Source organism: Pseudothermotoga sp., assembly GCF_031962025.1.
Lineage (GTDB): Bacteria > Thermotogota > Thermotogae > Thermotogales > DSM-5069 > Pseudothermotoga_B.
In genome coordinates, this window is the sequence record NZ_JAVRKW010000012.1 from 1 (window position 1) to 47529 (window position 47529).

General features: G+C 40.9%; 45 protein-coding genes, 1 tRNA gene and 1 pseudogene. 20 read left to right on the forward strand and 27 right to left on the reverse strand.

What is annotated here, in order from left to right; translation table 11 throughout:
• Positions 1–200, forward strand: a pseudogene (locus AC4E92_RS08385) (hypothetical protein); the annotation flags it as partial.
• Between the two features lie 362 nt (positions 201–562).
• Here AC4E92_RS08385 and AC4E92_RS08390 read toward each other — a convergent pair.
• The 9 genes from AC4E92_RS08390 to AC4E92_RS08430 form a co-directional block, all read right to left on the reverse strand.
• A tRNA-Asn gene (locus AC4E92_RS08390) sits at positions 563–638 on the reverse strand.
• A gap of 80 nt (positions 639–718) precedes the next feature.
• A complete protein-coding gene (locus AC4E92_RS08395) occupies positions 719–1075 on the reverse strand; it encodes a YkvA family protein (protein WP_490240139.1) in 357 nt (118 codons plus the stop codon).
• Positions 1072–1755 carry a redox-sensing transcriptional repressor Rex gene (locus AC4E92_RS08400; RefSeq protein WP_490240140.1) on the reverse strand — a complete coding sequence of 228 codons (684 nt, stop codon included), beginning with the start codon at positions 1753–1755 and terminating at the stop codon, positions 1072–1074. The genes AC4E92_RS08395 and AC4E92_RS08400 overlap by 4 nt, the downstream gene beginning before the upstream one ends.
• Positions 1722–3692: a [Fe-Fe] hydrogenase large subunit C-terminal domain-containing protein gene (locus AC4E92_RS08405; protein ID WP_490240141.1), complete on the reverse strand. Its 1971-nt coding sequence runs from the start codon at positions 3690–3692 to the stop codon at positions 1722–1724. The genes AC4E92_RS08400 and AC4E92_RS08405 overlap by 34 nt, the downstream gene beginning before the upstream one ends.
• 12 nt (positions 3693–3704) lie before the next feature.
• Positions 3705–5585 carry an NADH-ubiquinone oxidoreductase-F iron-sulfur binding region domain-containing protein gene (locus AC4E92_RS08410; RefSeq protein WP_490240142.1) on the reverse strand — a complete coding sequence of 627 codons (1881 nt, stop codon included), beginning with the start codon at positions 5583–5585 and terminating at the stop codon, positions 3705–3707.
• Positions 5575–6057: an NADH-quinone oxidoreductase subunit NuoE gene (nuoE, locus tag AC4E92_RS08415; protein WP_490240143.1), complete on the reverse strand. Its 483-nt coding sequence runs from the start codon at positions 6055–6057 to the stop codon at positions 5575–5577. The genes AC4E92_RS08410 and nuoE overlap by 11 nt, the downstream gene beginning before the upstream one ends.
• 13 nt (positions 6058–6070) lie before the next feature.
• Positions 6071–7210, reverse strand: coding sequence for a SpoIIE family protein phosphatase (locus AC4E92_RS08420; RefSeq protein WP_490240144.1), 1140 nt, complete (start codon positions 7208–7210; stop codon positions 6071–6073).
• A 1-nt stretch (position 7211) separates the two neighbouring features.
• Positions 7212–8813: a [Fe-Fe] hydrogenase large subunit C-terminal domain-containing protein gene (locus tag AC4E92_RS08425; protein WP_490240145.1), complete on the reverse strand. Its 1602-nt coding sequence runs from the start codon at positions 8811–8813 to the stop codon at positions 7212–7214.
• Positions 8791–9033: a (2Fe-2S) ferredoxin domain-containing protein gene (locus AC4E92_RS08430; RefSeq protein ID WP_490240146.1), complete on the reverse strand. Its 243-nt coding sequence runs from the start codon at positions 9031–9033 to the stop codon at positions 8791–8793. The genes AC4E92_RS08425 and AC4E92_RS08430 overlap by 23 nt, the downstream gene beginning before the upstream one ends.
• A 191-nt stretch (positions 9034–9224) precedes the next feature.
• Between AC4E92_RS08430 and AC4E92_RS08435 the strand changes: the two genes are divergently transcribed.
• Positions 9225–10403, forward strand: a complete 1179-nt coding sequence (locus AC4E92_RS08435; RefSeq protein ID WP_490240147.1) for an MFS transporter — start codon at positions 9225–9227, stop codon at positions 10401–10403.
• Positions 10404–10433: 30 nt separating this feature from the next.
• On the opposite strand, the gene AC4E92_RS08440 is transcribed toward AC4E92_RS08435, so the two are convergent.
• Positions 10434–11210: a TatD family hydrolase gene (locus AC4E92_RS08440; protein WP_490240148.1), complete on the reverse strand. Its 777-nt coding sequence runs from the start codon at positions 11208–11210 to the stop codon at positions 10434–10436.
• A 127-nt stretch (positions 11211–11337) separates the two neighbouring features.
• Between AC4E92_RS08440 and AC4E92_RS08445 the strand changes: the two genes are divergently transcribed.
• The 11 genes from AC4E92_RS08445 to AC4E92_RS08495 all read left to right on the forward strand — a co-directional run bounded on the left by AC4E92_RS08445 (position 11338) and on the right by AC4E92_RS08495 (position 21338).
• Positions 11338–13293 carry an efflux RND transporter permease subunit gene (locus AC4E92_RS08445; protein ID WP_490240149.1) on the forward strand — a complete coding sequence of 652 codons (1956 nt, stop codon included), beginning with the start codon at positions 11338–11340 and terminating at the stop codon, positions 13291–13293.
• Between the two features lie 86 nt (positions 13294–13379).
• Positions 13380–14300, forward strand: a complete 921-nt coding sequence (gene hflK, locus AC4E92_RS08450) for an FtsH protease activity modulator HflK (RefSeq protein ID WP_490240150.1) — start codon at positions 13380–13382, stop codon at positions 14298–14300.
• The gene (gene hflC / locus AC4E92_RS08455) at positions 14297–15142 is read left to right on the forward strand and encodes a protease modulator HflC (RefSeq protein ID WP_490240151.1); all 846 of its coding nucleotides are present in this window, start codon (positions 14297–14299) and stop codon (positions 15140–15142) included. The genes hflK and hflC overlap by 4 nt, the downstream gene beginning before the upstream one ends.
• 129 nt (positions 15143–15271) lie before the next feature.
• On the forward strand, positions 15272–15910 hold the full coding sequence (locus AC4E92_RS08460; RefSeq protein WP_490240182.1) for a peroxiredoxin: 639 nt from the start codon (positions 15272–15274) through the stop codon (positions 15908–15910).
• A 57-nt stretch (positions 15911–15967) separates the two neighbouring features.
• Positions 15968–16456: a ferritin gene (locus AC4E92_RS08465; protein WP_490240152.1), complete on the forward strand. Its 489-nt coding sequence runs from the start codon at positions 15968–15970 to the stop codon at positions 16454–16456.
• Between the two features lie 4 nt (positions 16457–16460).
• Entirely contained in the window at positions 16461–16943 is a 483-nt protein-coding gene (locus AC4E92_RS08470) for a ferritin-like domain-containing protein (protein ID WP_490240153.1), read from the forward strand.
• Positions 16944–16955: 12 nt separating this feature from the next.
• The gene (locus AC4E92_RS08475) at positions 16956–17255 is read left to right on the forward strand and encodes a metal-sulfur cluster assembly factor (protein WP_490240154.1); all 300 of its coding nucleotides are present in this window, start codon (positions 16956–16958) and stop codon (positions 17253–17255) included.
• Positions 17252–18067, forward strand: coding sequence for a peptide chain release factor N(5)-glutamine methyltransferase (gene prmC / locus AC4E92_RS08480; protein WP_490240155.1), 816 nt, complete (start codon positions 17252–17254; stop codon positions 18065–18067). The genes AC4E92_RS08475 and prmC overlap by 4 nt, the downstream gene beginning before the upstream one ends.
• A 42-nt stretch (positions 18068–18109) precedes the next feature.
• The gene (locus tag AC4E92_RS08485) at positions 18110–19837 is read left to right on the forward strand and encodes an ABC transporter ATP-binding protein (protein ID WP_490240156.1); all 1728 of its coding nucleotides are present in this window, start codon (positions 18110–18112) and stop codon (positions 19835–19837) included.
• Between the two features lie 86 nt (positions 19838–19923).
• Positions 19924–20718, forward strand: a complete 795-nt coding sequence (locus AC4E92_RS08490; protein WP_490240157.1) for an HAD-IIA family hydrolase — start codon at positions 19924–19926, stop codon at positions 20716–20718.
• The gene (locus AC4E92_RS08495) at positions 20715–21338 is read left to right on the forward strand and encodes a sigma-70 family RNA polymerase sigma factor (RefSeq protein WP_490240158.1); all 624 of its coding nucleotides are present in this window, start codon (positions 20715–20717) and stop codon (positions 21336–21338) included. Before AC4E92_RS08490 ends, AC4E92_RS08495 begins: the two co-directional genes overlap by 4 nt.
• Here the strand turns inward: AC4E92_RS08495 and AC4E92_RS08500 are convergent.
• The 9 genes from AC4E92_RS08500 to aspS all read right to left on the reverse strand — a co-directional run bounded on the left by AC4E92_RS08500 (position 21335) and on the right by aspS (position 30788).
• A complete protein-coding gene (locus AC4E92_RS08500) occupies positions 21335–21820 on the reverse strand; it encodes a tetratricopeptide repeat protein (protein ID WP_490240159.1) in 486 nt (161 codons plus the stop codon). The genes AC4E92_RS08495 and AC4E92_RS08500 overlap by 4 nt on opposite strands.
• An 83-nt stretch (positions 21821–21903) precedes the next feature.
• The gene (locus tag AC4E92_RS08505) at positions 21904–23511 is read right to left on the reverse strand and encodes a hypothetical protein (RefSeq protein ID WP_490240160.1); all 1608 of its coding nucleotides are present in this window, start codon (positions 23509–23511) and stop codon (positions 21904–21906) included.
• Positions 23512–23513: 2 nt separating this feature from the next.
• Positions 23514–24116 carry a glycerol-3-phosphate 1-O-acyltransferase PlsY gene (gene plsY / locus AC4E92_RS08510; RefSeq protein ID WP_490240183.1) on the reverse strand — a complete coding sequence of 201 codons (603 nt, stop codon included), beginning with the start codon at positions 24114–24116 and terminating at the stop codon, positions 23514–23516.
• Positions 24117–24282: 166 nt separating this feature from the next.
• The gene (gene der / locus AC4E92_RS08515) at positions 24283–25602 is read right to left on the reverse strand and encodes a ribosome biogenesis GTPase Der (RefSeq protein ID WP_490240161.1); all 1320 of its coding nucleotides are present in this window, start codon (positions 25600–25602) and stop codon (positions 24283–24285) included.
• Entirely contained in the window at positions 25602–27221 is a 1620-nt protein-coding gene (locus tag AC4E92_RS08520; protein WP_490240162.1) for a S1 RNA-binding domain-containing protein, read from the reverse strand. The genes der and AC4E92_RS08520 overlap by 1 nt, the downstream gene beginning before the upstream one ends.
• Positions 27218–28051, reverse strand: a complete 834-nt coding sequence (ispH, locus tag AC4E92_RS08525; RefSeq protein ID WP_490240163.1) for a 4-hydroxy-3-methylbut-2-enyl diphosphate reductase — start codon at positions 28049–28051, stop codon at positions 27218–27220. Before ispH ends, AC4E92_RS08520 begins: the two co-directional genes overlap by 4 nt.
• Entirely contained in the window at positions 28032–28703 is a 672-nt protein-coding gene (cmk, locus tag AC4E92_RS08530) for a (d)CMP kinase (RefSeq protein ID WP_490240164.1), read from the reverse strand. Before cmk ends, ispH begins: the two co-directional genes overlap by 20 nt.
• Position 28704: 1 nt before the next feature.
• Entirely contained in the window at positions 28705–29037 is a 333-nt protein-coding gene (locus AC4E92_RS08535) for an STAS domain-containing protein (RefSeq protein ID WP_490240165.1), read from the reverse strand.
• A gap of 2 nt (positions 29038–29039) precedes the next feature.
• A complete protein-coding gene (aspS, locus tag AC4E92_RS08540; RefSeq protein WP_490240166.1) occupies positions 29040–30788 on the reverse strand; it encodes an aspartate--tRNA ligase in 1749 nt (582 codons plus the stop codon).
• A 100-nt stretch (positions 30789–30888) separates the two neighbouring features.
• Here aspS and AC4E92_RS08545 point away from each other — a divergent pair, with 100 nt between their 5' ends.
• Positions 30889–32574, forward strand: a complete 1686-nt coding sequence (locus tag AC4E92_RS08545; RefSeq protein WP_490240167.1) for a M3 family oligoendopeptidase — start codon at positions 30889–30891, stop codon at positions 32572–32574.
• Here the strand turns inward: AC4E92_RS08545 and AC4E92_RS08550 are convergent.
• From AC4E92_RS08550 to rbsK, 3 genes are read right to left on the reverse strand one after another with little or no spacing between them, the layout of a single operon-like run.
• The gene (locus AC4E92_RS08550) at positions 32560–33240 is read right to left on the reverse strand and encodes a YjjG family noncanonical pyrimidine nucleotidase (protein ID WP_490240168.1); all 681 of its coding nucleotides are present in this window, start codon (positions 33238–33240) and stop codon (positions 32560–32562) included. The genes AC4E92_RS08545 and AC4E92_RS08550 overlap by 15 nt on opposite strands.
• Positions 33230–34231, reverse strand: coding sequence for a hypothetical protein (locus tag AC4E92_RS08555; RefSeq protein ID WP_490240169.1), 1002 nt, complete (start codon positions 34229–34231; stop codon positions 33230–33232). Before AC4E92_RS08555 ends, AC4E92_RS08550 begins: the two co-directional genes overlap by 11 nt.
• Positions 34228–35130: a ribokinase gene (rbsK, locus tag AC4E92_RS08560; RefSeq protein WP_490240170.1), complete on the reverse strand. Its 903-nt coding sequence runs from the start codon at positions 35128–35130 to the stop codon at positions 34228–34230. Before rbsK ends, AC4E92_RS08555 begins: the two co-directional genes overlap by 4 nt.
• A 102-nt stretch (positions 35131–35232) precedes the next feature.
• Between rbsK and AC4E92_RS08565 the strand changes: the two genes are divergently transcribed.
• Positions 35233–37278 carry a GumC family protein gene (locus AC4E92_RS08565; RefSeq protein WP_490240171.1) on the forward strand — a complete coding sequence of 682 codons (2046 nt, stop codon included), beginning with the start codon at positions 35233–35235 and terminating at the stop codon, positions 37276–37278.
• Complete coding sequence (locus AC4E92_RS08570) at positions 37278–38006, forward strand: SPL family radical SAM protein (protein WP_490240172.1); 729 nt, start codon at positions 37278–37280, stop codon at positions 38004–38006. The genes AC4E92_RS08565 and AC4E92_RS08570 overlap by 1 nt, the downstream gene beginning before the upstream one ends.
• On the opposite strand, the gene AC4E92_RS08575 is transcribed toward AC4E92_RS08570, so the two are convergent.
• A complete protein-coding gene (locus AC4E92_RS08575; protein ID WP_490240173.1) occupies positions 37996–39045 on the reverse strand; it encodes an ROK family protein in 1050 nt (349 codons plus the stop codon). The two genes, AC4E92_RS08570 and AC4E92_RS08575, sit on opposite strands and share 11 nt — an antisense overlap.
• A 125-nt stretch (positions 39046–39170) precedes the next feature.
• Here AC4E92_RS08575 and AC4E92_RS08580 point away from each other — a divergent pair, with 125 nt between their 5' ends.
• From AC4E92_RS08580 to AC4E92_RS08595, 4 genes are read left to right on the forward strand one after another with little or no spacing between them, the layout of a single operon-like run.
• The gene (locus tag AC4E92_RS08580; protein ID WP_490240174.1) at positions 39171–40415 is read left to right on the forward strand and encodes an ABC transporter substrate-binding protein; all 1245 of its coding nucleotides are present in this window, start codon (positions 39171–39173) and stop codon (positions 40413–40415) included.
• 44 nt (positions 40416–40459) lie between these two features.
• On the forward strand, positions 40460–41284 hold the full coding sequence (locus tag AC4E92_RS08585; protein WP_490240175.1) for an amidohydrolase family protein: 825 nt from the start codon (positions 40460–40462) through the stop codon (positions 41282–41284).
• On the forward strand, positions 41281–42162 hold the full coding sequence (locus AC4E92_RS08590) for a carbohydrate ABC transporter permease (RefSeq protein ID WP_490240176.1): 882 nt from the start codon (positions 41281–41283) through the stop codon (positions 42160–42162). The genes AC4E92_RS08585 and AC4E92_RS08590 overlap by 4 nt, the downstream gene beginning before the upstream one ends.
• A complete protein-coding gene (locus AC4E92_RS08595) occupies positions 42159–42992 on the forward strand; it encodes a carbohydrate ABC transporter permease (protein ID WP_490240177.1) in 834 nt (277 codons plus the stop codon). The genes AC4E92_RS08590 and AC4E92_RS08595 overlap by 4 nt, the downstream gene beginning before the upstream one ends.
• Here the strand turns inward: AC4E92_RS08595 and purD are convergent.
• The 4 genes from purD to purM are packed head-to-tail and all read right to left on the reverse strand — an operon-like array spanning position 42982 to position 47400.
• Complete coding sequence (gene purD, locus AC4E92_RS08600) at positions 42982–44229, reverse strand: phosphoribosylamine--glycine ligase (protein WP_490240178.1); 1248 nt, start codon at positions 44227–44229, stop codon at positions 42982–42984. The two genes, AC4E92_RS08595 and purD, sit on opposite strands and share 11 nt — an antisense overlap.
• Positions 44230–44238: 9 nt before the next feature.
• The gene (gene purH, locus AC4E92_RS08605) at positions 44239–45759 is read right to left on the reverse strand and encodes a bifunctional phosphoribosylaminoimidazolecarboxamide formyltransferase/IMP cyclohydrolase (RefSeq protein ID WP_490240179.1); all 1521 of its coding nucleotides are present in this window, start codon (positions 45757–45759) and stop codon (positions 44239–44241) included.
• A gap of 4 nt (positions 45760–45763) precedes the next feature.
• Positions 45764–46390, reverse strand: a complete 627-nt coding sequence (gene purN, locus AC4E92_RS08610) for a phosphoribosylglycinamide formyltransferase (protein WP_490240180.1) — start codon at positions 46388–46390, stop codon at positions 45764–45766.
• Positions 46387–47400: a phosphoribosylformylglycinamidine cyclo-ligase gene (gene purM / locus AC4E92_RS08615; RefSeq protein WP_490240181.1), complete on the reverse strand. Its 1014-nt coding sequence runs from the start codon at positions 47398–47400 to the stop codon at positions 46387–46389. The genes purN and purM overlap by 4 nt, the downstream gene beginning before the upstream one ends.
• Positions 47401–47529 lie beyond the last annotated feature (129 nt).

A 47529-nucleotide genomic window follows, 5' to 3' on the forward strand; every position in this document is an offset into this window, starting at 1 on the left:
ATAACGGACAGGTTGGAATAGTTTATGGGTTAAGGAGTACAGGATATTTTGACATAAGGACTTTGGCTGGTGAGAAGATACATTCGTCGGTAAAATGGACAAACTTACGGCTTTTAGAGAAAGCAAGAACATTGATGTTAGAAAGGAGGGAACAGCACATTCTCCATCTTATAGAAGACGGAGAGTGCGCTGAATGTTGATGAATTTATCATTAATCTTGATTCTAAACCCGTTATGTTTTGCTTCTTTTTTTAATAAGCTCAGAAATTTGCTTTTAGATTTGCTCAGTAGGTTTTCTTTGAATTCAGCCTTTAGGAATTGAGTTTTTCGCTTCTATGTGGTATGACTTACCGGTAGGGATTGTTCTCAAATATCCTAGCAGAGATCTTTTACTGCAGAGATCTTTTACTCCATTAAATGGAATGTGCTTTCTGGCTGATTTACTGTAATTTTTTTATAAAGTGGGTCTTTCATTATACTAAAGTAGAAGCCAAGAAGATACTGAAAGGATTAAAAAATGGGTTGTTTTTCGCCGGATGGGAAAGATCGTTCAGGGAGAAAATGGCTCCGGCGGAGGGACTCGAACCCCCAACCTAGTGGTTAACAGCCACCCGCTCTACCGGTTGAGCTACGCCGGAACATTTTCTGAAATTAATTCTATCAAAGCTCTGATACTTTTCAAGTGTCCAGTAGGTGAATAAAATATTAAACTGTATACTCAAAAGAACTTTGAAATACTTTGAATCAACCAGATGACCACAAATGTCCAGATAATCACAATGATCAATGTCACTGTGTTGAATCTTTTAGTCAATTTTGTCTGTTGAACTTTTGCTTTGTATTCTTCTAACACCTCTCTTGGTATAGATTTTAACGCCATGCCGATCAGCGCAGGTACGATCAGAAGATCATCTAATTGACCCAGAATTGGTATGAAATCAGGTATCAAATCCACCGGGCTGAGCACATATCCCACCGCAATGCTTATGAGAATTTTCGATCTTTTTGGAACACGCCTGTCTTTGCGCATCAGATATAGGGCTTTAATTGTCAAATTCAGCTCAGAGAATTTCATCCTGATTCACGCTCTTTTTGGATTTGTGATTGTTGCATCTTTTGCTTTTTCATCTCCAAAAAATGCTTGAGAGTCAAAAGGCTCTGAGTCATGTCTTCATCGACCACAAAAACGTCATCGGGAACTATGAGTCTTGTTGGTGCAAAGTTCCATATCCCTTTTATGCCATTGAGAACGAGCATATTTGCAACTTCCTGAGCAGAATCTTTTGGAACACAGATTATGCCTATTTCGACGTTGAATCTTTTTATCACCCTTTCAAGATCTTTCATTGGCAGCACTGAGAGTTCTCCAATGAAGGTACCTATTTTTTTCGGATCGCTGTCAAAGACTGCCACGATTTCTATTCCATAGCTGGAAAAACCTGGATAATTCACCAGTGCACTGCCAAGGTGTCCTGCTCCAACCAGAATTACTTTTGTCGTTTTTCTCACTCCGAAGAGTTCTTCGAGCTCCTGGCGCAGTGCTTCTACATCGTATCCCACCTTTGGTTTTCCCGTTGTTTTAAGGTAGGTCAAATCTTTTCGCACCTGCTCAGGGTTTGTGCCGATCATCTGCGCGATCTTTTCAGAGGATATGTACTTTAAGTCCGTTTCATTCAGCAGTCTGTGGTAGAGCTTTAATCTATCAAGTGTTGGTTTTGGTATCACGATTGGTTCTTTATCCTGCTGATCTGGCACTCTGCCAACACCTCTTTGATTTTTTCAACGGTTGCCTCACTGATTAGTTTATCATCTACCATGACATTTGGTGACTTACCACAGTTTTCAAGGCAGAATGTGCCGACTATTTCGATGTCACTGTCAAGATCTCCTTGTTTTACCAGTTCCACAAGTTCAGAGAGTATTTTGTAAGAACCTTTCATGTAACATGAGGTGCCAAGACAGACTCTGACAGTTGTTTTGTCTTCTTTCGGCAGCGGCAGTATTTCTATGTCGTTTGAATCAACGCGCTTTCTTGGCTTATAGGTTGTGTGAATCATATGGCGTGTATGTTCGTCTTTGAATTCTTCCTGATAGAGTTTCTGCAGATAGTAATTTTCCACAGGCGAGTAAATAGCCTTTGTACCTGCTGTTTCTTTCAAAATCTTTGCCCGATTCTGTCTTGCTTTTGAATCATTCGGGTACGGTTGTCCTCCACCACCAACGCATCCGTAGTTACATGCCATTACTTCTATTATGTCCGCGCTCAATGCTTTTTCGGTGATTTTTTTCATCACATTTCTTGCGTTTGAAAGCCCAAAGACCACAAGACCTGTCACGGTTTTTCCATCTTTGAGTTTGAGTGTTGCCGATTTCACACCCGGCTGTAAGTCGCTGTAAAGCTCCTGTGTTATACCAATCTCGTCTCTTATTACCTCAACTACCGTTGAAAAAACGCCGCCTGTTTTTCCAAAGTTCAAACCACCCTGAGAGGAGATTCCAAATGGTCTGTCAAAGGGTTCTGGTGTTAGCTGTTTTAGATTGATACCGCTTGCTTTTATCATCTGCGAGAGTTCTTTTGTTGTCAAAACCAGATCGACTGTTCCAAGGTGTTCTTCTCTTTCGGCTTCGAATTTTTTTGCGGTACACGGCATGAACGAAACAAGGACGATATTTTCCGGATTTATTCCCATCTTTTTTGCGTATATTTTTTTGATAACAGTTCCAAGTGCCTGCTGTGGTGATTTCACCGTCGAAAGATTTTCAACGTATCTTGGGTAGAACTGCTCGACGTACTTGACCCAGGCTGGACAGCAGGATGTCAGTTGTGGCAGTTTTTCGCCGTTCAGAATTCTTTGATAAAATTCGTGAGCCTCTTCGTACGCAACAAGATCAGCCGCAAAAGCAACATCAAAGACTTTTGCAAAGCCGGATGTTTTGAGGAATGCAACCAGTCTTTCTGCCATGGCTGTGTCCGCATCCATGGAAAGTTCTTCCTGAATCGCGACTCTGACGGCTGGTGCTATCATTCCTATCACGGTTTTTCCGCTGGAGAGTGCCTGATAGAGTTTGTCAAGGTCGTTTCTGAAGCTCAAAGCTGCCGTTGGACAGTGTGCAACGCATTGCCCGCAATAAACACACTCTGTTTTAGAGAGTTCTGTTTCAAAGACTGGCACAACCTGAGTCGAGAATCCACGATAGGCAAAGTCTATTACACCAATTCCCTGAACTTCTTCGCAAACTCTTACGCAGTCACCGCAGAGTATGCATTTGGAGTTGTCTCTGATTATAGGTGAAGATCTATCTGTATTTGTGTTTTTGCTTATCTGAGAAAATCTCACATTTCTTATTCCAAATTCTTCCGCGTATCTTTGAAGTTTGCAGCTTCCGTTTCTTTCACATGTCGTACAGTCTCTGTTGTGTGTTGCGAGTATCAACTCCAGAATACCACGTCTCAGTTCATAGATTTGAGGTGTGTTCGTTTTTATTCTCATGCCTTCTTTTGGTTTCACTGTACAAGAGGTGACGATATTTCCATCTATTTCAACAAGGCACATTCTGCAGGCACCGTAAACAGATGTTTCGGACAGATAACAGAGATTGGGAATTTCTATTCCAACTTCTTTTAAAGCTTCGAGTAAGTTTCTTGAATCGTCTTTCAGTTCTACCTGCCTGTCGTTTACAAATACTTTCATACTCCACACCTCCTAAAGGATTTCTATTGCCTTGAATTTACATTTTTCAACGCAAAGTCCACATTTTACGCACTTGTTTTGATCTATTTTGTAAGGTTTACCGCGTTCGCCAGTTATCGCACCCTGCGGACAGGACCTCGCACACAAGCCACAGCCCTTGCACAGTTGTTCGTTGATCGTGTATTTTTTGAAAGCGGTGCAGGTGCCACTTGGACAGATACCGTTCAAATGAGCTATGTACTCATCTCTGAAGAGCTTCAAGGTACTTATTATTGGGTTCGGTGCAGTCTTTCCAAGTCCACAGAGAGATGTTGTTTTGATCAGTTTTGCTAAAAATTCAAGGTTTTCAAGGTCCTGTTCAGTGGCTTTAGCCTGAGTGAATTTTTCCAGGATCGTGTATGCCTGCATGGTACCTTCACGGCATGGTACGCATTTTCCGCAGGACTCTCTTTTCGTAAAATCCAGGAAGAACCTTGCGACTTCTACCATGCAGGTTCTTTTTGTTATCACGACGATTCCACCAGAACCAACCATCGCATCTATGGATCTCAATGTGTCGTAATCAAGTGGCATGTCGAGAAATTCTTTTGACAGACAGGCTCCGGATGGTCCTCCTATCTGCACGGCTTTTAATTCTTCATTGTTTGCAAGACCGCCGCATATGTCGTATATGATCTTTCTCAGAGTGGTTCCAAACTCGACTTCTATGATTCCAGTGACCTTCAGCGGACCTGTGACTGAAAACATCTTTGTTCCGGGTGAGTTTGGCACACCGAGTTTTCTGTACTTTTCCACTCCGTCTCTTATGATTCTTGGAATATTAGCGTATGTTTCGACGTTGTTGATGAGTGTTGGATATCCCCACAAACCCGATTGTGCCGGGAAAGGTGGTCTTGGTCTTGGCATACCGCGTTTGCCTTCTATCGATGCGAGCAAAGCAGTCTCTTCACCGCAGACAAAAGCACCCGCACCTTCTTTAATTTCGACATCAAATGAAAAACCAGTATTGAGGATATTCTCACCGAGAAGTCCCATCTTCCTTGCATCGTCTATGGCTTTTTGGAACATCTGTATTGCAATGGGATACTCTGCTCTGATATACGCGTAAGCTTTCTGCGCGCCTATGGTGTAACCGGCGATGATCATGCCTTCAAGTACCAGATGTGGATCTCTTTCAAGCAGAGTTCTGTTCATGAAGGCTCCCGGGTCACCTTCATCTCCGTTGCAGACAACGTATTTTCTCTCTGATTTGCTGTTTTTCGCGGCTTCCCATTTCAATCCAGTTGGAAAACCTCCGCCGCCTCTGCCCCTCAAACCAGATGCCTTAACAGTTTCAACGATTTCATCCGGACTCATTTGCGACAGAACTTTTATGAGTGAACTGTATCCACCTCTTGCCATGTAGTCTTCTATGCTGTCGCATTCACATTTTCCAATGTCTTCCATTATGTAGAAATTCTGGTTTTTGTACAGTGTGGTTTCTTCAAGTGTCTTTACCCGATGATTTGTCGCTGGATCTATTAGAAGAAGTTCTTCAACTGGTTCTGAGCGTTTGATGGTTTTTTCAACTATTTTCTGAACGTCATCGACGGTCACATGTGAATAAAAGTAACCGTATGGCATTATGTTTACCAGAGGTCCGTTTGAGCATCTTCCACAGCAGCCGGTTTTTTTCAGTGGGTTTTCATCTTCTTCGATTTTTGAGAGTTTCACAAGATCTATGAGGTTTTCTTTTTCAAGAACTTTTTTGAATTCTTCGTAGACTTTCAGCGCACCTTTTGCTGTGCATCCGGTTCCAACGCAAATGTAAATGGAGAGATTGGAAAGTTTTCTTTTTCTTTTTTCTTTCTGCTTTTCTATGAAATCAATAGCCTGATCAATACTACTGAGCATTTTTCTCACCTTCTTGTTTTAGGTTTCTTATGATCTGCTTTACTTTTTCTGGTGTGAGATTTCCGTATACTTCTCCATTTATCACCATAGCCGGAGCCAGAGCACAGGCTCCCAAGCAACCAACCTGATCAACGCTGAACATGAGATCTTTGGTAACTTCTCCGGGTTTTATGTTCAGCTCTTCTTCTATGGCTTTCAGCAAGCCAGTTGAGCCTTCCATGTGGCAGGCAGTTCCATCGCACAGAAGTATTGCATACTCTCCTTTTGGTTTTAGAGAAAACTGGGCGTAGAATGTACCAACACCGAAGATCTTTGCAGGAGGAATCTGCAGTGCAATACCTATGTAATTGACAACGTCCTGTGGAAGGTATCTGTACTGTTTCTGGACATCGAGCAGGATTTTTATGAGATTTTCCTTCCTGTAGCCGTGCTTTTGCAGAATCTCTTCGACTTTTTCAAAATTCCTTTCCACCCTGTTCACCTCCTCAGCAGTATTCAAGGTTTACGATTTTTCCTTTCTGTTTAAGAATCTGTGCTATGTCGTGGATCAGCCGGAATTTTAAAGAGATGTCGTGGCTGAAAAGCGGGTTTTGATGTGCGGGGTTAATAGCCCTTCCAACAAAGAAATTGACTTGATCTGCCTCAAGCAGCATGTCAACGAGAACGGCTGCACCGTACGCTAACTGATGCTGTTGATCGTTCAGGTATCGAAAGACGTGTGTTAAGGTGACTATGCCTTCTGTGACAAGGTCTATTCCATCCATTTTGCCAACTGGCGGCAGATCTTCGGAAAATGAACGAAGGTCAAGCTCGACTTTTTTCTTGAGAACTCTCTCGAAGATCTGGGCTGTTGTGCCACCGCACACGATCTTTTTACCGCTCTGCTGTATGAATTTTCTGACCATCTGTTCGTCTTTTGTTCGATCCTGGGGCGGTCCAACAAAGAGATTTACCACCTGTAAGGTTTTAAACTGTACAACTGCTGCAAGGGCATCATCACCGCGTGTTCCTCTGTCAAGATGTTGGGATAGTTTGATCAGATGCTCTATTATGTTTTTTGGTTTTATGTTTTTTTCGAGCAAAACAGTTATTTCTCGAATGATGTTGTCAACGCCAAAACCAAGTGGAAAGTTTTCTGTACCCATACCAGCCTGTGATACTCCATCGGTCATGATGAAAATCAGATCACCTTCAGATGGCTTGATGTGGCAAATTGAAATTTCTCTGGCTTCAACAATGGTTGTTTGTTTTTCGAGTCGCACGAGTTTTTTGTCTTTGAAATAAAGAGTGACGGGAAATTCGTATTCGACTATCGAGCACAGTTCTTCGTCTGCGTCAAAAACCACCGAACAGAGGTTGGCATAACTTATACCCCTGACTTTGCAGACCGGCAGTGTTGCGAGTATTGAAGAAAAAACTTCATTTATCGGTACACCGTTGAACAGCATTGTGGTTGCCATAGAAGTGGTAAGAGTGGAAAGAATACTCGCTTTCACACCACTTCCAAGTCCGTCTGAGACGCTCACCGCAACTTTTTTCTGGTTTCTTTTGATGCATATTGAATCTCCGCATATTTCTTCATCTTGTTTGTTCTTTTTCGCAAAATCTATTTGACAGGTGAGCATATCATTCCTCCATGAATTTTCGAAGCTCCACAAAATGACTCTTCGTTTCGGCGATGGACTCTCCAAGAAGGCCTGCTATTTCCTGTGCGATTCTCATCTGCTTTGATAGCATCTCTTCGATTTTGTTGAGTGTCTCCTGCTTTATGTTTTTCAGTTTTTCTTCCTGCTGTTTTTCCTTTGTCATGTCAACCAGCAGTAAGACATCGCTTGAGTCCTGAGGCAGTTTGAAGGTTTTCACGAAGAAGAAACCTTTTTCTCTGATTTCATAGATCTGATTGGGATGGGATGCTATTTGTTTGAGAAAATCACTCAGGTTCTGTTGCGGTATATCCCAAATTAGCTGTTCGGCGGCTCTGTTTTTGTAAAGGATAGAGCCGTTTTTGTATATGATGATTGCGTTGGGTGATTCTTCAACGACTCTGTTTGTAGCGGATTTTAATTTATCAACAAGATACGTCACGCACATTTCCTTTTCCGCTCTTTTGAGAACAACGGCGGCTGCTTTTTCTGTGCAGGTTTCATATCCACAGGCACTGCAATTCAATTGTTTTTTGGGATCGTCTTTACCAAGAGACTTCAAGACATTCTGAACCTGATCAGGATCAACATGTGCTGGTGCGTGTTTATTGGAAAATGTTCTTGAAAGATTGATTTGATGATATGTGATGTCGATGCTTTTTTCTAACAGGTTCATTTTCTGAATGTGGTTCAAAATTCTTCTTCTTTTTTCGAGTATGCTGATGTCTTTTCTGATAGCCGGACCGTTGATACAACCACCGACACATGCCGATGCTTCGATGAAAAATCCATCACCTATTGTTTCTATCTGTGAAAAAATCCTTGCGATATTCTCTGGTCCTTCTACTGAAATGTAGTTTTTCCATTCACCATTCACGGTGTAATTTATTCCACCGGATGCAGGATACATTCGCGCTCTATTCGGGTAGGGTGGTGTGGGAAATTCATCTGTTAATTCATCAAGTCCAAAATCGTTGCTTTTCAAAAATTCATCGAATTCCTCAAAGGTCATCACTATGTCTGTTTTTGTCTGTTCGCTTTTTTTTGCTATGCATGGTCCAAGGAAAACCACGGGGAAATCACCGTAGCGATCTTTCATGAACAACGAATGTGCAGCCATCGGTGAGATGTACGGTGCAAGATAACTCAATGCTTGTGGATAATGTTTTTCTGCCAGATTCACCACGACAGGGCAGGCAGTTGTGATAACACTCCTTTTTTTTGAAAAGTCTCTGGCATACTCTTTGGAGACTAATTCAGCTCCAACGGCGGTTTCCTGTACAACAACGGCACCGAGCTTTTTCAAAAGAAAGATGACTTTGTAAGGCTGGTCGTAATGTGCAAAAAAAGATGGTGCAACGGACACAAGAAAAGGTTTGCCTATTAATTGCTGAAACTGCCCGGTATGCTTTAAATAGCTCTTTGCCTTTTGCGGACAAACCAGAACGCAGGTTCCACATTCTATGCATTCCTGTTCGATTACGCTTGTTTTGCCATCGCTGAAGCTGAGAGATTTGACAGGACAGTTTCTCAAACATTTGTAGCAATATATGCAGCTTGCTTCATTTGAGATGATTGTGCTCATTTTTCGCCTCCAGAACGATCTGTTCTATATTTCTCGGGTTAACCTGTTTGTAGAGCTTTCCGTCTATTTCAACGCACACGCCTTCAGAGCAATTACCAAAACACAGAGAACCGTAGATACAGATGTCTGGATAGAGCTTCCTTAACTCTTCCAGTTTCTGAACCACTCTGTATGAATCTTTCAAATGACAGGAACTTCCCATACAGACTTTGATTAACATACAACCACCCAATCGTGATATTTTTATCGTTATATATTTCACAATAATCTTACCATGCTTTTTTATCTTCTGTCAATGAAAGCCATTCAACGAAACATAAGAGCCGATTAACTGGCGATTACAGCTTGGTGAATTCAAAAAGGTGTGTTTAAAACCAGGAGTTGTTAATATAAACTGATTGTGGTGATAAAATGCGATGGAAAGAGCTTGACACAGATGTGAGAAAATATCTGCTGTTTTACAGCATAGCCGGTTTTTCTTTTTCTTCGATTATTGCCGTGCCAACTCTTGGTAGATTGATGAACATCCCGATGGAGAATCTGGGATGGTTATTCAGTATCTCTTACGTTGTGCAGGCAGTTTTGACTTATATATTTGGCAAGAGATTTGAACAAATGTCGGTTAACTACGGATTGTTTTTTGCAAGAACATTTTTTGCCGTTGGGTCTTTGATCTTTGCGATCTCAACTGGTCTGTGGACTTTCGCGGTTGCCCAGATGTTTTTGAGCCTTACCGATATTTTCTACCCCTGTCAGGTTATGTATGAAAGGGCGATTTTCACACCAAAACACAGAGAAGCGATATACTCGTTTGAGTTTTTCATGACGGAGTTTTTGAAGACCGTATCTTATTTTGTTTTTGTCTTTTTGCTCGCTCCTTTCATGACCGGACAGAGTTTTTTGAGAATAGTGTTTTTCATGGTTTTTTGTTTGAACATTTTCTATGCCTTTTCCTATTTGAAAATACTGCCGAAAATAGACAGCGGGATGAAAATACCTCAGGGTCATGTGGTAGCAAGTACGAATCTTGGCACATTTCTTTCAATCATGTTTCACCAGTATCTGTGCAACATTGCTTTCAATTTTGCGAGTTTTCTTGTGATCTCTTATTATCTCATCGACTGCTTCAAACTGAGCGGTTCTTCGCCATTTCTGTTTGAAATGGTTTTCTCGGCTTCTGTGGCTTCATCGATCTTGTGGAAGAAATTTGTCAAAAACCATCCGTCGATGAATCTGGTAGTGGGTATTTCATTGATCATTTTATCTTTCGCACTGTGGATGATTGAGAATGTGTATTTGTTTTTCATCTCTCATGTGATCATGGGGATAGGTTTCATCTTTTGGTTTCCAGCAAAGGAAACCATAAAAATTCACATAGCACCAAGAGAGCTTGGCAGATGGGAAGGTTTCTTTCAGGGTTTGAATATCTTTAGTAGAATCTTCATACCTGTGATTTCTGCTTACGTTGCCACGAAAATAGGCTACAAGTGGGTATTTGCTGTGTCTGCAGTTCTGGCAACGTTTAGTCTGATTGTCTCTCTACCGGCTTTGATCTGGATGAAGAAAAACTACGGTGCCACCAGAGTTTGAGACAGTTTAAATCAACTCTCATTTGTGGGATTACAGGGATGTCAAACCAAACAGTTCTTTTGCATTTTCTATGATCTTATTTGAGATCTTGACTGGATCTTCGTTCAAAATTGCTGAAATTTCGTTCACCACAAATCTCACATAGGACGGTTCGTTTCTCTTGCCCCTGAATTGCTGTGGGGGTAAATATGGGCAGTCAGTTTCCGTAACGATATTTTCTATACCAACAGCTCTCACAACGTTTTTCAGCGAGATGTTTTTTGGGTAAGTTAACGGTCCACCGATACCTATAAAACAGCCAAGCTCGATGAATTTCAAAGCCCAGGTGGTATCAGAAGAAAAGGCGTGAATCACTCCACCTGCAGGCGGTAGACCAATCTGGGAAAGTATTTCATACGCATCTTCATAGGCATCCCTTATGTGGATTATCACGGCAAGATCGAGCTCCCTGGCGAGCAGTAGCTGCTCACGAAAGACCCTTTTCTGGTCTTCTTTGGATGAGAAATTTCTGAAATAATCCAGTCCTGTTTCTCCAATTGCGACAACCTTTGGATTTTCTGCCAGTTCTCTTAATTTCTCTATGTAGTCTTTTTCGACTTTACCTGCTTCGTGCGGATGAACGCCCACAGAACAAAAGATATTTTTGAATCTTTTAGCAAGTTTCAGCGATTCTATAGAATCTTTGACATCTATTCCAACGTTGATCACAAATTCCACACCATCAGCCGCAAATCTGTCGATCAAAGATACCAGATCATTTTTAAATTGAGGAAAATGCAGATGAGCATGTGTGTCAACTATTCTCATAATTTTCTCCTTTCGAAAATGATATATTCTTTTTGGAAATGTCACTATCAAAATTTTATCACAGCACAAAACTGGGGGAAGGCATCTGTCTGGCTGGATTAGAAAAAGATGGGTCGCGGTTTTTTTGATGATTGTTCTGGGTTTTCTATCTTTCTGGCAGCTCAGGAATTTGAAAATAGGCGGGTATTTCAAGTCCCAGATACCAGATCAGTCGCGTTATGTTCAGGCTGAAAGAGATATATCGAGCTCTTTTGCGATAAAAGATCTTCTGTTGATAGCGACACCATTTGAGGACAGAACCAGGGTGAATGAAGTTGCCGCGATTGTAAGAAGTATAAAAGGTGTTTCACTTGTGATAAACCCTCTGGAGTTTCCTTTCACAGTTTCAGATAAAACGACTTTTGCGCAGCAGCTTGGTCTTGTGGGCAAATACAAAGGAAAAGACTATGCGATTCTGATAGCAATGATATCTTCACAGCCTGAAAAGACTTCTATTGAGATCTCACGACTTGTTAGAAAATACGGTGCGGCGCTTTTTGGTAACTCATTTATAACTGCAAAATCCCTTGAATATATAGAATTTATTTTGAAATACCTTTCACCAATTGCAATCTGTGTTATATTCCTGATATTCTACGTGAGTCTGAGAAACTTTTGGGCGGCACTTCTTTCTTTCTTACCGAGCTTTTTGGCAACAGTGTACATGCTTGGAATATACAGTGCCTTTGGTAAGACTATCACCCTTGAAAATGTGTTGATGCCTTTCATCACACTGGTTATGGGAAGCTCAGCAGGACTTCATTACATGTCACATTATCTTTCCACAAAAGACTCTAACTGTTTTGAAAGGGCAAATAAAGCGCTGAAGGACACTTTCATACCGCTTCTCATGACTACTTCAACAACTGTTGTGGGATTTGTTTCGCTGTGTTTTACTTCCTCTCCTGTGATGATCGAGCTTGGTTTATCGGGTGCATATGGAGTGGGAATGGCAGGTTTTACTACTTTTATCTTTCTTCCACCGATTGCAACTTTTCTGAAGTATCACAGGGTGCAGTTTGGCAAAGATAAGATTGCCAGCTATTTTGTCAGGTACAGAAAGATGAATCTGATAATTCTTGTTAGTGTGTCGGTGTTTTTATGCCTTTTTGTTTTTAATGTCAAACAGGAATTTCACGTGTTGATGTTTTTTAGAAAGTCTTCCAGGGTCATGGAAGGTTTGAGAATTTTGGAGAGTATATCCCAGGTGAATATACCAATCATGGTCAAGGTGAACATGGATGTAGATCCACTATCAAAACAAGGTATTGAAATGATGGAAAAGGTCAGAGAAAGTGCTTTGAAGTACGCTCGCCGCACTCTGTCAATCTTAGAGATCAACGAAATGATTCCACCGCTTTTTAGAAGTGTTGTTTCATTCGTATTGCCACAGGGGACCTTTGTCAACCGCTCAAACAAAAGTGCCCTGATGCTTGTTTTTTTGAAAGATTTTTCTAAAAAAACTCATTATGATCTTGAGAATACTTTGAGATCTCTTTCATTTGAAGGGTTGAAACAAATATCTGTTACTGGTGAAAATTACAAATACCTGCAGATGAACGATGAAATTCTGTCAAATCAGAGATTTAGCATATTTTTTGCGATCGTGTTGATCACTTTGATGATGGTTTTAATGCTAAAAGACATCAAACTCGGTTTGATGAGTATGGTACCGATTGTTCTGAGTATTGTGAATATTTACGGTCTACTTGGATTGTTTGACATACCGCTCAACGTCATCAGTTGCTATATCATGAACATAGCCCTTGGTGCAGGTATAGACTATGCCATACATTTCACATATACCTACAAGACGGTGCAAAAGGCATCGCTCGTTAATACCTTGAATGTGACAGCAAGACCAATAATAGCCAATGCACTTGGCGTTGGAATAGGTTTCTGCGTTCTTTTGTTCTCACCGATGAGAGTTCATGTTCACATAGCCGTCTTGATGCTCATGGCAATGGTCATGTCTTCTTTCTACACGCTGTTCTGGATGTGTGGAATTATGAGATGTGATAAAGCTAAAAGATCTTTAAATTAGATAAAACAACGTTCTTTAGCAACTATCAATTCAGTTTGCATTTTTTTGATAATCTGTTATATTTACAAGAGAAAGGAGGAACGAAAATGAAAGCAAAGTTTGTGGTGATATTTATTGCAATTGTGGTTTTTATTGTATATCTGATGACAGGGATTTATCAGGTTGATCCATCTCAGGTTGCACTGGTTAAAACCTTCGGCAAATACAGTCACACAGCAGGTCCTGGAATACACATTCACGCACCGTATCCTTTTCAAACGCATGTGATAGTTGATGTCCAGACAATCAGAAAACAGGAGATAGGTTTTAGAACAGTCAAACCCGGGCAGTATGTTCAAAAGAAAGAAGAAGTTCTAATACTGACGGGTGATGGAAACATAGTTTCGGTTGAAGCAGTTGTTCAATTTCGCGTGAATGATCCTGTGAAATTCGTTTTCAACGTTGAAAATCCCGAAGAGCTCGTGAAATTCACCGCTGAATCTGCTTTAAGAGAGATGATAGCCAAAAGAACTGTTGATGAAATTTTGACAGCGGAAAGAGACAAGGTGTCGTACGAAGTTCATCAGATAACACAGCAATTGCTGGATCAATACGATGTGGGAATAACTGTCATAAATGTGCTGCTCCAGGAGGTTGTACCACCTCAGCCGGTTATCGCTGCCTTTGACGATGTGAACAACGCAAAGCAGGATAAAGAAAGGTATATAAATGAAGCACTCAAATACGCAAATAATCTCATACCTTCTGTGGAGGGTGAGGCAAGAAAGATAGTTTTAGAGGCGGAGGCTTATGCTCAGCAAAAAGTTCTTCAAGCTACAGGTGAGACGCAGAGGTTTTTGAGTATTTTAAAAGAGTACAAAACTGCTCCAAAGGTCACAGAGACACGATTAAAACTCGAGACACTCGAAGAAGTTCTGCCAAAGGCAAAGAGGATAATTCTGCTCGATGGTTCACAGAACATTACTTTACTCAATCTGGATAAGTTGATCGGTGGTGATGGAAAATGAAGATGGTAATTTTGATAGGTATTCTCACCGTTGTTGTCATAGCGGCTGTTTTTGTGGGTTTGTCGTTTTTCATTGTTGATCAGACGCAGTATGCAATAGTTATCAGATTTGGAGAGATAAGAAGAATAATCTCAGAACCGGGTCTGTATGCACGCACACCTTTCGTGGACAACGTGGTCCGTTTCAGCAAGCGTTTTTATATCTACGATATACCCGTTGAGAAAATCATTACCCTGGACAAGAAAACGATGCTTGTTGATTCTTACGCCGTGTGGAGAATATCTGATCCAAAGAAATTCATCGAGTCAGTTAGAACAGTTTCTTTAGCGCTTTCAAGGATCGATGACGTTGTCTATTCTGGCTTGAGAAATACGCTTGCAAAACTGGAGTTCGATGACATCGTAACCGGTGAAAGAATGTATCTGAGTGATATCACAGAATTTTCTAAAAAGAACCTGCAGGATTTTGGCATAGAGATAAAAGATGTCAGGATCAAACACACAGATTTACCGGCTGAAAACCAGCAGGCGGTCTTTGAGAGAATGAAGTCTGAAAGGCAGAGTATTGCGGCTTTGATCAGAGCCGAGGGTCAAAAAGAAGCCCAGAAGATCCGTTCGGAAGCCGATAAAAAAGCGACTGTTTTAAAAGCAGAGGCTCCCAGTGAAGCTGAGAGAATAAAAGGTACAGGAGAGGCAAGTGCCACACGCATATACGCAGAAGCCTTTTCAAAGGACCAGGAGTTCTACAAACTTTTGAGAACACTTGACAGTTACAAAATGATCATTCCTGACAGCGTCGTTATTATCGGAGAAGACATGAGTATACTCAATCAGATAAAGTGAAAAAGTTTCTCTGTTTTCGATGAAAATATGGGTTTGAGTCATTATATTAATATTGTACGATATGTATCTGACAAAATGAAATAATATCTGGAAGTAAAATATAATTATGGTATACTTTACTTGGAGGTGATAAAGATGGGTATACCACTATTAGGGGAAAAATTTCCACAGATGGAGGTACTCACCACACACGGTAAGAAGAAACTTCCAGATGATTATCAGGGAAAATGGTTGGTGCTTTTCAGCCATCCTGCAGATTTCACACCTGTCTGTACGACTGAGTTTGTGGCGTTTCAGAAAAGGTACGACGAATTCAGAAAGCTTGGTGCTGAACTGATCGGTTTGAGCGTTGATCAGGTTTTCTCCCACATCAAATGGGTTGAGTGGATCAAGGAAAAGATCGGTGTACAGATCGAGTTTCCAATTATAGCAGACACTGGAAAGGTTGCGGAGATGCTTGGAATGGTGCATCCTGCAAAAGGCAGCAACACCGTCAGAGCTGTTTTTGTAATTGATCCCAACGGGTTTATTCGTACAATACTTTACTATCCGCAGGAAGTTGGAAGAAATATCGATGAAATTGTTAGAATCGTGAAGGCTTTCAAGGTGGCAGACGAAAACAAAGTAGCCATACCTGCAAACTGGCCAAATAATGAATTGTTTAAAGACGAGGTAATAGTTCCACCACCAACGAGCATTCAGGATGCTTTGAAAAGGAAGGAACAATACGAATGCCTTGATTGGTGGCTGTGCCATAAAAAAGTTTGAACTGTATACCCCCGACGGTGTCGGGGGTAAAATATAATTTTGAGGAGGGATGGTTTTATGATAAAAGAGAGTATTCAAAAAGCTTTTAATGAACAGATCAAAAAAGAGCTTGATTCTGCGTATCTGTATCTTTCAATGGCTGCGTATTTTGATTCGCAAAATCTTGAAGGAATGGCACACTGGATGAAATTACAGGCAAAGGAAGAGTACAAACACGCCATGAAATTCTACGAGCACATAAATGAGCGCGGTGGAAAGGTGGAATTTTTCGCTCTGGATCAGCCTGTCAGGGAATGGGCAAATCCATTTGAAGTTTTCAGGCACGTCTATGAGCACGAGCAGAAAGTCACAGCGAGTATATACAACCTTGTTGAACTGGCAAAGAAAGAGAATGATCATGCTGCATACGTGTTTTTGCAGTGGTTTGTAAATGAGCAGGTTGAGGAAGAATCAAATGCGTTGAAGATTTTACAAACACTTGAGAAGATAAAAGATGTCCCTGTTGGTATAATAATGATGGACAGAGAACTTGCCAAGAGGGAGTGATAAGATGTTCAACATCGACGAAGTTTTTGAGATCGCCGAACAGATCGAGAGAAACGGTGCGAGTTTTTACACAAAAGCGGCTGAAAAATTTGTAGAGTATTCTAAAAAGTCCATCTTTTTGAAACTCGTCGATATGGAAAAAGAACACGAAAAGAGATTTCACACCATGAGATTGGAAATTGCCAAAAAGGAGCGGGAGATTTCCCAGTTCCTTGATCCTTCAGGTGAAGCAGCCAAATATCTGCAGTCGATTGCAAACAGCAAGGTCTTTGATCTCAGAGCTGATCCGACTGACAGGTTCAAAGATATCCGTTCATTATCAGAGCTTTTGAGAGTAGCGATCGATCTGGAAAAAGATTCGATCATATTCTACCTGGGAATAAAGGAATCTGTCCCAGAAGGTCTTGGCAGAGACAAGATAGATCTGATCGTCAAAGAAGAGATGGGACATGTGCAGTTGCTTACAAATATGATCGAAACTCTTTGAGAGGAGATATCTATGATAACAAAAGAACAGGTTTTGAAGGCTCTGGAAAATGTCATAGATTTTGAATTGGGATTGGATGTTGTGAGTCTGGGACTTGTCTATGGAGTGGATATAGATCAACAGAACAACGTGACAGTCACAATGACCATGACAACACCAGCATGTCCGTTAGCTGGAATGATTCTGCAGGATGCAGAAGACAAAATTCGTGAAATAGAAGGAGTTGGAGATGTCAAAATCAATCTGACCTTTGATCCACCATGGACACCGGACAGAATGAATGAGGAGCTGCGAAAAAGATTTGGTATATGACTTTCAGAGAATTGTATAAGATTTTGAAAGATATGCTCGGCGGTGCCTCCGAATCCTCTGGTACGGAGGCACTTTTGCTTTTATCAGCCGCCACGGGTATGACCAAAGAAAGAATACTGCTTTCTTTTGAACAAGAGGTCAAGGACAGTTATTCAAAGCAGGCACTTGAGTTTGCCCGCCTGCGGTGCAGTGGTTTTCCTCTTCAGTACATAACCGGAAAATGCTATTTTTATGGATTAGAGCTCAACATAGAAGAAGGGGTTTTCATACCAAGGATCGAGACAGAAACCCTGGTGGATCTGGCTTTGGAATTGATTGAAAATGAGCAATTAAAAACAGTTGTTGATATAGGAACAGGCTCAGGTGCAATAGCCATTGCCATTGTACTGAACAGTGACTGTGAAGTTTACGCAACTGATATCAACCCAAAAGCAATCTTGCTTGCACGGAAAAATGCCGATAAATTCAAAGCAAAAATCACCTTTTTGGAAGGACCATTTTTAGAACCAGTTAAGCCTTTTCTTGAAAAAATCGACCTGATCGTTTCAAACCCACCGTATATCTCCACGAAGGCAGCTCTTGCAGCAGATGTTTTGAAAGAACCACACGATGCACTGTTTGCAGGAGAAGATGGACTGGATTTTTACAGAGAATTTTTTAAAGATACAGCTTTTTTGAAAAACAAGCATGTGTTGATGGAATTTTCCTGTGAACAGAGAGATTTTCTGCAAAAGCTCTGTTCTTTTGGAAATATTTCATTTTTTCATGATCAATTTGGAAAAACAAGGTTTTTTCATGTAAAGATAGAGTAGTAAAATAATTCGTGAGTCTAACAACATTGGGGTGAAAAAACCTTGAAGAGACTTCTTGGTTATGCAAAACCATATTTTTGGTTTTTTGTGCTTGCGATATTCATAGTGCTTGTTTCTGCTGTTATTGATCTTTTACCACCGCAGATTGTGAGAAAGGCAATAGATGGTTACATGAACAACCCATCTTTAAACGTCGAGCAGCGCATAAGCGGTGTATCGACTATGGCACTCATCTTGCTGGGTGTTGTTGGGCTCCAGTTTTTGCTTGGATATCTGAGTACTTATCTGACATCATTTCTTGGAAACAGGATAGTCTATGATATCAGAAGTGAACTTTACAGAAAGGTTCTTGATCTTCCGATGTCTTTTTTTGACAAAAATCCCTCTGGAAGGATCAACACAAGGATAGTCAATGACACGCAGAATATTCAGGAATTCTTCTCGAGTGTTATAACTTCTATGGTCAAAGATGTATTTTTGCTCGCTGGAGTCATCTATTTTATGTTGAAAATAAGTACAAGGCTTTTTGTAAATGTCAGCTTTGTATTTCCCATAATCATTGCTGCAATGGTCTTGTTCAGGTATTTCGATCTGAAGGTCTACAAAGAGGTCAGAACAAATCTTGCCCGCGTCAACGCATACCTTGCGGAACACATAAGCGGAATAAACGTGATAAAGCTCTTTTTGGCGGAAGATTACAAAGCAAGGGAATTTGATTCGGTGAATAAAGATCTGTACAGATCTTTGATAAATCAACTGTATGTTTTTGGTATTTTCAGACCTTTCATAGATTTGATTCACTACTTTGCCCTGAGCACGATAATCTGGTTCGGATCAAAATACATAATTGGCGGAACAATCCAATTTGGTGAACTCTATGCCTTTGTCGCGTACATTGACACATTCATGAGACCTCTTGGCGATATATCAGAAAAGTACGACATCATTCAAAACACGGCGGCGTCCTGTGAAAAAATATTCACACTGATGGATGAAAAACCAGAAGTGCTTGGTGAGCCACAAGACGATGGCAGGATCGTCAAAGGAGAACTCGTTTTCGATGATGTGTGGTTCAGTTATGACTCACAAAGATGGGTTCTCAAAAACATAAACATCACTTTCAAACCAGGAGAATTGACTGCCATTGTTGGAGAAACGGGAGCGGGCAAGACCTCATTGATGAACCTAGTAAATGGGATGTACGTTCCTCAAAAAGGCAGGATTTTGATAGACGGCAGAGACATGCTTCAGTACGATTTGAGAAAAATCAGGAAACAGATTGCAACTGTACCTCAGGATGTGATACTCTTTTCTGGGACGATTCTTGACAACATTAGATTGTTTCACCAGGAATACACCGAGCAACAGGTTATCGAAGCACTCAAAAAGGTGCACGCGTATGAAATCATAGATAAACTCAGCGATGGAATCTACACCAAAATAATAGAACGTGGTTCAACGCTTTCAGCTGGTGAAAGACAGCTCATAGCTTTGGCACGTGCGGTTTTGTTTGACGCAAAAATACTGATTTTGGATGAAGCAACCAGCAACATAGACGTCGATACAGAATCCAGGATCGAAACGGCTGTCAGGGAACTATCCAGGGATAAAACTGTCATCATGATTGCACACAGACTTTCAACTGTGAAAGGCGCAGACAGAATAGTAGTTGTTCACGATGGTAAGGTTGCAGAAGAAGGTCAACACGCAGAATTGCTTTCCAAAAAAGGTGTCTATTACAAGCTCTATCAAATACAGTTTGCCTCCTAAAGCCACTCTGTACCAGTCGATCATTTTGCAATCGACTGGTTTTCTTTTTTGCTTATTCTGGTATTGTATTTTATGAGGTGATTAATTTGTCTCTCAAGACAATTCAGCTTTTTTTGCTGGATATGGATGGTACATTCTATCTGGGCGACAGTCTTCTTCCAGGAGCAATGGATTTTGTAGAAACAGTCAGATCTCAGAAAAAGAGGTTCATGTTTTTGACGAACAATTCTTCCAAGGATGCTAAAAAATATGTTGAAAAGCTCAGAAAGCTTGGAGTTAATGTTGATGTGTCAGATGTTTTCACATCAGGTGAGGCTACTGCTATTTTCATGAAGCATAGATATGGACAGGCGAAGGTCTTTGTAATTGGTACACAGTCACTGGTTGAAACACTTCAAAGTTATGGTCATGAAGTTACCACAAAAGATCCGCAGGCTGTGGTTCTTGGATACGATACACAGATCAACTATGAAAAGCTGGCTCTGGGGTGTTTGTTCATTCGAAAAGGGATCGACTACATAGCCACACACCCGGATATAAACTGTCCATCACCTGAGGGTCCACTGCCTGATGCTGGTTCGTTCATCGCGCTTATAGAAAGATCCACAGGCAGAAAACCAGATTTCATCGTTGGCAAACCCAATCCTTTGATGTTACAGATGATCGTGGAAAAAACTGGCATAAAGCCAGAGCAGATAGCGATGGTGGGTGATAGACTTTACACCGATATGGAGTTTGCCAAAAGATCGGGTATTTTCTCGATACTGGTTCTTTCCGGTGAGAGCAGTTTGGAAGATGTGAACAAGGTTGAGCAAAAACCAGATCTGATTTTGCAAAACATAGGAGAACTTGCTTTGTTGCTGAAGGAGCAGAAACCTTGAATATAAAGTACCGTCTGAGGACTAAAAGGGCTGAGGAACTGGTTAATCTTGCTCAAGCGGGGCTGAAAGAAGCTCTTGATCTTTTAGTTGAAAAGTACTATCCGATGGTCATAAAAATATCTTCAAAATACTATGCACCATGGGCTGAATTTCAGGATCTGGTTCAGAACGGTTTGGTCGGTTTGATCAAGGCTGTGTATTATTACCAGCCGGATAAAAGTGGTTTTTCTTCCTTTGCATGGAGAAGTATTGAATCTGAATTGAAATCTTTTCTGACGTTTTTGAACCGAAAGAAAAACAGAATGCTCACAGATGCTGTCAGCGTGGATTTGTTAACGAGTGAGGATTCTGATGAGACAGGATATTCATTTGAGGATTTTTCACTTTCCACAGCACGCCAGGCAATTGCGGGTATGATTATGGAAAAGGTTAACGAACATCTGTCTGAATTGGAAGTTCAGATAGTTCAAATGTGGATCGACGGAGCAAGTTATGAGCAGATAGAGCAGGAACTGGATGTGAATTTCAAGAAAGTGGACAATACTGTGCAGAAACTCAAAAGGGTACTGAGAGAAAAAATAGATCCCGTACTTTTAAGGATGTTTTTTGACCAGCTTTAAGATTTTTTCCAGTCTTTTCTGAGAGCTTCGAGTTTTTCAAGCACACCGTATTCGTTGAGTTCTTCAATCAGTGTTTTATCATTCATGTTCTGAGCGTAGAGTTCCACAGCTTCGAAGAATTCCTGCAGGGCAAGATGACAGACTATGAGCATGGCTATGATCCTTTGATCTTTCATACCAATTTGAATGGCTCTGAGTAGCAAGAGTTTGGCGTTGTCATACCTTTCAAGATTCAAAAGGGCAGAAGATAGATTCACATAAGCTGGAGCGTAGTTTTTGTCAAGTTCAATTGCTTTTTGATAGCATTCGATTGCCTTCGCATTTTTGTCCATTCTTCTGTAAACATTACCGAGGTTGTTCCAGATCTCTGGAGCCTGACACAGATTCAAACACTGTCTGTAAAATTCTTCGGCTTTTTTCAGTTCACCTTTTTCAGCGGCTTCATAGGCTTCTTTGAACAATTCCTCGAAGTTCATCAACATTCAGCGCAGTCAACTCCATCTTCTATAAGATGGAGAATGTGCTGTTCCCTCCTTTCTAACATCTTTTGAAATCACATACACCATTATTTGATCAACTCTCTTGTGTAATAGATTGTATCTGAGTAAATCTCATCACCATATCTTATCTGCACCGTTACAGGTGTTATATCCGAAGGAATTGGTCTTGTGCGTTTAAAGGTGATTTTCCATACTGGTTGCCATATGTCGACAGGTGAAGCGACAGAGCCAGCGCCGCCACTGAAGAGCACCAGATCCGTTGCTGGTGAAACTGTGAAAATCCTTACATTCTTGCCGCGCAGTGTGACTATGTCTGTTTTTCTTGAGTTTTTTGGTAGATCATCGAAGAAAACGCTGTATGCTGAACCTCTTTTTATGAATGGCAGTACCTTCTCAAAAAAATCCTGATCGGCTTTCAGTCGCTGTGATTTCACATACTCGGTTGAGATGTTGAAAAACACAGGTCCACCACCTTCTCTAACTTCCAGAAAATTTTTCACATACGGCACGCTGTCCCCAAAGATGTTCTCGACTCTGACAAATAGATTGATGTTGTCATTCTCAAAGTTGAAAGTATCGACTTTGACTATGAGCGGTTCTTTGGATTTCATCGGCTGTACTGTGACCGCGTTTGTCTTCCAGTTCATCAAAATCAGATACGGATAGAGATACTCAAAGAAGATCGTCCCGTTCGGCAGTTGATAAAATTCGTGCAAAGTATCATCTTTGACAAGAGCGAGTTTTCCATCTTTTGTCATTATAATCGGGTCGTTGTGAATGCTCACTTCGAAAGACCAGGTGCCATGAGAAGAGTAAGATTTGATCTTTTTGAAGGAAAAATCGTAAAATGAAAGCTGGTTTTTCATCACATCAAGAATCCAGAAACCGTACGGTGTTAACTCGATGTCGCTGATGATACAAAAATCATCAAGCGTGAAGAAATTGACAGATTCACCGTCGTAAATGAAAACTCTGTCAACATCACTGCCCCAGAGCCTTCCGATTCTGTCAAAGCCTGCAAGTATGGGATTTGTAAAGCCTTCATAGATGATATTTTCAGAGCCATTGTTCAGATCATATTCAATCAATTTTCCATCTCCGCTGATGTATAATTTCCCTGCGCTGGAAGTGGCTAAACTGGCTGGTGAGATGCTGGTTTTGAAAACTCTGTACCCATCTTCGTGTGTCAAAATCAATCTTTTGTTCGCTTTGTCGGCGATGATCAGAGAATTTCCCAAAAATACTGCGGCAGATGGTGTGTAAAAATACTCCGTACCTTTTTGAAAACCCGAAAATGTGATGATTTTGTCGAAAACAACCGGTGTGGAAAATTCAAGTGGCTTTTGGAGCGTTTCGATTTCTTTCAACAGCGAGATCACCTCTGATCTACCTGGACTGATGACAAGGATGGTTTTGAGATCTTCCTGTGCTTTTTCCACTGCCCGCATGTCTATGTCGATTTTTGAGGTGAAAAACCAGAACTCAGGTATATCAGAAACGTATATCAAGCCCGACAGTGCCTCGTCCATTACAGATCTTGCTTTGATGACATCTCCTTCATACCAGAGTGAAAGAGCCTGAGAAAAAAGTTCTCTAGCTTGTTCTTCGTTGATTATTGAAAAACTTGCAACTGGAACAGCAAGTACAAACAAGAAACAGAGTACTTTTTTCAACATCAACGCCCCTTTTTGAACATGGCAATCAGATCTGTTTTTCTTTCAGAATGATTCATCAGTCTGTTTATGTTATCGGCATGTCTCAGAGTGGATAACGTGGCAAGCAACAGAAAAAGCACCGCAAAATCCTTGTTGAAAAAATAAGCTACCAGCGACGCCGTGTACATGCCAATTATTGAACCAAGTGAAACGTATTTTGTCCAGAGAATAACTGACAGCCAGCCTGCAAGGAACGCAAAACCAGAAATGGGGACCAGCGCAAAGAAGACACCGGTTGTGCTTGCAACACCTTTTCCACCTTTAAATCTCAAAAAGATTGGAAAATCATGACCGATCACTGCGCATATTGCCGCAATGCCAACGTAATAAATATTTTGATTGAAAATCTTCGATACAACGAGTACTGGAACAAAGGATTTGACGGCATCAAGAATCATCGAAGCCAAGCCAATTGCAGGTCCAGCCGCTCTCAAAGCGTTTGTACCACCGACATTGCCACTTCCCACATTCCTGACATCCACTTTTTTGAGTTTTGGAAGTAAGTAACTGAACGGTACCGACCCACAAAGATAGCAGATCAATCCAACCAGAAAATAATTCATCAACTTCCAGCGCATTCTACCTTATCATGGAATGCGCCGTCTCCTCCTTTCTAAGCTTTCTGTATAAGTCTTAAATCATCACCCTTGTCGATTTTTTGCCTGACAAAGCCCTTTTTATCGAGTTGCTGTTTTAAAAGTTTTTTCGCTGATGGCTGAGTCTATTCAGCTATGGTTTTTTCTCTCTGCCTTTGAAATTTATCTGTATGGGTGTACCTGTGAGAGGATCTATCCTTTCTCTGATCAGTCTTTGCAGAGTTCTTTTGATGTTCTCATCTGTCAGTTCTTTGTTGTTGACCTGAACAAGAAATGTTGGTGGTTTTGTTTTTGTCTGTCTGATGGAGTATATTCTGAGCTCTGATCTTGAAAGATTTGGTGAAAGTAGAGAAAGCTGCGACACGAGTTTGCTCAACTGTTCCTGAGGTATCTTTTTCGAATACGATTCATATGCCTCAAAGATAGCGTCAATCAACTGTTTCAAGCCTATCTTTCTGGTTGCACTGGTAAAGATGAGCCGACAGAAGTTTGCAAACGGCATCTGGGTTGAGTACATTGTTTCATAATCTTTTTTTGAGATACTGCTCAGATCGATTTTGTTCATTACACACACCATGGCTTTGCCGTTACTCAAAATCAGATCTGCTATCTTTTTGTCCTGCTGTGTTATGCCTTCTGTTGCATCCATGACCAGTAAAACTATATCAGCCGATTCTATACTGTCGATTGTTCTGCTGACACTGAAGTACTCGATCGTTTTTTTCTGTATTCTGCTCTTTCGTCTCATACCTGCGGTATCTATAAAAGTGAATTTCTTACCGGAAAGATAAATCGTCTCGTCGATGGAATCTCTGGTTGTTCCAGGAATAGGGGTGACAGTTGATCTGTCCTGACCAATCAGCGCGTTGAATAAAGAAGATTTTCCCACATTTGGTTTTCCAACGATGGCAATATTGGGTGATAGTTCCTGCGATGGTTTTTCAAAAGCGACACCTTCATTCTTAAGGGTTTGCGAGATTTTTTCAAGTAAATCGTCTATGTTGTTTCCATGCTGTGCCGAGACGATTACATACTCATCAAACCCGAGTCTGAGTATATCGGACATGTTCTTTTCGACTGCGGCAATATTCTCGGCTTTATTTATTACCAGTATGATCTTTTTACCCAGTTTTCTCAACTGTGTTGCTACATACTCGTCTTCAGCGGTGATACCATTTCTTCCATCAACAACGAAAAGTATCAGATCTGCCTGTCGGAAAGTCTCGAAGGCTTTGTTTTTCATGGCAGAAAGGATTGGATCGTCAGCTTTTTCAAAGACACCACACGTGTCGTACAAAATAAAGCTGGTCTCGTCGTAAACGACGAGACCCTTTATGGAATCACGTGTGACTCCATCAATCTTTTCGGTTATTGCTTTGCGCTTACCTATCAGCCTGTTGAAAAGCGTGGACTTTCCAACATTTGTCCTGCCGGCAATTACGACAACAGCCATCAGCCTTTCATCCTATCACCAAGTGTTCTGTAATTTTGCTTGTCGTTTATCTTGCTTTTATATTCTTCGTATGCTCTTTTTTCCTCGAGTTTCTTCTGGCTGACCAGTACCTTTCTTCTTTCCGGGATCAATCTCAAAACGAGTACTTCCAGTTCGTCTCCCTCTTTGACGTTCTCATTGGCATGTCCTGAAGGCATCAATCCTTCGACTGAAAAATCTTGCAAAAGCACTATGAATCCGGAATTTACTTTCGATTTTACTGTTGCCTTTACAACGGAACCCTCAGTCAGTTTTGTCAGGACTTCTTCCCATGGATCTGGTAATAGCTGTTTTATACTCAGTCTCATTCGTCTTTGCTGCGGATCGATTGACAGGATCTTGACTTCAACTTTCTGTTTTTCTTTGAAAAGTTCAGATGGATCCTTTATTTTGTTCCAGGACAGCTCTGATTTTGGCACAAAACCACTGACTCCATCTTCTATTTCAACTATAATCCCGGTTGACAGGATTCTCTGTACAACTCCACTCACAACACTTCCTTCAGAGTACTTCTGGTTTATGTTTTCCCACGGGTCTCCTTTTGCTTTTTTGTAACTGAGCGATATTCTGCGCTTCTGAGAGTCCAGTTCAACAACCTCTGCCTGAACAAGCTGTCCAACTTTGAAATACTTGTGCAGATCGGTTTTTTTACTACCCCAGAAAATTTCAGAGATGTGTATCAGACCATCGATGCCAGGCTCGAGATTCACGAAAACTCCAAATGGCATGATGCTTTTCACAGTACCCTGAACAGTTGTTCCAGCCGGGTATTTTTCCATTACCTTTGACCATGGATCTGGCTCTAATGCTTTTAAACTCACGGTTATCGACGATTTTGCTTGATCGATTTCGATTATTTTGACTTTTACCTTTTCTCCTTTTTTGAGCACGTCTTTCACAGAAAGTGATGGATCATGAGAGATTTCCGATTTTGGCAGGAAGGCTTTGACTGCTCCAAGGTCGATTATTGCATGTGTGTCATTGATCTGCTCGACAATGCCCTCAACCTCATCTGAGACTTTGTGTGTTTTGAAAAATTCTTCTTTCATCTGATCTATCAAGGCTTTTCGAGAAACTACTATTCTCTGCCTTTTGCGATCTGCAAAATATTCTATGATCAGAAAGTCCATTTCTTTTTCTTCGACCGGCTGATCTTTTCTGAGCATGGAATGCGATCCGGGCAGGAAGGCATCAAAAACTTCAAAGATCGTAACCTGATAGCCACCGGGTACCACACGTGTTATCTTACCCTTGATTGGCGTCTTTGATTCATAAGCTTTCTTTAAAAGATTTCTCATATCTCTTGCAAAAGGTCTTCTTTCAGAGAGAATCGCATATCCTTCTTCGTCGTTGATTTTTAGGATCTGGGTCTTGATCTTTTGACCAACTGTGTAGTTCGTGACCGGATGAACCAGTTCATTCTGAGGAATTATTCCCTCGCCTTTGCCACCAAAATCGACTGATATACCTTCGGCTGGATTTATTCTTGTTACTGTTGCTTCCACAACCTGACCCGGTGTGTTCTCGACAAAATCCAGATACTCCTGGAAGTTCTCCATCTTTTCGTCTTTCTCACTCATTTCTTTTCCCTCCTATTGAGAATTTTTTCGGTGAGTATTTTTACATCTTCTTGGGGTGTTGAAGTGCCGGTAACAATACCTATTGTTTTTATATCACTTAAATCTATTTGATCAACTTCAGATGGCTCTTCTATATGTAAAGTTTTTGTTAATTGCGAAGCTATTTTTGCAAGCTTGGAAGTATTCGAACTGTTTTTACCACCAAGGACAATCACCAGATCGCTATTTTGTGCTATTACTCGCGTTTGAGATTCTCTTTTTGCAGTTATACTGCATATAGTGTTGATCACTCTGAGTTCTTTAAAACTGGAAATCTCAATCGATCTTTCCACGAATTTATGAAATTCGTCTACTGACATCGTTGTCTGAGATAGAACACAGCTTTTTTCATTCAGGGGAATTGGCTCAACTGTTACTGTGGCTTGCGGTACATAGCCAAGCAGAGCAACCATCTCTGGATGGTCTTTTTTTCCAAACACCGTGATTTTATAACCCTGTTTTTGCATCTGCTGAGCCGTTTTGAAAAGACTCATCACAATGGGACATGTTGTGTCTACAACGGTTTTGAAGGTCTTTTTAACCTGTTCAAGCAGATCTTTTGGAACACCATGTGCACGTATCACCAAAACAGAGTCTTTTGCATCCTGCGGAATGTCCTGCTGTATCACCACAACGCCCTTTTGTTCAAGTGATCTGGCAACTGATTTGTTATGAACAACATCGCCGAGTGTATATATCTTTTCATGATTTGCGATTTTTGAATTGATCATCTTCAATGCCCGCTGTACACCAAAGCAAAAACCGACATCCTCAGCAACAATTACTTTCACAAGCCATCCTCCTGAGCGCAATCTGGCAGATTTCTTCCGTTACCTGTTCGATGCTCTTGTCTGTCGTATCGATGATTATAGCATCTTCAGCGGGTTTCATCGGAGCGATGGATCTTTTTGAGTCCTGCTCATCCCTGAGCCTTATTTGATCTGCGACTTGCTCAAATGTCAGATTTATTCCTTTTTCACGCAATTCTCTGAGCCTTCTTCTCACCCTTTCCTCAAATGAAGCGGTCAGAAAAATCTTGACCTGTGCATGTGGAAGAACAACTGTTCCTATATCTCTTCCTTCGACAACAAACATACCGCCTTTGCATATATCTTTTTGAAGCTGGGTCAATTTTGAACGCACAGTCTGATTAACGGCAAAATCTGAGGCAAGCTTTCCAGCCTGAGCCGATCTTATTTGCTCAGAAACTTTTGTGCCATTTAAATACAGTTCACCGTCTTTGTAATTCAATTTTATGTGATCAAGTGCATCAGACAGATCATCTGAAGGCGAAAGATTTTTTGAATGCAAATACAGAGCCACTGCTCTGTACATGGCTCCTGTATCCAGGTAGTTCATTTTGAGTTTTTCCGCAACAAGCTTTGCGACGGTGGATTTCCCAGAACCTGCAGGTCCATCTATGGCAATCAGAAACTCTTTCAATTCAAGCCTCCTCCACAACATCGACGATCTTGAAAACTTTGTCCAGCCTTGTCATTTCAAAGATTCGTTTCACATTCTGTCTGAGCGAAGCCAGTACAAGTTCTTTTTGGAGGTTTCTTACATCCTTCAAAATCGAAACCATTGTGCCAAGACCGGCACTATCGATGTAAGGAACATTTGACATGTCCAAAACTATCTTGGTGTCTTTTGATTTTTCAAGTTGTTCCTTGATGGCTTTTTTGATCTCAGCCGAATGATATGCGTCGAAGTCTCCGTCGATTTTGCAAATCAGTTTTGACTGCGCCTGTTCAAATTTAACAACCACATCGTTCATCATCAATCGCCTCCAAGTTTTATTTTGAGTTCCTTCAATTGTTTTTCACTGACAACGTCTGGTGCACCTGTGAGCGGACAAACTCCGCTTGAAGTTTTTGGGAATGCTATTACGTCTCTAATCGAAGAAACGCCACAAATTATTGCCACCAGTCTGTCCAAGCCAAGAGCTATACCACCGTGAGGTGGCGCACCGTACTGAAATGCTTCCAGCAAAAATCCAAATTTTATTTTAATCTCTTCTTCGGACAACTGCATGAGTTTGAAGACTTCTCTTTGAAGCTCCGCATTATGAATTCTAACACTTCCAGACCCAACTTCAAAACCGTTTATCACAATATCATAAGACTGTGCTCTGATCCTCGAAAGATCGCTGTCTTTGTATTTTTCAAGGTCCTCTAAATTCGGCATGGTAAACGGATGATGCTGTGCAACGAATCTGTTTTCTTCCTCGCTGTATTCAAACATTGGAAAGTCTATCACCCAGAAAATGTCAAAACCAGTTTTCAGATGAGAAAAGAATCTTTCGCCAAAAATTTTCCTGATTTCACCCAGTACAATATTCACTTCACTGTTTTTACCAACTGCGAGGATGCAGACGTCTTTTGGCTGCAGCGAAAATTTCTTCACGATTTGCTTGTAATTTTTTTCAAGATGCTTTAAAGCTGAACCGCGCAGTGCATCTTTATTATCGACTGCAAACCACAAAATTCCGCCAAGACCAAGTGATCTGGCAACTTCATCCAGTTCATCTGCGAGTTTCCTTGTCATTTTGTCCGAGAAATCCTTTATTGTAAAACACTTCACAACACCGTTCTGCATTATGGCATTTGATACAACATGGTACTCTGAATCCGTAAAGCAGTCACTCACATCTTTGAATTCCATGCCTATTCTTCGGTCGGGTTTATCTGAACCGTAGGTGTTCATACAGTAATCATAAGTGAGGTGATCCAGTTTTTCAGCAAGTTCAACGCCCAGTACCTGTTTAAAGACATACCTGAGCATATTCTCGGTTATCTGCAATACATCTTCTCTGGTGATGAAAGACATTTCTATATCGATTTGAGTGAATTCTGGTTGCCTGTCGGCTCTGAGATCTTCATCGCGAAAACATCTCACGATTTGAAAGTATCTGTCCAGGTTGCTTATCATCAGAAGCTGTTTAAAAAGCTGTGGAGATTGAGGCAAGGCATAGAATGTACCGGGTTTGAGCCTTGATGGCACCAGAAAGTCTCTTGCACCTTCTGGAGTACTTTTTGTCAAAAACGGAGTCTCGACTTCTATAAAACCCTGCGAAGAAAGATAGTTTCTCACAGCCTGAGCAACTTTATGCCTCGTTATTATCCTGTCCATGGCTTCTTTTCTTCTCAGGTCAATGTAACGGTACTTCAACCTGACATCTTCTGAAGGCAGCTTTGTTTCACCGGGATAGAATGGAAGGTCTCTGATTGGAGATGAAAAAACGGTTATCTTTTCAGCTACCACTTCTATCTCACCGGTTGGAAGTTCTCTGTTGACTGTTTCTTTTGGTCTTTCTCTGACGATGCCCTCAATCTGGACAACAGATTCTCTGCGAAGTTCTGTTTGATTCTGTGAAGAAAAAACAACTTGAGTTATGCCATACCTGTCTCTGAGCATTATGAATTTCACACCACCAAGGTCTCTGATTCTGTCAACCCATCCTGCCAGAACGACCTTTTTCCCGACATCCTCAATTCTAAGCTCACCGCATGTGTGTGTTCTGAGCATTTTTCATCCTCCTATTTTCCTTGAATACTATATCACTGTTCTTGAGAATAATATATCACGCCTTGGTGGTATACAATTAAAAAAAGAAGGAGGTGTCTGTGTGAAGTTTTCACAGTTTGAGTACAAAAGGCCAGATCTGAGCACAGTTGAAAGTGAATTCAAAGAATATGTCGAGCAGTTGAGAAAGGCAGAAAACGTCGAAAAAGCAAAAGAATGTGTTAAAAAAATCAACAGGATCAGGGAAGATTTTTCCACATCATCGTCTATCTGTACGATTCGTTTTTGCATGAACACAAAAGACCAGTTCTACAAAAAAGAGAAAGATTACTTTGACAGTGCAAGTCCTGTTATGGAAGGTCTTGTCAGTGATTATTACAGAGCGCTTATAACATCCAGATTCAAAGATGAACTTGAGAAAATATTCGGTGAACAGCTTTTCAACATCGCAAATCTTTCAATCAAAACTTTTAAACCAGAGATTTTACAAGATCTTGTGCAGGAAAATAAACTTGCAACCGAGTATGCTGAACTCGTTTCGTCTGCTCAGATTCAATTCAACGGGAAAAAATTGACGATTCCTCAGTTGCGTGCGTTTATGATTTCTCCAGATCGTAACGTACGAAAAGAAGCTGCGCAGGCGCTTTATTCTTTTTTTGCATCGAATCAAGAGAAATCCGATGAAATATACGATCAATTGGTGAAGCTCAGGACAAAAATAGCTCAAAAACTCGGTTATGATTCTTTTACCCAGCTTGGGTATGACAGGCTCAACCGTTCAGATTACGATCAAAAGATGGTGAAAAATCTGAGAGAAGCCATCAAAAAACATGTGGTTCCGGCTGTTACTAAGCTCCGTGAAAAACAGGCTGAACAGCTCGGTCTGGACAAACTCAAATACTACGATCTTTCTGTAATTCTAAAGGAAGGTAATCCAAGACCGCGCGGCACTGAAGATGAGATCGTCCTGAAGGCTAAGAAAATGTACGAAGAAATGTCCAGTGAAACGGCTGAGTTCTTCAATTTCATGCTCGAAAATGATCTGTTAGATCTGAAAAGCCGTGACGGCAAGTACCCCGGAGGATTTTGCGATTTTGTGGCAAATTACAAATCTCCTTTTATCTTTGCCAATTTCAATGGAACCGAACACGATGTTGAAGTATTGACTCACGAAGCCGGGCACGCATTTGAAGTCTACAGGAGCAGGAATTTCGATATTCCGGAGTATCACTGGCCCACACTTGAAGCCTGTGAGATACACTCGATGAGTATGGAATTTTTTGCATGGCCCTGGATGGAGTATTTCTATCAAGAGCAGGCAGAAAAAGCAAGACTTGTTCATCTGTGGGGTGCGTTGAATTTCATACCGTACGGGACATGTGTGGATGAATTTCAGCACCGTGTTTATGAAAATCCAAATATGACCCCAAAAGAAAGAAGAAGGCTCTGGCGTGAAATAGAAAAAACCTACATGCCAGAGATCGATTACGATGGCAATGAATTTCTCGAAAATGGTGGCAGATGGCATCAACAGGGACACATTTTTGAAAACCCATTTTACTACATAGACTATGTCCTTGCTCAGATCTGTGCGTTTCAGTTCTGGATGAGATCTATTGACGATAGAGAAAAGGCTTTCAGAGAATATGTGAAACTCTGTGACATGGGTGGAAGCCTTTCTTTCACCAAACTCTTGAATGTCGCCGGACTATCTTCACCATTTGAGGAAAAAACAATCGAATCGGTGGCAAAATCTGTCTCAAACTGGATCAATTCACATGCACAGTAGTGAGTAGAGTTCATCAAAGTCTTTCACGGTTTGAAAATCATCGCCTTTATTGGCGCCGGATGGATCAAAAAGTATGAAATCCACTCCGGCGTTTTTTGATGCCTGATAATCTGTTACAAGATCATCTCCAACGTAGACTGAATCTCTCAGGCTCACACCGCTCATTTGAGAAGCCTTTATGAACATCGAAGGATCGGGTTTTGGCTTTCCAGCTTGATCAGAAGTGAGAATGAATTCGACAAATCTTTCAAGCCTGAGCAATCTTGCTCTACCTTTTTGGACCTTTTCAACTCCATTGGTCAATACAGCCATTCTCTGGCACTTTTTCTTCATTTTCTCAAGAAACTCCTGTGCACCTGCCATGAAATATGCGGTGTTGGATAATTTTTCAAGATATTTTTCAGCGATCACATCAGCTTGAAGATCGCATGCACCTATTTTTTCAAGAAACTCATTGAACCTTGCCACAACTATGTATTCCTTGGTGTACAACCCATTTGAGAAAGCCTGCCACCACTTTTTGTTTATCTGGATGTATAAATCGATCTGCTCGTTATTGATCTGGTATCCATATTCTGACATCACAGATTGCAGTGCTTCTTTTTCTGATCGAGAAAAATCGAGCAATGTGTTATCCAAATCAAAATAGACCATTTCATATTTCACTGTTTTTTTCACCCTCAACTATTTTGAGTATTGTATCCCAGGTTTTTCGCGGATCATCAGGTGATATACTGCTTATGTGTTCACACGCATAAACTCCCCAGAACAGCACTTTATCTATTCTGTGTTCTTTCATCACCTGAAAGCCTTCGAAAAGTTCTTTTTCTCTACCCTTTGGTACCTTGAACCCCTCAAGCCACATATGGTTTGTCTTGGAGTATTTTTGCGAAAGTTTTTTGATATTTTCTGCCGCATCTTCGACAAAAGGATTCACCGATAGTCCAAAGGCAAACCAGTATGGATCTGTGCCGATATCGTCTATCGATGGCAGTTTTGCAATACTTTCAAAGTCTCTGATACCAAAAAGATCTGTTTCAAAAGGTAAAAAGCACACAATATTTTTCAAACCTATCGTCTTTGCGTACTCGCTCATCTGTTTGAAGAATTCTATTGCCGTTTCATTTCTAAAGTCTGAGATATCTTGATTATACTCGATCGGCATCTGATAGCCGTACTTCTTTTCAAAGGCTGTTTTGCATCTTTCACATCTGCAGGTCCATTGCTGTGGAAAATTTGTGATCGGCGTTGGAATATGAAAATGCGGCTCATCCCAGAATATTGCATCAAATCCAGCTTCTTTCACGTTATCGATCCACTGTTTCATGTACTCTTTAAAAACTTCAGACCTCAAACAAACTGACCCTTTCAATTTTCCATCGTTACCCACCTGAGCCTCATCCATGTTGTTCTGAAGAAAACCGCTGAAAGCCTCTCCTCCAAACACCCCACCCCATCCCCACGGATCAGCCCATATTTCAAACCCCATGTCTTTGCTCATCTGAGCAATATCGCTCATGGTTTTTTTGTAAAATCTGAAATCATTTTCACTGTATGTATGCACCAAAATACTGAAACCAGCATCTTTGAGCATTCGAAGGTCTTTTTCAACATACCACGGCATCCTGTTTCCAAAATAACTTATGCCAAATCTCATACTCTAAAGCCCCTTTCTTTGAGAAACTCTGTGACCTCATCCTGTGATGGAATTGAACTCTGTGCGCCTTTTCTTGTGACGCTAATTGCAGCCGCCGCACTGGCAAAAATCAACGCCTTTTCAAGATCTCTTGTTTTTTCAAATTCAACGGCAAAGCCTGCATTGAATATATCTCCAGCAGCCGTTGTATCTACTGGTTTTACTTTGAAGGCGTCTATTTTTATCTGTGCCAATTTTCCTTTGAAAAAACAACCTTTTTCTCCCATCTTCAGAAGCACATTTTCACAACCAGCCTTCAAAAGTTCATCAACTGCCGCATCGATCTTTTTTATTCCTGTCAGGGTAAAGATCTCTGATTCATTTGGAGTTATGATATCAACGTACTTGAAAATCTCTCTGTCTATATTTTGAGCCGGTGCGGGATCAAAGATCACCAGCTTGCCGTGTTTTTTAAAGAGTTTTGCTGCTTCAAGTGTGGTTTCAAATGGTATTTCATTTTGAAGGAGCAGTATATCTGCCTTGAGTAAATCCTGAATTTTTTTATCAAGTAAGTCTTTTGTCAATGCAGCATTGGAACCTGGGTATATTATTATTCTGTTCTGTCCATCTGTTGTGATTTCTATCAGGGCAAAACCGTTTGGCAGGTTTGTTCTTACTGCAAAATCTTCGATACCTACCTGAGAAAGTTTTTCAAACACAAACTGCCCGTTGCCGTCATTACCTATGCAGGTGAGAAAGGCGACCTGTGCTCCGAGTTTTTTGCATGCAACAGCCTGGTTTGCACCCTTGCCACCAGAGAATCTTTCAAACTCAAGACATTTCTGTGTTTCACCCGGTTTTGTGAAGTGATCTACCGTGACAACAAGATCGACGTTGTTACTGCCTATGATTGCGATCATTTATTCGCCCCCAAGAATGAAGTTTAACACAGATTTTGCACCAAAAAGGTTTGTTCGTGGTTAAATACTAATTGATATGTGTTTTTGTAGGAGGGGTAGAAATTGGACAGTGAAACAACAGAACTCACTTTGTCTGATATTTTCAAAATCTTCAAAAGGCGCTTTTTGTGGTTTGCGGTCGTTTTTCTTTTGACAGCCTTTGGAACGTTGTTTTATCTTCTGTTCTTTGCAAAACCCACATACGAAGCAAGTGCTCAGCTTATTGTACAGACAAGCCAGCCAGCGATAAGTATTCCAAGTGCCGTGACGCAAATAATTGGTATTGGCGGACTGGGACTGGGACAGAGTGCTGATGTTCAGACGGAGATTGAGCTAATAAAAAATCCACAGAACATTGAAAAATTGATCAACCAGTTGAATTTGATGGACTTATTCAAAGGTAAAAAACAGGTACTACCAGAAGATGTAGTCAAAACCATCAGTGAAAAATGGCTGAAGATAGAAAATGTCAAGAACACCAGAGTAATACAAGTATCGGTCGAGCATGAAGATCCACAAATGGCGGCAAAGATAGTCAATTCTCTAATAGAGATATACCTTGATATGCGAAGTAGAATGACTGTGAATGAATATAGCGCTCGAGCTGATTTCATAGAAAGGCAACTTCCGCGCATCGAGCAGGAATTGAAGGATGTCGAGGATAAATTGAGAAAGTTCAAAGAAGAAAATCAGATTTACTCCTTGAGCGACCAGGCGGCGAAACTCGTTGAAGGTATAGCTCAGTTTGATGCAAAGGCTTATGAAACAAAAGTGTCCATAGAGCAAACCAAGACTGGGATCAAAGCTGCAGAAGATATGCTTAAAAAGGTTGATCAGAAAATCATATCGTCTGAAACGATCAGTACGAATCCAGTTGTGCAGCAACTGCGGGCAAAACTCGTTGACCTTCAGGTGGAGCTTTCTGCACTGCTTCAGACTTACTCAGAAAGCGATAGAAGAGTAGTTTCACTGAAAAAACAAATTGAAGAAACTCAGGATCTGTTGCAAAAAGAAATCAGCAAGGTCATAAGCGCCGAAATTCAGACGATAAATCCCGCTTATTCCGAGCTGTACACAGCCTGGATCTTGAAACAAACAGAACTTCAGGTGCAGCAAGCAACTCTGGCTGCCGTTGAAAAAATCAGAGATGAATATCTCAAAAAAGTCTCAGTCGTTCCATCGATTGAACAAAAGCTTTTTGAACTGGAAAGGGAAAGACAGGCAAAGCAAACTACATATCTGGCTCTTTTGAGTCAGTACGAACAAGCAAAGATAGGTGCTGCCGGTACAGTTGATAATGTTCGTATAGTCAGCAACGCTAATGTTCCAAGCAGACCTTCAAAACCAAATAAAATGCTCACACTTGCCATAGGTGGTGCGCTGGGAATTTTCCTTGGCATCCTTGCTGTTTTTATCAGAGAGGCAACTGATAAAAAATTCAGAGCAGTTGATGAATTGCAAAGAGTCTTTCCAAGAACACCCATTTTGGGAACAGTATCGCACAGCAAAGATGTAGAAGATGAAGATTTTCTGGTTACTTTTGAGTGCAACACAGAGAAAATCTGTGAAGATTTCAAACATTTAGCCGCAACACTATTGGACGAACCTGCGAAGATTCTTGGTTTCACAAGTTCTGAAGAAAAGGAAGGGAAAACATTTATTGCTTGCAATCTCGCGTATGTTTTTTCAAAGATGTCCCAAAAAACTCTGTTGATAGATATGAATCCGCGATCACCAATCATTTCAAAGGTTTTTTCACTTCAAAACAATGGCGACATCAGAGATTTGATAAATGGAAAATCTTCACAGGAAACCATCGCAAAGTTTTCTGACAACCTTCACATCTTGCCTCTGAATGAAAAAGATAGCTGGTTTCTAAGCAGTCAGAAACTTCCCGGTTGTATGAAGGAACTGGCCGAGGTATATGACAGAATCGTTGTGGATATGCCACCGCTTAACTGTGCAGAAGGTATCCTTGCAGGCAAGATCGTTGATAAATTTGCTTTGATAATCTATCTTGGTAGAACTGACAAGAATCTTGCTACTTCATTGCTCAATCTGAATATTGCAAATAAATTGACAGGTATTATCGTGAACAACACAAACTGATGATCCAACATTTAACGGCAAAAAAGATCATCACCCGAACCAGAATCGGTGTTGCAAAATACGTGATAAACCCATACATTGGGTGCACTTTTGGTTGCCTGTACTGTTACGCGCGTTTCATAGGACCTTTCAAGTACACCAATTCTACATGGGGAAGAGATGTTTGGGTTAAGATCAACGCCGCACAGCTGGTTGAAAAAGAATTATTCAAAGCAAAAGGTGACTTTTTTCTGTCAAGTGTCTGCGATCCATACCAGCATATTGAAAAAAAGTATGGGTTGACCAGGAAAATTATCGAAATTCTGACTTTGCACCTGAGAAAAGTTCACCTGATGACCAAATCGAGCTTGATTTTGAGAGATCTTGATCTGTTGAAAGATATCTCGGTAACACTCACAATTACAACAGATCGTGAAGATGTGAGAAAAATTCTCGAGCCTGGCGCACCTTCTGTTGAAGAGAGAATTGAAACACTCAGAAAGATGAAACAAGCCGGGATAGATATTTCTGTGTTCGTGGGACCTGTTCTTGTTATGAATGCAGAAAACCTCGCCTGGAAACTTTCAAAATATGTAAGCAAAGTCACACTCGATGCATTGAACTACCAGACACAGGTACAGGCTGTGTATGCGAAGTACGGCTGGACAGACTGGTTAACTAAGGAAAAGTTTTTGGAAGTAGTTGAAAAGTTCGAGAGAGTTTTTGGAAAAGAGTCCGTTAGATATTGAATATACTGTTTTCTATCAGATACTCTGCCGCACCAGTCAGTATTGCATCCGGGTTGTTGACAGATTTTGCTACGAAAACTTCAAAACCATAGAATTTTTCCCTGGCGAGTCTTTCAACTTCCAAAAGATATTTTTCATCAAAGACTGCATATCTTCCACCAACGACAAAATGGCAGATATCAGTTATTGAAAGAACATTTTGTACCACAGCAAAAAGGAGATTAACCAGCATTTTGCCGGGAATCTCACCCTTGAGAGAATATTCACGCAAAATCTGTGAGTAAATATCACCAACAGTTGTAAAAGGTTCACAATTGTAAATCATCCTGCCAATCTCACCTGCATAACCTCGATCGCCTTTGAAAATAGATTTGTCCAAAATCATGCCGCCACCAAGGCCCTCGCCCAAGTGTACATAAAACATATTTCTAATATCCTCTTCTAAGTTCATAAATTCACCAAGTGCCGAAAGATTTGCATCGTTCTCAACAAAAACGGGTAAGTTCAAACGTTTCTGCAAAAATTCGACGATTCGAACATTTTCCAGTCCTTCTATTAAACTGCTGCTGATCCTCCCTGTGTGCTGGTCGAGAACTCCTGAAACAGCTATGCAAATGCCAAGTACCCGGTTACCATTCAAGATTGAAAGAATTTCTTTGATTTTTTCAACCAGCTGTTCCAATCCTTCGTAGATTTGATGCTTGAAGTTGAACTCTTGCAGCTGACTTATTTTTAATGTACTGTCAATCAAAGCTACCCTGACAGAGTATCCAGACAAATCGACTGCCACACTGAAGGCAGCCGAAGGATTTATGGTTAAAAGTTGGGGTGGTCTTCCACCGGAAGAAGGACCCTGTGAAGACTCAAGAATTATCTTTCTATCAACAAACGGCTTAAGAAGCTGTGAGATAGTTGAAGAATTCACGTTCAACTTTCTCGCTACCTGTGATTTGGAAACTGGTTGATGTTTGAGTATTTCTTTCAAAATTACCCTCAAATTGTTCTTTCTCAGATAAGAACTGTTTCTTATTTTGCTCATATTGACCACCTTTTGAATTATACCATGAGGCAGAGATTTGTTACGACTTTTTATAAGACTTGACATAAGTGGTAAAAATATGCTATCGTGTGGTTGAGGCTAAACTTACAGGGGGAGGCGGTATCATGAAAAAACTGCTTGTGGCTTCAATCGTTCTGGCAATGGTTTGTGCTGTTTTTTCTGCAACAAAGATCCGCTTTTCTTTTTGGGGAGAACCCAGTGAACTACCACCTTATCAAGAGATCGTGAAACAATTTCAGGCTGAAAATCCAGATATTCAAGTGGAGATCATCAACTATCCATGGTCAACGTATTTTGACAAAATCCAGGCTATGATGGCTGCCGAGGACGCACCAGATGTGATGTTCTTACACACTATACCGAGCTGGGCTGCTAAAGGAGTACTTGAAGATCTGACACCGTACATCGAAAAAACAAAATTTCCTGTAGAGGCTTACAACCAGGAACTCTTGAGTACTTTCATGTACAAGGGAAAGATTTACGGATTTCCAAGAGATAATGACACAACGGTTCTCTTCTACAACAAAACTCTTTTTGATGAAGCTGGGGTAGCGTATCCGGATTATTCATGGGACTGGCAAAGATTTTTGGATGCAGCCAGGAAGTTGACCAAGGTTGATTCTCGAGGTAGAGTTACACAATGGGGTGTTGTGCTCGAAAGGAATAAATGGCATTTGTGGATTCACATGAACGGAGGAAAAATAGTTGATGACTACGACACCCCCACTAAATGCACTCTTGATCAGAGAAATGCAATCGAGGCAATTCAATTTATAGCTGACATGATCTTATCTTATAAAGTGACTCCTTCTATTGCAGAACTTGCTCAGCTTGGCTCGGCAGCGGAGTTGTTCACAACTGGAAGGGTTGCAATGGTGCTCAGCAATGCAGCACAGATAGGTTCATTTTTGACAAACAAGAACTTAAAATTCGGTGTCGCACCTCTTCCGTACAAAGTTACTCGCACCAATACCCTTGGCGGAGCGGGTTTTGTGATGTACTCAAAATCGAAAAACAAGGATGCCGCATGGAAGTTCATGCAATTTTTGTGCGGTCCAAAAGGTCAATCGATTTTTGCCAAGAGTGGAGATGCTGTGCCGGCAATGAGAACCCCCGAGACAGTCAAGGCATTTATTTCAAATCCTCCGAGCGAACAGGAAAGGTTGATATTTTTTACTGAAACGAGTTTCGGTGTGAAATTCCCAAACATTCCTGGATGGTGGGAAATTTTTGATTACATAACCAGAGAACTTGATTATGTATGGACAGGTCAAAAATCAGCAGTTGAAGTATTAGAATATGTCTCTCAAGAAGTTACAAAAATGATTAAGCAATACGGGACTTGGTAAGATCGTGCGGCGCTCATGCGCCGCACTTTCAAGGGAGGATTTTGATGAAACAGAAGATCTTTGACACTCACATACATTTTGTTTCAAGAGAACAGGATTACACAGATTATGTAAATCAATTGCTTGTTTATGCTCAGGAGAACAACGTACAAAAGATGGTTCTAATAGGTTCTGCATGTGGAAATGCGCTTGTGAAGAAAGCAATTGATGAGTTTCCAGACAAATTCCTTGGTCTTGCGTGGATTGACCTTGATAGGGATAAAGTTTCTGATATAGATATGTACAAGAAAATGGGGTTCGCAGGCTTGAAAATTATTTTGACAGACAAGAATTATGACGATCCCGCTTACTTTCCATTCTATGAAAGAGCTGAACAAAACAATATGGTGATTTTATTTCACACAGGTGTCATAGGTGGTCCTGTCGATTACCTTCTTGAAGAAGATAGTTCAATGGCTCGTCAGATAGATGAAGAAGTTCAAAAAAGGTTCTACGGAAAATCTTCAGCCCGTATGAGATCTATTTACCTGGATACCATTGCCAACTCTTTCCCTAGATTGAAGATAATAGGTGCACATCTTGGTTGGCCTGAGTACATGGTTTCGTGTGCGATCGCAAGGTGGAGAAAGAACGTTTATTTCGACGTATCTGGTGGAGAAGTTGTCAGAAGACACATAGTCGAAGGTGGATATATTGGCAAAGAAATCTCGGTCAACAAAGTTGTTTTTGGAACTGACAGCTCTATTGACAAGATGCCAAGGGAGATAATTGGCTGGTATGATTCACTTAAGTCAATGGGCCTTTCGGCTGAACAAATTGATAAGATATTCTACCTGAATGCTGCAAGAATTTTTGGAGTGGTTCAATGACTTTAAGGGAAAAAGAAACTGTGGCAGCTTGGTTGTTTCTCTTACCGGGGTTTGTCGGATTTTGTGTTTTTGTCTTTGGTGCGGTTGTCGTCTCACTTGGTCTTAGTTTTTTACAGTGGGATATGCTCACTCAGCCAAAGTTTGTAGGGTTACAAAACTACATTAGATTGATAACACAGGACAAAACGTTTCATCTTGTTTTGAAAAACACCCTTATATTTGTATTGGGTACCGTCCCAACGAGAGTTGTATTGGGTTTGGTATTTGCTCTCATACTCGTGAGGAGTATACCGATGAGGGCATTCTTCAGAGCTTCGATCTTTCTTCCGGTTATCGTACCTACAGTTGCCGCAGCAATGGTTTTCAGGTGGATATTTAACGCAGATTTTGGTTTATTGAATGATTTCTTGTACAGCATAGGTTTTTCGAATCTTCCAAGATGGCTTTCGCAACCCAAGTGGGCTTTAACAGCTGTGATTATACTGAGTGTGTGGAAAGATGTTGGCTTTTCCACAGTTCTTTTCATGGCAGGCCTTCAGGGAATTCCTTCTTCTCTCTATGAAGCAGCGTGGATTGATGGAGCAAACAAATTCAAAAGCTTTTTGTATATCACTCTGCCATTACTTTCTCCTACGACCTTTTTCGTAATTGTGATAAACATAATCAGTTCTTTCCAAATTTTTGACCAAGCCTATGTTTTAACTGGCGGAGGCCCTGGAAATGCAACGAACACCATTGTTTATTACATATACAACAATGCGTTTCAGTGGTTCAGAATGGGATATGCATCGGCTGTCGCCTGGTTGCTGTTTGGGATAATCTTTGTTGCTACTTTCATACAGTTCAAATATCAAAAAAAGTGGGTGTACTACGAATGAAGAAAACTACAAAAGAGAAGTTCATAAATTGGATACTTTTTGGTGTAATGCTGATAGTTGCTTTTTTCATGTTAATACCGTTTTTCTGGATGTTCTCCACTTCTCTGAAAACAGTCGGTGAAGTTTTTGAATACCCTCCAAAATGGATTCCGTCGACCTTTCATTGGGAAAACTACAAAAGAGTTTGGACGATTGTACCTTTCGGTAGATATTTACTCAACAGTCTTGTAGTATCAGGATTCATAACTATACTTCATTTAATAATCGCTTCTATGAGTGCTTATGCATTTGCTCGGCTTAGTTTCCCTGCCAGAGACAGGTTGTTCCTGCTGTACCTGGCTACATTAATGGTCCCCGGGCAGGTAACCATGATACCTAATTTCATATTGATAAAGATTTTTGGTTGGACTGATACGTATGTCGGTCTAATATTACCGAATGTTTTTACTGCCTTTGGTGTTTTTTTGCTCAGACAGTTTTTCATGACTATTCCAAAAGATTACGAAGATGCTGCAAGAATGGATGGCGCGTCCAGGTTTTATGTGTTTTCAAGAATTATAGTACCTTTATCATTGCCAGCCATTTCGACACTGGCGATTTTCACTTTTGTTTTTCAGTGGAATAACCTGTTGTGGCCATTGGTTGTTGTGAGTAAAGACTACATGAAAACAATAACGATAGGTTTAGCAAGCTTTCAAGGGATGTATGGAACGAGCTGGAACCTACTCATGGCTGCAGCTGTGATGGGTATTTTACCTTCTGTGATAGCTTTTCTAATTGGCCAGAAATATTTGATAAAAGGAATAACACTTACCGGGCTCAAAGGTTGAGCGCAATATCTTTTCGATAATGCATATTCTCAAAGTAGATACTTTTTATTGCATCGTAAACGATTTTCCTTGCCTGTTCGTAACTGTGTGATCTGGCACAGATATTCAGAACTCTTCCACCATTTGTTAAGATCTTTCTGCCCGCTTTTTTTGTACCTGCGTGGAATACAACAACATTTTCTTTTATGTCTTCTAAACCAGATATCTCAAAGCCAGTTTTGTAAGAATTTGGGTATCCACCGCTGGCAAGTACCACGCACACAGCTTTTTCGTCTGCCCAGTTTATCCGACAGGCGTTCAAATCTCCCTCGCTGACAGCCTGCAGGATCTCACAGAGATTACTCTCCAATAACATCAAAATCGTCTGTGTCTCTGGATCTCCAAATCTGCAGTTGAACTCGAGTACCTTGGGACCTTGCTTTGTGATCATCAATCCAGCGTATAGAACACCCTTGTATTCTATTCCTTCTTTTTGTAGTGCTCGAATGGTTTTAACGAGAATTTCCTGATAAACGTATTTTTCCATTTCTTTTGAGTAGTATGGACATGGTGAAACCGAACCCATTCCGCCGGTGTTTGGACCAAGATTGTTGTCATAGGCTTTTTTGTAATCCATGCTACTCACCATTGGTATTATCGTCTTGCCGTCGCAAAAAGCCAGGACGGAGACTTCCTTGCCATCCAAGAAATCCTCGATTACCACTTTGTTACCGGCTTTGCCGAAAATTTTTTTGTTCATGATATCGTCTATTGCTTTCAAAGCATCTTCCTTTGATTTTGCGACAATGACACCCTTTCCTGCAGCAAGTCCATCGGCTTTTACCACGACGGGTTGATCGATTTTCAAAACATAGTTCTGTGCAGAATGTGGCTGGTCAAATACCTGAAAATTTGCGGTTGGAATGTTGTATTTTGCCATCAGCGTTTTTGCGAAGATTTTGCTGCCCTCTATCATTGCGGCTTTTTTGCTTGGTCCAAAAATCTTCAAGCCGTGTTTTTCAAATTCGTCAACGATACCGTTGACAAGATAAATCTCTGGACCGACAACTGTCAGATCGATTTTTTCTTTCAGAGCAAAATCGACCAGTTCTTCGATTCTGGTTAATTCCACACATTTTGCCAGATTTTCGATGCCACCGTTTCCCGGTGCAGCATAAAGACTGATCTGACTTTCCATGGCGAGTTTCCAGATCAGTGCATGTTCTCTTGCGCCCTGTCCAACTAACAGTATTTTCATCCAACCACCTCAGTGCTTGAAGTGCCTTGTACCTGTAAATACCATGGCTATGTTGTAACGGTTCGCAATTTCAATAACCTGCTGGTCTCTTATCGATCCACCTGGCTGTATTATCGCCGAGATGCCGGCTTTTGCAGCGACTTCAACCGCATCGCTGAATGGGAAAAATGCGTCCGAGGCAAGTACAGCGTTTTTAGCTTTTTCACCAGCCATTCTCACACAGTGTTCTGTTGGCCAGAGTCTGTTGACCTGGCCTGTTCCGATGGCGAGTGTACACAGGTCTTTTGCAATTACAATGGCATTTGATTTTGCGTGCTTGACCACTTTCCATGCAAAGAGCAGATCTGTCATTTCTTTTTCCGTTGGACTTTTTTCTGTCACAACCTCGAGCTTTTGATAATCCACCGTATCTTTCGTCTGTAAAAGAATACCCCCGCTTATTTTTCTCAGGTCCAGTTCTTCTTGATTCTCAGAAAAGTCCATTTTCAGGATTCTCAGGTTCTTCTTTTTGGAAAAAACCGCTAAAGCTTCTGTTTCATAATTCGGTGCGATTACCACTTCAAGAAAAATTTCTGAAAGTCTCTGTGCGAGTTTTCCGTCAACTGGTCTGTTCAGCGCCACAATTCCGCCGAATATGGATACTGGATCGGCTGAATATGCTTTTTCAAATGCGATGTGAATATCTTCGGCACAGGCAACACCACAGGGATTTGTATGTTTCACAGCAACTGCGCACGGCATATCAAATTCCTTGACAAGCTCAAATGCTGCATCTGCATCGCAGATGTTGTTGAAAGATAGTTCTTTACCCTGCAGTTGTTTTGCATTGACAATTGTCGAAGTTCTGGCAAATACGTCTTTGTAGAGTGCGGCTTTTTGATGTGGATTTTCTCCATAACGCAGATTGCACACTTTTTCAAATGTCTGTGTGAAGGTTTCTGAAAATTCTCTTATGCATAACCTTTTTCTGAAATACTCGCAAATCATTGCATCGTAATATGCTGTGTGTTCAAAGGCTTTCAGTGCGAGTTTCATTCTCTCCTGTTCTGTGATTTTTTCCTTGGCTGAAAGTTTATCGGCTAACCATTGATAATCCGATGGATCACAGAGCACCAGGACGTCTTTGTAATTTTTTGCCGCCGATCTGAGCATCGCTGGACCGCCGATATCTATGTTTTCTAAGATTTCGTCTATATCATCTGTTTTCTGGACAGTTTCTTTGAACGGATAGAGATTGACAACTACAATATCGATTGGCACAATCGAAAGCATTTCAAGTTCTTTGATGTGTTCCTTTTTGTCTCTTTTTGCAAGAATCGCCCCATGGATTGCTGGATGCAATGTTTTCACTCTGCCATCTAATATTTCCGGGAAAGATGTTGCCTGTTGTACCTGTATGATGTTTAAACCATTTTCTTTCAAATACCTCGCTGTGCCGCCTGTACTGATTATCTGTATGCCAAGCCTGGTTAAATTTGTGGCAAAGTCAACAATGCCTGATTTGTCGTAAACAGAGATAAGAGCTCTCATTTTTTCACCTCTCTATGAAGACTCTTCTACCGATTATTTTGAGTTTACCCTCGGCAAACAATTTCACCGCTTCTGGAAGTATTTCATGTTCTATTTCATGAACTTTCTGCGCAATTGTTTCGGGTGTATCAGAGTCTTCCACTGTGACAGCTTTTTGAATGATTATCGGTCCTGCATCTACCTCTTCGTTTACAAAGTGAACTGTCGCACCGGTGATTTTCACACCGTAATCTATCACCGCTTGATGCACTTTCATGCCGTAGAAATCTTTACCGCAGAAAGAAGGAATCAGCGATGGATGGATATTTATAATCCTGTTTTTAAAAGCCTTAATGAAATGCGAAGAAAGGATTTTCATAAAACCGGCAAGGACGACCAGCTCTACTTTGTGTGTGTTGAGTATGTCGATCATTCTTTGTTCATAAGCGATCTGGTCTGAAAAATCCTTTGGTTTTACAGCGTACGATGGTATGGAATGTTTTTCTGATCTTTTTAACGCATAAGCATCTGATCTGTTGCTTATCACCACGGTCACACGAGCAGGCAGTTCCCCTTTCTCCGATTTGTCGATTATTGATTGAAGGTTTGTACCGTTTCCAGATGCGAGCACACCTACGTTCAAAATTCTCAAATCACCACACCTCTTTGTCCTGTACAGACTTCACCTATCACCCAGGCTTTTTGCCCCATCTGATGAAGTTTTGTGATAATTTTATCCACACTGTCTTTTTCAACAATTAACACAAAGCCAATACCCATGTTGAAGGTTCTGAACATCTCTTTTTCTTCTATTTTTCCAATCTTTTGAATAATTTGAAAAACAGGTGGAATCTGCCAGGAATTTTTCTCAAGGCGAACTTCAAGCCCATCTGGTATAACTCTTGGAATATTTTCAACCAGCCCTCCACCTGTTATGTGTGCCATCGCATGAATGTCATCATCTAAGATTTCAAGGACTGTTTTCACGTAGATTTTTGTTGGAATCAGCAGCTCTTCTGCCAGGGTCTTTTGAAATTCTTCCACGTACGTGTCAAGCTTCATATCTTTGAGAAGGACTTTTCTAACCATTGAAAAGCCGTTGCTGTGAATACCACTTGATGCAAGACCTATGACGATATCTTTGTTTTTTACCTTTGAACCGTCCAGAATTTTCTCCTTTTCCACTATCCCGACTGCAAAACCCGCAAGGTCATACTCATCTTCTTTGTACATATCAGGCATCTGAGCAGTTTCTCCACCTATCAATGCGCAACCTGCTTGAATACAGCCATCACAGAGACCTTTGACTATCTGAGTGATTTTTTCTGGTATGAGTTTTCCAGTGGCAATGTAATCCAGAAAGAAAAGCGGTACTGCACCGTGAACCAGTACGTCGTTTACACACATCGCAACACAATCGATTCCAACTGTATCGTGCTTGTCCACCATGAAAGCTATTTTGAGCTTTGTGCCGACTCCGTCTGCTCCTGATACCAGAACAGGTTGTTTGTAATCTTTACTCAACTGAAAGAAACCTGCGAACGCGCCGATATCTCCGAGTACTCCACTTGTGTAAGTCGATCTGACGTATTTTTTCATCATCTGCACAGCGATATCTGCTGCATCTATGTCTACTCCACTGTCTTTGTATGTTATAGACATTGAACCACCTCATCTTTTTTCAAACAGATATTTTTTACCTTCTCTTGGAGTTTTTACAGGATAATCACCATTGAAACATGCGATACAGAGATCTTCCTTTTTCAAACCAACTGATTCGATTAAGCCATC

Coding starts and splice junctions, on each gene's coding strand:
- rbsK (WP_490240170.1), bottom strand. CDS start 35,130: ATGATCGCAATCATAGGCAGTAACAACGTCGATCTTGTTGTCACGGTA.
- AC4E92_RS08405 (WP_490240141.1), bottom strand. CDS start 3,692: ATGAAAGTATTTGTAAACGACAGGCAGGTAGAACTGAAAGACGATTCA.
- AC4E92_RS08555 (WP_490240169.1), bottom strand. CDS start 34,231: ATGAGATTTGGCATAAGTTATTTTGGAAACAGGATGCCGTGGTATGTT.
- AC4E92_RS08520 (WP_490240162.1), bottom strand. CDS start 27,221: ATGAGTGAGAAAGACGAAAAGATGGAGAACTTCCAGGAGTATCTGGAT.
- der (WP_490240161.1), bottom strand. CDS start 25,602: ATGGCTGTTGTCGTAATTGCCGGCAGGACAAATGTTGGAAAGTCCACG.
- AC4E92_RS08475 (WP_490240154.1), top strand. CDS start 16,956: ATGATAACAAAAGAACAGGTTTTGAAGGCTCTGGAAAATGTCATAGAT.
- AC4E92_RS08535 (WP_490240165.1), bottom strand. CDS start 29,037: ATGAACGATGTGGTTGTTAAATTTGAACAGGCGCAGTCAAAACTGATT.
- AC4E92_RS08570 (WP_490240172.1), top strand. CDS start 37,278: ATGATCCAACATTTAACGGCAAAAAAGATCATCACCCGAACCAGAATC.
- AC4E92_RS08575 (WP_490240173.1), bottom strand. CDS start 39,045: ATGAGCAAAATAAGAAACAGTTCTTATCTGAGAAAGAACAATTTGAGG.
- aspS (WP_490240166.1), bottom strand. CDS start 30,788: ATGCTCAGAACACACACATGCGGTGAGCTTAGAATTGAGGATGTCGGG.
- purM (WP_490240181.1), bottom strand. CDS start 47,400: ATGTCTATAACATACAAAGACAGTGGAGTAGACATAGATGCAGCAGAT.
- hflC (WP_490240151.1), top strand. CDS start 14,297: ATGAAGATGGTAATTTTGATAGGTATTCTCACCGTTGTTGTCATAGCG.
- hflK (WP_490240150.1), top strand. CDS start 13,380: ATGAAAGCAAAGTTTGTGGTGATATTTATTGCAATTGTGGTTTTTATT.
- AC4E92_RS08580 (WP_490240174.1), top strand. CDS start 39,171: ATGAAAAAACTGCTTGTGGCTTCAATCGTTCTGGCAATGGTTTGTGCT.
- AC4E92_RS08410 (WP_490240142.1), bottom strand. CDS start 5,585: ATGCTCAGTAGTATTGATCAGGCTATTGATTTCATAGAAAAGCAGAAA.
- AC4E92_RS08500 (WP_490240159.1), bottom strand. CDS start 21,820: ATGTTGATGAACTTCGAGGAATTGTTCAAAGAAGCCTATGAAGCCGCT.
- AC4E92_RS08445 (WP_490240149.1), top strand. CDS start 11,338: ATGATTGTTCTGGGTTTTCTATCTTTCTGGCAGCTCAGGAATTTGAAA.
- AC4E92_RS08595 (WP_490240177.1), top strand. CDS start 42,159: ATGAAGAAAACTACAAAAGAGAAGTTCATAAATTGGATACTTTTTGGT.
- AC4E92_RS08585 (WP_490240175.1), top strand. CDS start 40,460: ATGAAACAGAAGATCTTTGACACTCACATACATTTTGTTTCAAGAGAA.
- purH (WP_490240179.1), bottom strand. CDS start 45,759: ATGAGAGCTCTTATCTCTGTTTACGACAAATCAGGCATTGTTGACTTT.
- AC4E92_RS08470 (WP_490240153.1), top strand. CDS start 16,461: ATGTTCAACATCGACGAAGTTTTTGAGATCGCCGAACAGATCGAGAGA.
- plsY (WP_490240183.1), bottom strand. CDS start 24,116: ATGAATTATTTTCTGGTTGGATTGATCTGCTATCTTTGTGGGTCGGTA.
- AC4E92_RS08425 (WP_490240145.1), bottom strand. CDS start 8,813: ATGAGCACAATCATCTCAAATGAAGCAAGCTGCATATATTGCTACAAA.
- AC4E92_RS08430 (WP_490240146.1), bottom strand. CDS start 9,033: ATGTTAATCAAAGTCTGTATGGGAAGTTCCTGTCATTTGAAAGATTCA.
- AC4E92_RS08395 (WP_490240139.1), bottom strand. CDS start 1,075: ATGAAATTCTCTGAGCTGAATTTGACAATTAAAGCCCTATATCTGATG.
- prmC (WP_490240155.1), top strand. CDS start 17,252: ATGACTTTCAGAGAATTGTATAAGATTTTGAAAGATATGCTCGGCGGT.
- AC4E92_RS08435 (WP_490240147.1), top strand. CDS start 9,225: ATGCGATGGAAAGAGCTTGACACAGATGTGAGAAAATATCTGCTGTTT.
- purD (WP_490240178.1), bottom strand. CDS start 44,229: ATGAAAATACTGTTAGTTGGACAGGGCGCAAGAGAACATGCACTGATC.
- AC4E92_RS08440 (WP_490240148.1), bottom strand. CDS start 11,210: ATGAGAATAGTTGACACACATGCTCATCTGCATTTTCCTCAATTTAAA.
- AC4E92_RS08590 (WP_490240176.1), top strand. CDS start 41,281: ATGACTTTAAGGGAAAAAGAAACTGTGGCAGCTTGGTTGTTTCTCTTA.
- AC4E92_RS08420 (WP_490240144.1), bottom strand. CDS start 7,210: ATGCTCACCTGTCAAATAGATTTTGCGAAAAAGAACAAACAAGATGAA.
- AC4E92_RS08465 (WP_490240152.1), top strand. CDS start 15,968: ATGATAAAAGAGAGTATTCAAAAAGCTTTTAATGAACAGATCAAAAAA.